General features: G+C 72.5%; 58 protein-coding genes (1 of these 58 cut by a window edge). 41 read left to right on the top strand and 17 right to left on the bottom strand.

What is annotated here, in order from left to right; translation table 11 throughout:
• The 5 genes in view from D7318_RS17370 to D7318_RS17350 are tightly spaced (at most 43 nt apart) and all read left to right on the top strand, a layout consistent with a single transcriptional unit that may run on beyond the window.
• Positions 1-523, top strand: partial view of an ABC transporter permease gene (locus D7318_RS17370; RefSeq protein ID WP_120698030.1) — the 3' portion only. The gene continues 491 nt to the left of window position 1, outside the view; only the last 523 of its 1,014 coding nucleotides appear in the window; the start codon falls outside the window, past its left edge; it ends in the stop codon at positions 521-523.
• Positions 520-1,395: an ATP-binding cassette domain-containing protein gene (locus D7318_RS17365; RefSeq protein ID WP_120698029.1), complete on the top strand. Its 876-nt coding sequence runs from the start codon at positions 520-522 to the stop codon at positions 1,393-1,395. Before D7318_RS17370 ends, D7318_RS17365 begins: the two co-directional genes overlap by 4 nt.
• Positions 1,392-2,279, top strand: a complete 888-nt coding sequence (locus D7318_RS17360) for a sugar phosphate isomerase/epimerase family protein (protein ID WP_120698028.1) — start codon at positions 1,392-1,394, stop codon at positions 2,277-2,279. Before D7318_RS17365 ends, D7318_RS17360 begins: the two co-directional genes overlap by 4 nt.
• A gap of 43 nt (positions 2,280-2,322) precedes the next feature.
• The gene (locus D7318_RS17355) at positions 2,323-3,351 is read left to right on the top strand and encodes a Gfo/Idh/MocA family protein (RefSeq protein WP_120698027.1); all 1,029 of its coding nucleotides are present in this window, start codon (positions 2,323-2,325) and stop codon (positions 3,349-3,351) included.
• 4 nt (positions 3,352-3,355) lie between these two features.
• Positions 3,356-4,099 (top strand): GntR family transcriptional regulator, encoded by a 744-nt coding sequence (locus D7318_RS17350; RefSeq protein ID WP_120698026.1) that lies wholly within the window; start codon positions 3,356-3,358, stop codon positions 4,097-4,099.
• Between the two features lie 26 nt (positions 4,100-4,125).
• Here the strand turns inward: D7318_RS17350 and D7318_RS17345 are convergent, their stop codons facing one another.
• Both D7318_RS17345 and D7318_RS17340 read right to left on the bottom strand, forming a co-directional pair.
• On the bottom strand, positions 4,126-4,539 hold the full coding sequence (locus tag D7318_RS17345; protein WP_120698025.1) for a PIN domain nuclease: 414 nt from the start codon (positions 4,537-4,539) through the stop codon (positions 4,126-4,128).
• Complete coding sequence (locus D7318_RS17340) at positions 4,536-4,748, bottom strand: type II toxin-antitoxin system VapB family antitoxin (RefSeq protein WP_120698126.1); 213 nt, start codon at positions 4,746-4,748, stop codon at positions 4,536-4,538. Before D7318_RS17340 ends, D7318_RS17345 begins: the two co-directional genes overlap by 4 nt.
• 107 nt (positions 4,749-4,855) lie before the next feature.
• On the opposite strand from D7318_RS17340, the gene D7318_RS17335 reads away from it, so the two are divergent.
• From D7318_RS17335 to D7318_RS17320, 4 genes are read left to right on the top strand one after another with little or no spacing between them, the layout of a single operon-like run.
• Positions 4,856-5,674, top strand: a complete 819-nt coding sequence (locus D7318_RS17335; RefSeq protein WP_230423826.1) for an extracellular solute-binding protein — start codon at positions 4,856-4,858, stop codon at positions 5,672-5,674.
• Positions 5,664-6,575 carry a carbohydrate ABC transporter permease gene (locus D7318_RS17330; RefSeq protein WP_120698024.1) on the top strand — a complete coding sequence of 304 codons (912 nt, stop codon included), beginning with the start codon at positions 5,664-5,666 and terminating at the stop codon, positions 6,573-6,575. The genes D7318_RS17335 and D7318_RS17330 overlap by 11 nt, the downstream gene beginning before the upstream one ends.
• Positions 6,572-7,393: a carbohydrate ABC transporter permease gene (locus tag D7318_RS17325; RefSeq protein WP_120698023.1), complete on the top strand. Its 822-nt coding sequence runs from the start codon at positions 6,572-6,574 to the stop codon at positions 7,391-7,393. The genes D7318_RS17330 and D7318_RS17325 overlap by 4 nt, the downstream gene beginning before the upstream one ends.
• The gene (locus D7318_RS17320) at positions 7,393-8,460 is read left to right on the top strand and encodes an ABC transporter ATP-binding protein (protein ID WP_120698022.1); all 1,068 of its coding nucleotides are present in this window, start codon (positions 7,393-7,395) and stop codon (positions 8,458-8,460) included. The genes D7318_RS17325 and D7318_RS17320 overlap by 1 nt, the downstream gene beginning before the upstream one ends.
• On the opposite strand, the gene nhaA is transcribed toward D7318_RS17320, so the two are convergent.
• The 3 genes from nhaA to D7318_RS17305 form a co-directional block, all read right to left on the bottom strand.
• A complete protein-coding gene (gene nhaA / locus D7318_RS17315) occupies positions 8,433-9,752 on the bottom strand; it encodes a Na+/H+ antiporter NhaA (protein ID WP_120698021.1) in 1,320 nt (439 codons plus the stop codon). The two genes, D7318_RS17320 and nhaA, sit on opposite strands and share 28 nt — an antisense overlap.
• A gap of 138 nt (positions 9,753-9,890) precedes the next feature.
• A complete protein-coding gene (locus D7318_RS17310) occupies positions 9,891-10,400 on the bottom strand; it encodes an NAD-binding protein (protein WP_120698020.1) in 510 nt (169 codons plus the stop codon).
• A gap of 284 nt (positions 10,401-10,684) precedes the next feature.
• On the bottom strand, positions 10,685-10,984 hold the full coding sequence (locus D7318_RS17305; RefSeq protein ID WP_120698019.1) for a WXG100 family type VII secretion target: 300 nt from the start codon (positions 10,982-10,984) through the stop codon (positions 10,685-10,687).
• A gap of 302 nt (positions 10,985-11,286) precedes the next feature.
• Between D7318_RS17305 and D7318_RS17300 the strand changes: the two genes are divergently transcribed.
• Positions 11,287-15,816 (top strand): FtsK/SpoIIIE domain-containing protein, encoded by a 4,530-nt coding sequence (locus tag D7318_RS17300; protein WP_120698018.1) that lies wholly within the window; start codon positions 11,287-11,289, stop codon positions 15,814-15,816.
• Here D7318_RS17300 and D7318_RS17295 read toward each other — a convergent pair.
• Both D7318_RS17295 and D7318_RS17290 read right to left on the bottom strand, forming a co-directional pair.
• Positions 15,797-16,048, bottom strand: a complete 252-nt coding sequence (locus D7318_RS17295) for a hypothetical protein (RefSeq protein ID WP_120698017.1) — start codon at positions 16,046-16,048, stop codon at positions 15,797-15,799. The two genes, D7318_RS17300 and D7318_RS17295, sit on opposite strands and share 20 nt — an antisense overlap.
• On the bottom strand, positions 16,048-16,689 hold the full coding sequence (locus tag D7318_RS17290) for a DUF433 domain-containing protein (protein WP_183091468.1): 642 nt from the start codon (positions 16,687-16,689) through the stop codon (positions 16,048-16,050). Before D7318_RS17290 ends, D7318_RS17295 begins: the two co-directional genes overlap by 1 nt.
• Positions 16,690-16,847: 158 nt before the next feature.
• On the opposite strand from D7318_RS17290, the gene D7318_RS17285 reads away from it, so the two are divergent.
• The 13 genes from D7318_RS17285 (at position 16,848) to D7318_RS17230 (ending at position 28,244) form a co-directional block, all read left to right on the top strand.
• Complete coding sequence (locus tag D7318_RS17285) at positions 16,848-17,240, top strand: helix-turn-helix transcriptional regulator (protein WP_120698016.1); 393 nt, start codon at positions 16,848-16,850, stop codon at positions 17,238-17,240.
• A 10-nt stretch (positions 17,241-17,250) separates the two neighbouring features.
• The gene (locus D7318_RS17280) at positions 17,251-17,661 is read left to right on the top strand and encodes a VOC family protein (RefSeq protein WP_120698015.1); all 411 of its coding nucleotides are present in this window, start codon (positions 17,251-17,253) and stop codon (positions 17,659-17,661) included.
• A 144-nt stretch (positions 17,662-17,805) separates the two neighbouring features.
• Positions 17,806-18,726, top strand: coding sequence for a hypothetical protein (locus D7318_RS17275; protein ID WP_147437747.1), 921 nt, complete (start codon positions 17,806-17,808; stop codon positions 18,724-18,726).
• A 111-nt stretch (positions 18,727-18,837) separates the two neighbouring features.
• Positions 18,838-19,560, top strand: coding sequence for a hypothetical protein (locus tag D7318_RS17270; RefSeq protein ID WP_120698013.1), 723 nt, complete (start codon positions 18,838-18,840; stop codon positions 19,558-19,560).
• A gap of 19 nt (positions 19,561-19,579) precedes the next feature.
• A complete protein-coding gene (locus tag D7318_RS17265) occupies positions 19,580-20,521 on the top strand; it encodes a hypothetical protein (protein ID WP_230423824.1) in 942 nt (313 codons plus the stop codon).
• Positions 20,518-21,819 carry a CpaF family protein gene (locus tag D7318_RS17260; RefSeq protein WP_120698012.1) on the top strand — a complete coding sequence of 434 codons (1,302 nt, stop codon included), beginning with the start codon at positions 20,518-20,520 and terminating at the stop codon, positions 21,817-21,819. Before D7318_RS17265 ends, D7318_RS17260 begins: the two co-directional genes overlap by 4 nt.
• 7 nt (positions 21,820-21,826) lie before the next feature.
• On the top strand, positions 21,827-22,807 hold the full coding sequence (locus D7318_RS17255; protein WP_120698011.1) for a type II secretion system F family protein: 981 nt from the start codon (positions 21,827-21,829) through the stop codon (positions 22,805-22,807).
• Positions 22,804-23,760 (top strand): type II secretion system F family protein, encoded by a 957-nt coding sequence (locus D7318_RS17250; protein ID WP_120698010.1) that lies wholly within the window; start codon positions 22,804-22,806, stop codon positions 23,758-23,760. The genes D7318_RS17255 and D7318_RS17250 overlap by 4 nt, the downstream gene beginning before the upstream one ends.
• Positions 23,761-23,807: 47 nt before the next feature.
• Entirely contained in the window at positions 23,808-24,041 is a 234-nt protein-coding gene (locus tag D7318_RS33995; RefSeq protein ID WP_230423822.1) for a hypothetical protein, read from the top strand.
• Positions 24,042-24,043: 2 nt separating this feature from the next.
• On the top strand, positions 24,044-24,481 hold the full coding sequence (locus D7318_RS17245) for a TadE family protein (RefSeq protein ID WP_329604587.1): 438 nt from the start codon (positions 24,044-24,046) through the stop codon (positions 24,479-24,481).
• A gap of 3 nt (positions 24,482-24,484) precedes the next feature.
• Complete coding sequence (locus D7318_RS17240; RefSeq protein WP_120698008.1) at positions 24,485-24,910, top strand: TadE/TadG family type IV pilus assembly protein; 426 nt, start codon at positions 24,485-24,487, stop codon at positions 24,908-24,910.
• Positions 24,907-25,344, top strand: a complete 438-nt coding sequence (locus tag D7318_RS17235) for a TadE/TadG family type IV pilus assembly protein (RefSeq protein ID WP_120698007.1) — start codon at positions 24,907-24,909, stop codon at positions 25,342-25,344. The genes D7318_RS17240 and D7318_RS17235 overlap by 4 nt, the downstream gene beginning before the upstream one ends.
• A gap of 56 nt (positions 25,345-25,400) precedes the next feature.
• Positions 25,401-28,244, top strand: a complete 2,844-nt coding sequence (locus tag D7318_RS17230) for a hypothetical protein (RefSeq protein WP_120698006.1) — start codon at positions 25,401-25,403, stop codon at positions 28,242-28,244.
• Between the two features lie 524 nt (positions 28,245-28,768).
• Here the strand turns inward: D7318_RS17230 and D7318_RS17225 are convergent.
• Complete coding sequence (locus D7318_RS17225; protein WP_120698005.1) at positions 28,769-30,517, bottom strand: ABC transporter ATP-binding protein; 1,749 nt, start codon at positions 30,515-30,517, stop codon at positions 28,769-28,771.
• A 192-nt stretch (positions 30,518-30,709) separates the two neighbouring features.
• On the opposite strand from D7318_RS17225, the gene D7318_RS17220 reads away from it, so the two are divergent.
• A complete protein-coding gene (locus tag D7318_RS17220) occupies positions 30,710-32,200 on the top strand; it encodes an ATP-binding protein (protein WP_147437745.1) in 1,491 nt (496 codons plus the stop codon).
• Positions 32,197-32,616, top strand: coding sequence for a roadblock/LC7 domain-containing protein (locus D7318_RS17215; protein WP_120698003.1), 420 nt, complete (start codon positions 32,197-32,199; stop codon positions 32,614-32,616). The genes D7318_RS17220 and D7318_RS17215 overlap by 4 nt, the downstream gene beginning before the upstream one ends.
• Before the next feature lie 56 nt (positions 32,617-32,672).
• Here the strand turns inward: D7318_RS17215 and D7318_RS17210 are convergent, their stop codons facing one another.
• The gene (locus D7318_RS17210) at positions 32,673-33,881 is read right to left on the bottom strand and encodes an RNA-guided endonuclease InsQ/TnpB family protein (RefSeq protein ID WP_120698002.1); all 1,209 of its coding nucleotides are present in this window, start codon (positions 33,879-33,881) and stop codon (positions 32,673-32,675) included.
• A gap of 161 nt (positions 33,882-34,042) precedes the next feature.
• On the opposite strand from D7318_RS17210, the gene D7318_RS17205 reads away from it, so the two are divergent.
• The 4 genes from D7318_RS17205 to D7318_RS17190 are packed head-to-tail and all read left to right on the top strand — an operon-like array spanning position 34,043 to position 37,392.
• On the top strand, positions 34,043-34,390 hold the full coding sequence (locus tag D7318_RS17205) for a DUF742 domain-containing protein (protein ID WP_113685748.1): 348 nt from the start codon (positions 34,043-34,045) through the stop codon (positions 34,388-34,390).
• On the top strand, positions 34,368-34,967 hold the full coding sequence (locus tag D7318_RS17200) for a GTP-binding protein (RefSeq protein WP_230423820.1): 600 nt from the start codon (positions 34,368-34,370) through the stop codon (positions 34,965-34,967). The genes D7318_RS17205 and D7318_RS17200 overlap by 23 nt, the downstream gene beginning before the upstream one ends.
• The gene (locus tag D7318_RS17195; protein ID WP_120698001.1) at positions 34,964-36,235 is read left to right on the top strand and encodes a cytochrome P450; all 1,272 of its coding nucleotides are present in this window, start codon (positions 34,964-34,966) and stop codon (positions 36,233-36,235) included. The genes D7318_RS17200 and D7318_RS17195 overlap by 4 nt, the downstream gene beginning before the upstream one ends.
• Positions 36,178-37,392, top strand: coding sequence for a cytochrome P450 family protein (locus tag D7318_RS17190; RefSeq protein WP_120698000.1), 1,215 nt, complete (start codon positions 36,178-36,180; stop codon positions 37,390-37,392). Before D7318_RS17195 ends, D7318_RS17190 begins: the two co-directional genes overlap by 58 nt.
• On the opposite strand, the gene D7318_RS17185 is transcribed toward D7318_RS17190, so the two are convergent.
• A complete protein-coding gene (locus D7318_RS17185) occupies positions 37,365-39,611 on the bottom strand; it encodes an MMPL family transporter (RefSeq protein WP_120697999.1) in 2,247 nt (748 codons plus the stop codon). The two genes, D7318_RS17190 and D7318_RS17185, sit on opposite strands and share 28 nt — an antisense overlap.
• 309 nt (positions 39,612-39,920) lie before the next feature.
• On the opposite strand from D7318_RS17185, the gene D7318_RS17180 reads away from it, so the two are divergent.
• The gene (locus D7318_RS17180) at positions 39,921-40,667 is read left to right on the top strand and encodes an SGNH/GDSL hydrolase family protein (protein WP_120697998.1); all 747 of its coding nucleotides are present in this window, start codon (positions 39,921-39,923) and stop codon (positions 40,665-40,667) included.
• Between the two features lie 111 nt (positions 40,668-40,778).
• Here the strand turns inward: D7318_RS17180 and D7318_RS17175 are convergent, their stop codons facing one another.
• From D7318_RS17175 to D7318_RS17165, 3 genes are all read right to left on the bottom strand, one after another.
• On the bottom strand, positions 40,779-41,018 hold the full coding sequence (locus D7318_RS17175) for a hypothetical protein (protein WP_120697997.1): 240 nt from the start codon (positions 41,016-41,018) through the stop codon (positions 40,779-40,781).
• A gap of 75 nt (positions 41,019-41,093) precedes the next feature.
• A complete protein-coding gene (locus D7318_RS17170) occupies positions 41,094-41,390 on the bottom strand; it encodes a hypothetical protein (RefSeq protein WP_120697996.1) in 297 nt (98 codons plus the stop codon).
• Positions 41,391-41,422: 32 nt separating this feature from the next.
• Positions 41,423-42,232 carry a phytanoyl-CoA dioxygenase family protein gene (locus D7318_RS17165; RefSeq protein ID WP_183091469.1) on the bottom strand — a complete coding sequence of 270 codons (810 nt, stop codon included), beginning with the start codon at positions 42,230-42,232 and terminating at the stop codon, positions 41,423-41,425.
• Between the two features lie 104 nt (positions 42,233-42,336).
• On the opposite strand from D7318_RS17165, the gene D7318_RS17160 reads away from it, so the two are divergent.
• The 9 genes from D7318_RS17160 to D7318_RS17120 all read left to right on the top strand — a co-directional run bounded on the left by D7318_RS17160 (position 42,337) and on the right by D7318_RS17120 (position 50,072).
• A complete protein-coding gene (locus D7318_RS17160) occupies positions 42,337-43,122 on the top strand; it encodes an AraC family transcriptional regulator (protein WP_120697995.1) in 786 nt (261 codons plus the stop codon).
• 49 nt (positions 43,123-43,171) lie between these two features.
• Positions 43,172-43,603: a PPOX class F420-dependent oxidoreductase gene (locus tag D7318_RS17155; RefSeq protein ID WP_120697994.1), complete on the top strand. Its 432-nt coding sequence runs from the start codon at positions 43,172-43,174 to the stop codon at positions 43,601-43,603.
• A gap of 241 nt (positions 43,604-43,844) precedes the next feature.
• Complete coding sequence (locus tag D7318_RS17150) at positions 43,845-45,071, top strand: helix-turn-helix domain-containing protein (RefSeq protein WP_120697993.1); 1,227 nt, start codon at positions 43,845-43,847, stop codon at positions 45,069-45,071.
• A gap of 119 nt (positions 45,072-45,190) precedes the next feature.
• On the top strand, positions 45,191-45,376 hold the full coding sequence (locus D7318_RS17145; protein ID WP_120697992.1) for a hypothetical protein: 186 nt from the start codon (positions 45,191-45,193) through the stop codon (positions 45,374-45,376).
• Complete coding sequence (locus D7318_RS17140; protein WP_147437743.1) at positions 45,373-45,645, top strand: hypothetical protein; 273 nt, start codon at positions 45,373-45,375, stop codon at positions 45,643-45,645. Before D7318_RS17145 ends, D7318_RS17140 begins: the two co-directional genes overlap by 4 nt.
• 212 nt (positions 45,646-45,857) lie before the next feature.
• Entirely contained in the window at positions 45,858-46,739 is an 882-nt protein-coding gene (locus D7318_RS17135; protein ID WP_120697990.1) for a helix-turn-helix domain-containing protein, read from the top strand.
• Positions 46,740-47,156: 417 nt separating this feature from the next.
• Positions 47,157-48,047 carry a hypothetical protein gene (locus D7318_RS17130; RefSeq protein ID WP_147437741.1) on the top strand — a complete coding sequence of 297 codons (891 nt, stop codon included), beginning with the start codon at positions 47,157-47,159 and terminating at the stop codon, positions 48,045-48,047.
• A gap of 10 nt (positions 48,048-48,057) precedes the next feature.
• On the top strand, positions 48,058-48,540 hold the full coding sequence (locus D7318_RS17125; protein ID WP_120697988.1) for an SAM-dependent methyltransferase: 483 nt from the start codon (positions 48,058-48,060) through the stop codon (positions 48,538-48,540).
• A 146-nt stretch (positions 48,541-48,686) separates the two neighbouring features.
• Positions 48,687-50,072, top strand: a complete 1,386-nt coding sequence (locus D7318_RS17120) for a geranylgeranyl reductase family protein (protein WP_120697987.1) — start codon at positions 48,687-48,689, stop codon at positions 50,070-50,072.
• Here the strand turns inward: D7318_RS17120 and D7318_RS17115 are convergent.
• Entirely contained in the window at positions 50,020-50,859 is an 840-nt protein-coding gene (locus D7318_RS17115; RefSeq protein WP_120697986.1) for an NAD(P)H-binding protein, read from the bottom strand. The two genes, D7318_RS17120 and D7318_RS17115, sit on opposite strands and share 53 nt — an antisense overlap.
• 193 nt (positions 50,860-51,052) lie before the next feature.
• On the opposite strand from D7318_RS17115, the gene D7318_RS17110 reads away from it, so the two are divergent.
• Positions 51,053-52,030 carry an aldo/keto reductase gene (locus D7318_RS17110; RefSeq protein WP_120697985.1) on the top strand — a complete coding sequence of 326 codons (978 nt, stop codon included), beginning with the start codon at positions 51,053-51,055 and terminating at the stop codon, positions 52,028-52,030.
• Here the strand turns inward: D7318_RS17110 and D7318_RS17105 are convergent.
• Together D7318_RS17105 and D7318_RS17100 are read right to left on the bottom strand one after the other, a co-directional pair.
• Positions 52,027-52,713 carry a class I SAM-dependent methyltransferase gene (locus tag D7318_RS17105; protein WP_230423818.1) on the bottom strand — a complete coding sequence of 229 codons (687 nt, stop codon included), beginning with the start codon at positions 52,711-52,713 and terminating at the stop codon, positions 52,027-52,029. The two genes, D7318_RS17110 and D7318_RS17105, sit on opposite strands and share 4 nt — an antisense overlap.
• Positions 52,714-52,787: 74 nt before the next feature.
• Positions 52,788-54,116 carry a lipase family protein gene (locus D7318_RS17100; protein WP_120697984.1) on the bottom strand — a complete coding sequence of 443 codons (1,329 nt, stop codon included), beginning with the start codon at positions 54,114-54,116 and terminating at the stop codon, positions 52,788-52,790.
• Between the two features lie 223 nt (positions 54,117-54,339).
• Between D7318_RS17100 and D7318_RS17095 the strand changes: the two genes are divergently transcribed.
• A complete protein-coding gene (locus tag D7318_RS17095) occupies positions 54,340-54,909 on the top strand; it encodes a TetR/AcrR family transcriptional regulator (RefSeq protein ID WP_120697983.1) in 570 nt (189 codons plus the stop codon).
• Between the two features lie 364 nt (positions 54,910-55,273).
• Here D7318_RS17095 and D7318_RS17090 read toward each other — a convergent pair.
• Positions 55,274-55,567 (bottom strand): transposase (locus D7318_RS17090; protein ID WP_147437739.1); only part of this gene is annotated, 294 nt, incomplete at its 5' end.

Below are 55,567 nucleotides of genomic sequence, written 5' to 3'. Positions count from 1 at the left end.
GCGGGACCTCTTCGCATCCAGCGTCTCGATCGGCGGCACCGGCATCCGGATCACCGTGCTGTGGTGGCTCGGCTTCGCGCTGCTGGCCACCTGGGTGCTGCTGCGGACCACCTACGGCAACTGGATCTTCGCCGTCGGCGGCCACCGGGACAGCGCGCGGGCGGTGGGCGTGCCGGTGACGTTCGTCAAGGTCAGCCTGTTCATGCTGGTCGGCTTCACCGCGTGGTTCGTCGGGATGCACCAGCTGTTCGCGTTCAACACCATCCAGTCGGGCGGCGGCGTCGGCAACGAGCTGCTGTACATCGCCGCGGCCGTCATCGGCGGCTGCCTGCTGACCGGCGGCTTCGGCTCCATCCCCGGCCCGGTGATCGGCGCGTTCCTCTTCGGCATGGTCTCCCAGGGCATCGTCTACGCCAACTGGGACGCCGACTGGTTCATGTTCTTCCTCGGCTCGGTGCTGCTGCTGGCCACCCTGCTCAACCTGTACGTCCGCAAGCAGGCCACCACCAGGAGGCTGACATGACCGGCCCCGGCCCATCCGCGGTCGCCGCCCCGCTGGTCGAGCTGCGCGGCGTCGGCAAGTCCTACGGGACCATCCGCGCCCTGCACGACGTGGACCTCACCGTCCGCGCGGGCGAGGTCGCGTGCGTCCTCGGCGACAACGGCGCGGGCAAGTCCACCCTCATCAAGATCATCTCGGGGCTGCACCGGCACTCCGAGGGTGAGCTGCGCATCGACGGCGAGCCGGTCAGGCTCGGCGGCCCGCGCGAGGCGCTGCGCCGCGGCATCGCCGCCGTCTACCAGGACCTCGCCACGGTGACCCTGATGCCCGTCTGGCGCAACTTCTTCCTCGGCTCCGAACTCACCCGTGGACGCTGGCCGTTCCAGTGGCTCGACATCCCCGGGATGCGGCGGGTGGCCGACGGGGAGCTGCGGGCCATGGGCATCGCGCTCGACGACCTCGACCAGCCCGTCGGCTCGCTCTCCGGCGGCCAGCGGCAGTCCGTCGCCATCGCCCGCGCCATCCACTTCGGCGCCCGCGTGCTGATCCTCGACGAGCCGACCGCCGCGCTCGGCGTCAGGCAGTCGGGCGTCGTCCTCAAGTACATCGCCGCCGCCCGCGAGCGCGGCCTCGGCGTCGTCCTCATCACGCACAACCCCCACCACGCCCACCTGGTCGGCGACCACTTCACGGTGCTGCGGCTCGGCGAGGTCGAGCTGAGCGCCCCACGCGCCGACGTCACGCTGGACGACCTGACCCTGCACATGGCGGGCGGCGCCGAACTGGCCGTCCTGGAACGCGAGTTGGCCAACGGAACGACCGACAGCACGGCAGACGGCACGACGGATGGCACGACGGATGGCACGGATGGAGAGGACGTGACGGAACGATGACGATCCGTGTCGGCTCAGCACCCGACTCCTGGGGTGTGTGGTTCCCCGACGACCCTCAGCAGGTCCCCTGGGGGCGTTTCCTCGACGAGGTCTCCGAGGCGGGCTACTCGTGGATCGAGCTCGGCCCCTACGGCTATCTGCCCACCGACCCGGGCCGGTTGGGCGCCGAGCTGGCCGCCCGCGGCCTGAGCGTCTCCGCGGGGACCGTCTTCACCGCCCTGCACCACGGGCCCGCGGTGTGGGAGTCCACCTGGGAGCACGTCGGCCGCGTCGCCGCCCTGACCCGCGCGATGAACGCCGAACACCTCGTGGTCATCCCCGAGTTCTGGCGCGACCCGGCGACGGGCGAGGAGACCGAGCCCGGGCGCCTGGGGCCCACCCAGTTCGCCCACCTCGTCAGCGGCATGGACCGGCTCGGCCACCGGCTGCGCGAGGAGCACGGCCTCACCATGGTCGTCCACCCGCACGCCGACACCCACATCGACACCGAGGAGAACGTCGCCCGCTTCCTGCACGCCACCGACCCCGACGCCGTCAGCCTGTGCCTCGACACCGGCCACTACGCCTACTGCGGCGGCGACAACCTCCGGCTCATCCAGGCCTTCGGCGAGCGCATCGGCTATCTCCACCTCAAGCAGGTCGACCCCGCGGTCCTCGCCGAAGTCCACGAGCAGCGGCTGCCGTTCGGGCCCGCCGTGCGGCGCGGCGTGATGTGCGAGCCGCCCGACGGGGTCCCCGCGCTGCCGCCGATCCTGGACGCGGCCACGTCCCTGGGCGTGGACCTCTTCGCCATCGTCGAGCAGGACATGTACCCCTGCCCGCCCGACCGCCCCCTGCCCATCGCCCGCCGCACCCGCCGCTTCCTGGCGTCCTGCGGCGCCTGACCCACGCACGACCGAGCACCGCCGCACAGCGAGGAGTTGTTCCATGACCACCACCGCCGCCGCCGAGCTCGGCGTGGCCGTCATCGGCGCGGGCAGCATGGGCGCCGACCACGTCCGCCGCATCGACGGGCTGATCAGCGGCGCCAGGGTCGCCGCCGTCGCCGATGTCGATGGCGACCGGGCGGCGGCCCTGGCCGAGGGCATCGAGGGCTGCTCCGCGCACACGGACCCGGGCGCGGCGATGGCCGCGCCCGGGGTCTCGGCCGTGCTGATCGCCTCCCCTGGCGCGGCGCATGAGGAGTCCCTGCTCATGGCGCTCGAACGCGACCTGCCGATCCTGTGCGAGAAGCCGATGACCCCCGACGCGGCGGGCGCCCTGCGGGTCGCCGAGGCCGAGGAGAAGCTGGGCCACCGGCGCGTGCAGGTCGGCTTCATGCGGCGCTACGACGCGGAGTATCTGCGCCTCGCGCGGCTGCTCGCCGACCGCGAGCTGGGCCGCCCGCTGCTGCTGCACTGCCGCCACCGCAACGTGTCGGTTCCGCCGTACTTCACCGACGCCCACCTCATCAACGACTCGGTCTCCCACGAGTTCGACGCGGCCCGCTGGCTGCTGGGCCAGGAGATCACCGCGGTCCGCGTGCACCGGGCCGCGGCCGGGTCCGCTCCCGAAGGGGGCCTGAACGACCCGCAGTTGGTGGTCTTCGAGACCGACGGCGGGGTGCTCGTGGACGTCGAGATCTTCGGCAACTGCGGCTTCGGCTACCAGGTCCAGGCCGAGGCCGTGTGCGAGCGCGGCACCGCGCGCATCGGCGAGGCGCACGGCCTGATGACCAACGCGGCCGGGCGCTGGGGAGGTTCGATCGACCAGGGCTATCTGAGCCGCTTCGCCGACGCCTACGACCGCGAGGTCCAGGCGTGGGTGGACGCGACGCGGCGCGGGGAGGCCACGGGACCCGGCGTGTGGGACGGCTACGCGGTGGCCGCGGCCTGCGAGGCGGGGGTGGAGGCGCAGCGCACCGGGCGGCGGGTGGCGGTGGAGATGGCGGAACGGCCGCCGTTCCACCGGCGATAGGGTCATGGCCGTGGACGTGCAGTTCAGCATCGACCGCACCAGCCCGGTGCCGTTGTACTTCCAGCTCTCGCAACAGCTCGAAGCGGCCATCGAGCAGGGAGAGTTGCTGCCCGGCACGCTGCTGGTCAACGAGATCGACCTCGCGGGCCGCCTCGGGCTCTCCCGCCCGACGGTCCGTCAGGCGATCCAGGCGCTGGTGGACAAGGGGCTGCTGGTGCGGCGCCGCGGCGTGGGCACCCAGGTCGTGCACAGCCAGGTGCGGCGCCCGCTGGAGCTGAGCAGCCTCTACGACGACCTCGCGGCGGCCGGGCAGCGGCCCGGCACCCGCGTCATCGACCTCGGCACGGTCCCCGCGCCGCCCGAGGTGGCGGCGGCCCTCGGCGTCGGCGAGGGCAGCGAGGTCCAGCGCATCGAACGCCTCCGCCTCACCCATGGCGACCCGCTGGCGTTCCTGCGGAACTACCTCCCGCCGGGGCTGCCCGCCTTCACCCGCGCGGACCTGGAGTCCACGGGCCTCTACCGCCTCATCCGCGCGGGCGGCGTCACGCTGCACAGCGCGAGCCAGTCGATAGGCGCCCGCGCGGCCACCCCCGACGAGGCGACGCTGCTGTCCGAGCCCCAGGGTGCCCCCCTCCTGAGCATGCGCCGCACGGCGTTCGACGACACGGGCCGCGCGGTGGAATACGCCACCCACCTCTACCGCGCCTCGCGCTACACGTTCGAGCTGCGCCTGCTGATGCGCTCGTGAGGCCCTGGCCGCCTTGCGGCGGTCGATCAATCGGGATGGACCACCCGCTTGACCGGCAGGCCGGTCACTCGGGAGACAGCCTCGTAGTCGCGGTCGTCGTGCAATACGATCAGCCCTTCTCGCTCAGCTGTCGCCGCGACCAGCAGATCGATGGCGCCCGCCGAGCGGTGGAGGCCGGACTCGGTCAGAGTCTGCTGAAGCTCCTGTGCACGCTCGAACGCGGCTTCGGGCATGGGCACCCAGGCGAACAGCGCGCGCAGCAGCTCACGCTTCTTGGAACGATCGGCCAGAGACCGGGCCGAGTAGAGGACCTCCAGCTCGACCGCCGGGCAGACGGCGATGATGCCTGCGGTCAGAGCGCTGCTCCAGTCATCCCTGACCTGCTTCTGGAGGATTCGGAACACTGCGGAGGTGTCGATGAGGTAAAGGCACGAGCTCACGGGCGATACGACCTCTTGTTGCCCAGATAGGCGTCGAAGTCTCCTTGGTCTGCCATCTCGCCCAAGAGCTCCAAAGCTCTCGCGCGCCTTATGCGCAGCGTCGCCTCCCGGAGGGCCGTGTTGACCGTGTCCTTCTTGGTCTTTGTCCCGAACACCCGCGCCGCGTCCGCCAATGCCTCATCGTCGATGTCCACCAGCATCTTGGTCATGACTTGCGCTCCCGCCATCCATGGATATACGAAATCGTTGATCAGTATATACCTGCTGCGCTCCGGCCGCACCTGGGCTCATCTCGGCCGCTACTGGCGGTCAGCCGGTGCTGGCCGCCGACATCCTGGAGGCGGGCGAGGCCCTCTCCGCGCTCGACGGCGTCACCCCGATCCAGCTCAACGCCGGGACGGCCATGGGCGAGGCCACCACGATGCAGGGGCTGCTGCCACTGCTCGCCGGGACCGGCGAGGAGATCCACGACGGCGACAGCTGGGCCGGTGACACCCCGGGGCTGCGCGACGTGCTCGGGCTCTACGAGGACGTCTACGGCGGCGGGTTGGGCGACCCGGTGCTCCAACAGGAGGCACAGGGGCGGGACAAGTCGTTCGAGCGGTTCGCCGAGGGAACGGTCGGCATGCTCGTCGAGGGCGACTACTTCTGGCGCAGCGTGGTCAACCCCGAGGGCGGCACCGCCCCGAGGGAGAACCGCGACGAGGCCGTCGGCTACGCGCTCATCCCCGCCGTCCAGCCAGGCGCGGGCGTGCGAGGACAGGACTTCGTCTCCACATCGGGCGGCAGCGTCCGCGCCGTCAACCCCGCGAGCGACAACGCCGAGTTGGCCCATGAGCTGCTCCAATTCATGAACTCGGCCGAGGCCATCACCGCGGCCGTCGACGGCGACGCCCGCATCACCGCGCGCACCGACGTCAACGACCAGGTGCTCACCGGCGACCCGATGCTCAGCTTCATCGCCGACGAGGTGCCGCCCCTCACCAGCTACCGCCCGCCGCTCGCGGAGTACCCCCAGGTCTCGGTGCTGCTCCAGGAGGCCACGGGAGCGGTCGCCACGGGCGACCGCGGCCCGGCCGAGGCGGCCCAGGAGTACGCCTCGGGCCTCGAGGAGGTCTCCGGCGGTGGCGACTGACGCCGCGGGGCTCGGGCGGGGAAGGGCCGCGGCGTTCGTCGCACCGGCGCTGCTGCTGATCGCCGCCTTCCTGGTCTTCCCCGCCCTGTGGACGGTCTATCTGGGCGCCACCGACTACCAGTTGACGGGCCTGGCCGCCGCCGACCCCCAGGTCACCGGCCTGGACAACGTCGAACGCGCCCTGGACGAGGAGGAGTTCACCCACTCCCTCGGCCTGACCCTCCAGTTCGTCATCGGCTCCGCCGTCCTCGGCCAGGCCGTGCTCGGCTTCGCCATCGCCTGGCTGCTGCGCGAGCGCGGCGGTGCGCTGCGCCGCCTGGTCGAGGGGCTCGTGCTGCTGGCCTGGATCCTGCCCAGCTCGGTGGTGGCGTTCCTGTGGATCGCGCTTCTCGACCGCGACGACGGCACGCTCAACTCCCTGCTGGGCACGCCGGGTACGGCCTGGCTCGTCGAGCACCCGATGGCGTCGATCATCGTCTTCAACATCTGGCGCGGCACGGCGTTCTCGATGATGCTCTACGCCGCCGCGCTCGGCACCGTCTCGCCCACCCAGCTCGAGACCGCGCGGCTCGCCGGGGCATCGGGCTGGCAGCAGCTGCGCGACGTGGTGTTCCCGGCGATCCGTGGCCACATCCTCACCAACCTGCTGCTGATCAGCCTGTGGACGTTCAACGACTTCACGCCGTTCCTGCTCACCAACGGCGGCCCCGGCGACGAGACCGAGATGATCCCCGTCTTCATCTACAAGACGGCCATCTTCGACGGCGAGTTGGGCTACGGCGCCGCCCTCTCGGTGCTGATGCTGCTCATCAACCTCGTGATCGCCCTGGTCTACGTCCGCCTGCTCCGCCGCCGCGACCGCGCCCCGAAGCGGACCGCCGAGGTGGTGAAGTCCCCATGAGCCCACGCCGGTTCCTCGCCGTCATCGGCCGCTACACCCTGATCTGCCTGCTGCTGGCGTTCTTCTCGCTGCCCCTGCTGTGGCTGGCGTTCGCGCCGTTCGACCGCGCCCCCGGCGTCGCCGCCTCGCTGCCGAGCTTCACCCTCGACAACTTCCGCGAGCTGCTCGACAACGAGAACGCCCTGCGCTCGCTGCGCAATTCGCTCGTGCTCGCCGCGGGGACCGGCGCCATCGTGGTCACCCTGGCCGCGCTCGCCGCCTACGCCCTCAGCCGCGTCCGGCTGCCCGGCCGCGACGCGCTGCTCTACGCCCTGCTGCTGCTCTCCTCGATCGTCACCGGCACCGCCGCGATGGTCCCGCTGTTCAACCTCGCCTACGAACTCGACCTGATCGACTCCCAGTTGGGGGTGATCCTGGTGCTCAGCGGCGGCCTGCTGCCCAGCGCGGTCTTCATCCTCAAGGACTTCACCGACGCCACGCCCCGCTCCTACGAGGAGTCCGCGCGCGTCTTCGGCGCCTCACCGCTCCAGATCGTGCGGCACATCGTCGTCCCGCTGATCCGCCCGGGCCTCGCCACCATCGCCGTGTGGTCCGTCGCCCAGGTGTGGGGGAACTTCCTGATCCCCTTCCTCCTGCTGCGCTCGCCCGAGAAGTCCCCCGCCGCCGTGGTGATGTACACCTTCTACACCGAGGGCGGCCAGCCCGACCTCGCGCTGATCTCCACGTTCTCCCTGCTCTACTCCCTGCCGGTGGTCGCGATGTTCCTGTTCGTCTCGTCCCGGTACGGCTTCCGCTTCCACGGAGGGATCAAGCACTGATGTCAGCCATCGACCTGGTCCGGCTCTCCAAGGTCTACCCCGGTGGGGTGACCGCCCTGGACGGCGTCGAACTGGCCATCGCCGACGGCGAGTTCTTCGCGCTGCTCGGGCCCTCGGGGTGCGGCAAGACCACCCTGCTGCGCACCATCGCGGGGCTCGAGGAGGCCACCGGGGGAGCGGTCCTCATCGGCGGCGACGACGTCACCGCGCTGCCGCCGGGGCGGCGGGACGTCGCGATGGTGTTCCAGGACTACGCCCTCTTCCCGCACATGACGGTCACCGACAACATCGCCTATCCGCTGCGCATCAGACAGGTCGGCGGCGCCGAGCGCCGGGCCAAGGCGGCGGGGACCGCAGGGGAGTTGGGCCTCGACGCGCTGTTGGAGCGCCGCCCGGCGCAGCTCTCGGGCGGGCAGCAGCAACGGGTCGCGCTCGCCCGGGCGATGGCGTGCCACCCGCGCGCGTTCCTGCTCGACGAGCCGCTGTCCAACCTCGACGCCCGCATGCGCCTCGAGGCCCGCACGTTCCTCAAGCGGCTCCAGCGCGAGCTGCGGATCACCTGCGTGTTCGTCACCCACGACCAGGCCGAGGCGCTGGCGCTCGCCGACCGCGTCGCGGGCATGGAGGACGGGCGGGTGCGCCAGGTGGGCACACCGGCCGAGGTGTTCCGGCGCCCCGCGAACACGTTTGTCGCGTCGTTCATCGGCTCGACCCCCATGAACCTGCTCGAAGGCGAGGTCCGCGAAGGCGGCCGGGTCGCCGTCGGCCCCGCCGAGGTGCCGGGCGGCCCCGGCGCCGGGGCGCTCGCCCCCGGCGACCCGGTGGTCTACGGGGTGCGGCCCGAGTATCTGACCTACGCCGGAGAACCCACCGGGGGAGCGTTCTCCGGCGAGGTCACCGTCGTCGAGAACCTGGGCAGCGCCCAACTCGTCACCCTCGACGGGGAGTCGGGGTCCATACAGGTCGTGGTCGACGAGGACACCGAGGTCGCGCCCGGCACCGCCGCATGGGCGGTGCCGAGGCCGGACCGGGTCCTGCTCTACCGCGACGGCGCGCTCGTCCCCTGACCAGCAGGGGCGCCGCCCTCGCCACCGCCGCCCCCGTCGTCCGCCGCCCGCGGCTGGCGGCGCCCGCGCGCGAGCAGCACGGCCGAAGCGATCAGCGCCGCGCACAGCGACCCGGCGAGCACCGCCGCCTTGACCTGCTCCTCGAGCGCCGGGGTGTCGGCGAACGACAGCTCGGTGATCAGCAGCGACACCGTGAACCCGATGCCCGCGAGCAGCGCGCCGCCGAACACGTCGGGCCACCTCAGCGTCGGGCTCAGCCGGGCCCGGGTGAAGCGCGCCACCAGGTAGGTGGTGCCGAAGACGCCGATCGTCTTGCCGAGCAGCAGGCCGAGCGCGGCGCCCAGCGGCTCGGGCTCGCTCACGAGCGAGGACAGCGTGTCGCCCGAGACGGGCACCCCCGCCGCGAAGAGCGCGAACAGCGGCACCGCGATCCCCGCCGAGTAGGGGTGGACCAGGTGCCCGACGCGTTCGGCCGGTGACTGCTTCTCCAGCGGGCCAGGGACGCTGCGCAGCAGCATGCCCATGGCGACCCCGGCGATCGTGGCGTGGATGCCGCTGTTGGCCATCAGCACCCAGATGGCGAGCGCGAGTGGCACATACACGTACCAGGCGCCGTGCCAGCCGCGCACGCCCCTGTGGTGCAGCAGATGGAAGAGGACGAGACCGGCGACGGCACCGGCGAGCGCCCAGAGGTCGAGGCCCGAGGTGAAGAAGATGGCGATGACGATGATCGCGATCAGGTCGTCCACCACGGCGAGGGTCAGCAGGAACACCCGTAGCGCGGACGGCAGACGGCGCCCCACCACCGCGAGCACGCCGAGCGCGAACGCGATGTCGGTGGCCATCGGCACGGCCCAGCCGCCCTGGTCGCCCCCGCCCACGCCGTTGACCGCGACGGAGATGAGCGCGGGCACGGCCATGCCGCCGATCGCGGCGACCACGGGCAGCACGGCCGTGGCGGGGCGGCGCAGCTCACCGGCGACCAGCTCGCGCTTGAGCTCGATCCCGGCGACGAAGAAGAAGACGGCGAGCAGCCCGTCCGACGCCCAGTGACCCACGGAGAGGTCGAGCCCGAGCGCCGGGATCGCGAGGTGGTGGTCGCGGACGTCGGCGTAGGTGTCGTCGAGCGGCGAGTTCGCCAGGACCAGGGCGACGGCCGCGGCGATCAGCAGGAGCAGCCCGCCCGAGGCCTCCAGGCGCAGGAACTCCGCGACCGTTCTGCGGTTGCGCTCCTCGTCGGCCCTCGGATCGCTCGGCGGGCGCGGGAACGACAGGGAGTCCTGGGAAGCCATGGTGGCGGGCCTTTCAGCGGGTACGGGCAGGTCGCGTCACATCGCCGACCAGACTTCCCGGCACACCACGGCGGCGGACCCAGGCACAGGAGGACCTGGCGAACCGCGCCGGTCCTGACACCGTACCCCGGGGATTCTTTACGCGTCCTTGACACGGAGCGTAGCGGCGATCACATCGCCAAGCGCGGTCGCGTCGGAGGCGTCCACCGGGCGCGCGCCCAGGCGGCGCGCCAGCACCGCGCGGTGCGCGCCGGGGGCGTACACCCACACATCCGGAACGCCTCCCTCCACCAGCTCGGAGGCGACCACGAGCCCCGCGAGCCCGTCCCCGCCGAGCGCGACCACGGCGCAGGCGGGCGCGCCCGGCCCGGCGAGCCCGAGCCGTTCGCGCTCCTCGGGGTCGGTGGCGTCGGCCACGGCCACCCGGGCGAGCGTGGCCCGCCGCGCGGAAACGGCCTGCTCGTCGGCGTCGACGCCGAGCACCGCGAGGCCCCGCCGCGTCAGCTCGTCGGCGAGCGCCCCGCCGAATCCGCCGAGCCCGACCACCGCGACGCGCCGGTCGTGCGCGCCCGGCGCGCCACGTCGCCGCGCGCCCTCGGTGAGTCCTCGTGAGCGGGCGCGGCGCAGCGCGTGCAGGGGAGTGGCCATGGCTCCATCCTCTCTCTGCCACGGAGGGCTCACACATACGCACACGACGTCCCGCACGGGCACGGCATTCGCCCCGGATTCTCACGCGCGAACGGCCCCGCGGCGCACGGGAGTCCGAAAACGCCCTTGCGGAACGCCAGGGGAGCGCCGCCGGAACGCCGTTCGCCGGAACGCCGTGGGAACGCCGCCGGAGCGCCGTCGCGGAAACGCCCCCCGAACAGCCGAAAGGGCGGCGCCCGGCGCGCGGCTCGCGCCCTGGCACCGCCCCGCGGCGGAAGCGGGGGTCAGCCACCCCGGATGGAGCTCTCCAGACCCGTGTCGGTGTCCTCCATGGCCTGGGCGGCGGTCTTCAGGAAGTTGCCCATGCCCTGGAGGCCCTCAAGGACCTTCTTGGCGCCCTGGGTGAACTCCCGGTAGGAGTCGTCGAAGGCGCCGGAGGAACGCGAGGTCGTGTAACCGGCGGCCAGCAGGCCATCGATGTACGACTGAAGCTCGTCGAGCTTCTGGTCCATCAGCTCGTACTCGGAGATGAGCCGATCGCCCGCCTCCCGCATGTCGTCATATGTGACGTCGATATCCGCCATGACGATTCCCCTCCTCAGGTAGGGCGGAGGGCCATCCCCCCGCTGGTGTCCGGCCGGTGTGGGCGCCGGGGTCCCGCCTGTGGCGCCGCCACAGGCAGTCAGCCTACGTCCACGAAGCATGGGACGGTACCCCCGGTCAAGAGGGCGTGAAACACCCGTCCCCGGTGCCTCGGCGACACCTATGACGCCCAACTCGGATGTGCGGTTGCACCTTCTCCCGCACCCGTTGTCACGCCCACACAAGATGCGATTATGGTCATGTCCAGCGAAGCACGTTGCTGTGTCACTACGGGAGGAAGAGCGTGCGCCTGACCCTCACAGTCGTCGACCCGGTCGGGGGGCACCGGGCCGACACCGTGGTCGATGCCGCCCCCGAAACGCAAGTCGGCGACCTCGCCCCCGAGTTCGTCCGCTCCGTCGGCGGGTACGGGGACCAGGGCCCCGCCGCCCACCTGTTCGTGAGCGGCGAGTACGTCGATCCCACGCTCACCCTCGCCCAGTCGCCGCTGCGCGAGGGCGGCGTCGTGAGCCTGCACAACCCCAGCGGCTGCTGGCCGGGCGAGCCCAGCGGTGTCATCGAGTTCCGCGTGGTCGGCGGCCCTGGCGCGGGCGCCGTGCACCGGCTCGGCGTCGGCAAGGTCGAGATAGGCAACGGGCAGCAGGTCCATATCCGCGTGGACGACCCCACGTTGCCCGAGCGCGCGATGACGCTGCGCGTCGCCGCCGACGGCACGTGCAAGGTGACCGTCTACAGCGAGTCGCAGCCGATGATCGACGGCGAGCCGTTCAGCCACACCGAGGGCGACCGCGCCGACTGGAAGCTCGGCAAGCAACTGGCCGTCGGCGACTCGCTGTTCGAGCTGACCCCCTACTTCCCCCCGGACGCCGCGCTCAAGGTGTCCGAGGACGGCGCGGGCCTCGACTACAACAGGCCGCCGCGCCTCCTGCCGCCCGAGCGGCAGACGAAGTTCATCCTCCCCAAGCCGCCCGGCGACCGCGAACGCCGCCCGATGCCCTGGCTGATGGCCATCCTCCCGGTGGTCGGCGCGGTCCTGATGGCCAGCATCACGGGTCGCTGGATCTTCCTGATGATGGCGTTCATGAGCCCGGTCATGCTGCTGTCCAACTACTTCATGGACAAGAAGCGCGGCCGCATATCGCACGCCAAGCGGGTCGAGGAGTACAACGAGCGCAAGGCCCGCATCGAGAAGGACGCGCGCGACGCGCTGATCGCCGAGCGGTTCGCCCGCCGCCACGCCGCCCCCGACCCGGCCACCGTGCTCAACCAGGCCACCGGCCCCCGCACCCGCCTGTGGGAGCGCCGCCGCACCGACGAGGACCACCTGCTGATCCGCGTGGGCACCGTGGAGCTGGACTCCGAGGTCGTGCTCACCGACCCCCAGCAGGACGAGCACAAGCGGCAGGTCTTCTGGAAGATCGCCGACGCCCCGGTGACCCTGCCCCTGCGCACCCTCGGCGTCGTGGGCTTCGCGGGCCCCGGCGACACCGCGCGGGCGCTCGCGCGCTGGAGCGTCAGCCAGATCTCGGTGCTGCACAGCCCGGTCGACGTGCAGTTCTTCCTGCTGACCGACGGCTCGGGCCAGTACAGCTGGGACTGGATGCGCTGGCTGCCGCACACCACGCCTGGACCCGAGCACGAGGTCAACGCGCTGGTCGGCACCGACGCCGAGACCATCGGCGCCCGCGTCGCCGAGCTGACCGCGACGCTCGACGCGCGCCAGAAGGCGGCCAAGGAGGCCCGCGCGCAGAACGCCACGTTCAAGGACCCGGACATCGTCGTCATCTTCGACGGCTCGCGCCGGATGCGTTCGCTGCCCGGCGTCATCCGCCTGCTGCGCGAGGGCCCCGCGTCCTCGATCTACGCCCTGTGCCTGGACGACGAGGAGCGCTTCCTGCCCGGCGAGTGCCAGGCCGTCGTCATCGCCGAGCCCAACCCCGACCGCCCCGCGCACGGCGGCCCCGCGCGCAACCCCGGATACGCCACCGGCTTCCACACCTTCCTCGCCGTGCCGGGCGGCGCGGCCCCAGGCGCCATGGCGGGCACCGCGCCCGTGATGGCCGCCGACCGGCTGCGCGTGGAGCAGACCGGCGCGTGGCGCATCAGGGGCGTGCGCCCCGACTGGGTCAGGCCCGAGTGGTGCGAGCTGCTGTCCCGCGCGCTCTCCCCGATCCGCGACATCAGCGGCGAGTCCGAGGACGCGGCGCTGCCGTCGGCCAGCCGCCTGCTCGACGTGATCGAGATGGAGCCGCCGACCGCCGGGGCGATCGCCGCCCGCTGGCGCCTGGGCGGCCAGTCGACCGAGGCCGTCATCGGCGAGTCCTACGACGGCGCGTTCGCCATCGACATGCGCCGCGACGGCCCGCACGGCCTGATCGCGGGCACGACAGGGTCGGGCAAGTCCGAGCTGCTCCAGACGATCGTCGCGTCGCTCGCGGTGGCCAACACCCCGGAGAACATGACGTTCGTCCTGGTCGACTACAAGGGCGGCTCGGCGTTCAAGGACTGCGTCCAACTGCCGCACACCGTCGGCATGGTGACGGACCTCGACAACCACTTGGTGGAGCGGGCCCTCCAGTCGCTCGGCGCCGAGCTGACGCGCCGTGAGCACATCCTCGCCGAGGTCGGCGCCAAGGACATCGAGGACTACCAGGACCTCATCAGGCGCAATCCGGGGCGCCTGACCTCGATGCCCCGACTCCTCATCGTCATCGACGAGTTCGCTTCGATGGTCCGCGAGCTGCCCGACTTCGTGAAGGGCCTGGTCAACATCGCGCAGCGAGGCCGTTCCCTCGGCATCCACCTGCTGCTCGCCACCCAGCGCCCCAGCGGCGTCGTCTCGCCCGAGATCCGCGCCAACACCAACCTCCGCATCGCGCTGCGCGTCACCGACGCCAGCGAGTCGTCCGACGTCATCAACGCGCCCGACGCGGGCTTCATCGCCAAGTCGACGCCGGGCCGCGCGTTCGTCAGGCTCGGGCACTCCTCGCTCGTGCCGTTCCAGTCGGGCCGCGTCGGTGGCCGCAGGCCGGGCGCCGTGGACCCGGCGGTCGCCAGGCCGTGGACGGGCGTCCTGGAGTGGAGCGACCTGGGCCGGGCCAAGATGAAGCGGCCGCCAGGGGCGAAGTCCGAGGAGGAGGAGATCACCGACCTCAAGGTGCTGGTGGACTCCGTCATCGAGGCCGACCGGCAGCTCGGCTTCACCAAGCAGCACAGCCCGTGGCTGCCCGCGCTGCCCGAGCAGGTGCTGCTGCGGGACCTCGAACACCCGGTCCCGCTCGGCGCGTTGCCCGCCGCCCCCTACGGCGTCGAGGACCTGCCGGTGCAGCAGGCCAGGCGCTCGGTCGCGGTGGACTTCAAGTCGTTCAGCCACATGATCGTCGCGGGCACCGCGCGCAGCGGCCGCTCCCAGCTGCTCCGCACGATCGCGGGCTCGCTCGCGTGGATCCACTCCGCGGCCGACGTCCACATCTACGGCGTGGACTGCGGCAACGGCGCGCTCAACGCGTTGACCAAGCTCCCCAACTGCGGCGCGGTCGTCAACCGGAACCAGACCGAGCGCGTCCGCCGCCTGATCCGCCGCCTGCGCGCGGAGCTCGACCGGCGCCAGGAGGTGCTGGGCAACGACGCGCTGGCCGACATCGGCGAGCAGCGCGCCGCCGCGGCGAGCCCCGAGGACCGGCTGCCGCACATCGTGGTGATGATCGACCGCTGGGAGGGCTGGGTCTCCACCCTCGGCGAGATCGACCACGGCGCGCTGACCGACGAGATCTACGTCATCCTCCGCGAGGGCGCGAGCGTCGGCATCCACCTGGTCATCACGGGCGACCGCTCGGTGCTCTCGGGCCGCATCGCCGCGCTCACCGAGGAGCGCTACACGCTGCGGCTCTCCGACCGCGCCGACTACTCGCACATCGGCATGCCCGCGCGGAAGGTCCCCGAGGAGATCCCCGACGGGCGCATGTACCGGAACCAAGTGCTCACCGAGATCCAGATCGCGGTGCTCGCCGAGGAGCTCTCGGGCCAGGCGCAGGCCGCGGCCCTGGGCGCGATCGGCGACTGGGCGACGCAGCGGGACGCGGCGGTGCCGCGCTCGAAGCGGCCGTTCCGCGTGGACGTGCTGCCCAGCCGCCTGACGTTCGCGGACGCGTGGGAGATGCGCGACCCGGAGGCGTCCGAGTCCCGCCTGTGGGGCCTGATCGGCGTCGGCGGCGACGAGCTGATGGGCTATGGCCCCGACCTGTCCAAGGGCGCGCCCGTGTTCATCGTGGGCGGCCCCGCCAAGTCGGGCCGGTCCACGGTGCTGACGATGCTGGCCAAGTCGTATCTGGCCCAGGGCGTCCGCATCGTGATCGCGGCCCCGCGCCCCTCGCCGCTGCGCGACCTGGCGGGCCAGCCGGGCGTGATCAACGTCTTCACCGGCGACGACCTGTCCGAGGACCAGGTGCGCGAGTCGGTGCGCGACGCCTCGCTCGAGAACCCGATCGTGTTCGTGATCGACGACGGCGAGGACCTGCGGCGCTGCGACGGCGGGGACGAGCTGAAGAACATCGTGACCAAGGGCGCGGAGTTGGGCCAGTACATGGTGCTCGGCGGCGACGAGGCGGACCTGTGCACGGGCTTCTCCGGCTGGCAGGTCGACGCGAAGAAGGCCCGCCGCGGCGTGCTCCTCTCCCCGTCGAGCCACCGCGTGGGCGAGCTGGTGGGCGTGAAGCTGCCGCGCAGCGCGGCGGTCGAGCAGCCCACCCCAGGGCGCGCGATCCTGCACCTGGGCGACGGAGTCCCCTTCACGGTCACGACCCCTGCCCCGTAACGGCGGCCCTGCCACGACGCCCCTCGCCGGGAAGGCGGGGGGCGTCCGGCGTTCCTGGGGCGGGGTTGGTGCGGCCGCCTAGCGCGGCCAGTAGCGCGGTGGTGAGGCGGAGGGATCCACCATTGCCCGCCCACTTGATCTCGCTGACGTGGCGCACCTCGTGCTCGGGCAGCAGCCGTCTGAGCATTTCCAGCATCTGCACCGGGACGTTCTCGTCGATCAGGATTCGCATCAGGCGGCGCGCGGTCCCGGGCTGTAGCTGTCCACGTACAGGGCGAAGGAGACCGCGTCGCGGGCGGCGTCCGCCGTCACGCCTGGGTAGTAGTCGGCGATCTTCTCGGGCGGGATGCCGTCCTCGACCAGCTCGGCGACGGCGTCGAAGGGGACGCGGGTGCCGACGATCACCGGCTGTCCGCCTTGCGTCCCGGGGTCGACGCTGACGTGCCGCTTGGGCCGCAGAAGGTGCGGAACGACGACCCCCGCCCGGGGAGCGAACTCCTCGAGGATGTCGGCCATGGTCGCGATCACCCGCTGCCCCGGGTGCTTGACGAGGTCGGTGGCGTGGTCCTCGCCCTCGTCGCCCACGAGGACGATGGAATCGCCCTCGGCCACGAGGGAATAGCTGGACAGGTGCTCCACCTCCCCGAACCGCTTGAGCGTGGCCAGAGCCTTGCGGATCTTCTGGAGCGACACGTCCTGACGGAGGACCGCGAAGGCACGGAGCGCCACCACGTCCCTGAACGAGTACAGCGCGGGCTTGGCCGCCAGCTCGGGGCGGAGCACGGGCCCGTTCCCCCGATCCTGCCGCCACGTGCGCAGCTGCCCGACCGTGGCTCCGGACAGAGCGGCGGCCATGCGGGTCGAGTACGCCATGGTCCACTCCTTCCAGCCCCGGTCATCCCGTCCGCACGCCAGCATCCCAGCTCCGCCCCCGGGGACGCCACAGGAACCGCTCTCCCGGGGGCCTGGGTAGAACGGGTGTCGGGGTCGGTCCCGGGGTCGGGGTCCGTGGCGGGGGCGATACTGGGGGCGTGGAGATCGACGACCTGGTGCGGTTGCGGCGGGCGCGGGATCGGATGGACCGGGACTACGCCCAGCCGCTCGACGTCCCGACGCTGGCCCGTGACGCGCTCATGTCGCCGGGCCACTTCTCGCGCGCCTTCCGCGCGGCGTTCGGCGAGAGCCCGTACCAGCACCTGATGACGCGGCGCGTCGAGCGGGCCAAGGCCCTGCTGCGGCGGGGCGACCTGTCGGTCACCGAGGTCTGCATGGCCGTGGGCGCCACGTCGCTCGGCTCGTTCAGCAGCCGGTTCACGGAGCTGGTGGGCGAGTCGCCCAGCGCCTACCGGGCCCGCGACCACTCGGCGGCGGCCGCCATCCCGCCCTGCGTGGTCAAGAACGCCACCCGACCGGTCCGGACATAGTGTGACCGATATGGACATCACGCTGTCGCAGTGCTTCATCTCTGTGAACGACCATGACGCGGCGCTCGCCTTCTACCGCGACGGCCTCGGCCTCGAGGTCCGCAACGACGTGGTCTTCGAGGACATGCGCTGGGTCACCGTGGGCGCCCCGGCGCAGCCCGACGTGGACATCGTTCTCGAGCCCCCCGGCGTGAACGTCGGCGCGTCGCCCGCCGACCGCCGCGTGATGGCCGAGCTGCTGGCCAAGGGCGCGCTGCGCGGCGTGATCTTCGCGACGGACGACTGCGACGCGACGTTCGACCGCATCGCGCGCATCGGCGGCGAGGTGGTCCAGGAGCCGATGGACCAGCCCTACGGCGTCCGCGACTGCGCGTTCCGCGACCCGGCGGGGAACCTCCTGCGCTTCGCGCAGCGGCGTTAGCGGAGCTGCGCCATGAACGCCGCCGACCCGTTGGGGCGGGGACCCGCCGGTGTGGCGCTGAACGGACTCGGCACTGTTCCAAGTCGGTAGCAGTGCCAAGGACCGCGTGGTGCCATGGCGTGGGGCGGCCCTACCGTCGTGCGCATGACGTCGGACGACAACCCCTACCTGCGACCCGGATATCACTCCGCGCCGACCGAGCCGAGCGGGTTCGGGCCCGTGGGGCAGCGGCCCGCGCCCGGTGGGAGGGGGCCGGGGAAGCGGGCGATCGCCCTCGTCGTCGCCCTGACGGCGCTGTGTCTCGCCGCTCTCGCGGTCGGCGGCCGGCTGTTCTTCGGCGGCGCCGACGACGAGGACGAGCCGGTGGCCGAGCCCAGCGCGAGCGCCGAGCCGAGCCCCTCGGACGAGCCGTCCGCCGCGCCCGACGACCCGCGCGGCTCGGCGATCGAGACCCCTGACCCCGTCGTCGCCCCGGACTGGCAGGTGCAGACCAACACCACGCGCCTCAACGCGTTCGACGTCCCGCCCGACGGGTGGAACGTCGGCTCGGACGACTTCGTCGTCGGTTACGAGATCCTGGCCGAGGGCGAGGAGAGCGACTACATCCCGGACATCGCCGTCGCGGGGACCGCGCTCTACCAGGAGGGCTGGTGCCCCGAGGACGAGGACGGGCTGAGCTTCCGCGCGATGGCCGGGACCAGGAGCGCGCAGGGCCCCGGGCACACCTCGACCGAGGAGTCGGCCGTGACCGAGGCGGGCGCGTGGGCCGTCGCCGCCTACGACCAGGGCGAGCAGGGTGACATCCAGGTGACGGAGGCCGAGCCGTTCGAGAGCGAGCACGGCCTGGTCGGGCACACCGCCACGGCCACCGTCACCGGCGCCCCCGACAACCCGAGGGACGAGTGCGGGACGAGCGACGGGCGCGTCGTCACCGTCTCCTATGTGACCGGCGAGGGCGACCAGGCCACCTGGGTCCTGGTGGCCGACACGGGGCATCCCGACGCGCTGGACGACGCGACCATCGAGAGCGTGATGAACAGCCTGCGCCACCTCGGAGCCGGGTGATGCGGTGGAATCCGGCCGTTGAAGGCGGTCAGAAGTGGCTGATAAGTTCGGGCGCGGCCGTTGTCACCTGGCCGCACGGGGGTCGACTCGGGGGTCGAGAAGAGTGAACGCATGAGGACTCAGGACCGCGCTTCCGCCGCGCGGACGTCCATGGCTGCGGGGGCCGTTCCGGGAGAGCGGTTGCCCACGCCGCCGCGCGAACGCAGGCCCGCGCTCGCGGCGCTCGCCGCGCTGCTCGTGCTGGCCGGGGCGCTGGGCGCCACCGTGCTCGTGCTGCGCGCGGGCGACCGCGTCGAGGCCGTGCGGATCACCGAACGCGTGCCCGCGGGAGAGCGGATTCCCGAGTCGGCCATGGAGTCGGTGCTGGTCGCCGAGGACTCCGCGGTGAACTATGTGCCATGGGGCCAGCGTTCACAGGTGGCCGATGACCTGCGGTCCGTCACCGACCTGGTGCCCGGCACCGTGCTCGTCGGCGAGATGCTCACCGGCGAGGCGTCGCTGCCGCAGGACGAGGTGCTGGTCGGCGTCTCGCTCCAACCCGGCCAGTACCCCTCGGGGTTGGCGGCGGGCGACACCGTCGCCGCCTACTGGGTGGGCGACGACGACGCGCCAGGCTCGGGCGACGAGACCTCGGAGAGCGCTCCCCCGCCGATCAGCGACGACGTGATCGCGGACCCGGCCACCGTCGCCGCGGTGCACGACGGCGACGGCGGGGGCGGCAACAGCGCGCTCCCCGTGACCCTGAGGGTCGGCGCCGACGACGCGGCGGCCCTGACGCGCGCGGCGTCGAACGGCGAGGTGTCCCTCGTCATCGTCGCGCCCCCGGGCGAGTGAGCCGGGAAGGGGCAGGCCCATGGCGTTGATCGCGTTGGCCGCGGACAAGGGGGCACCGGGCGTCACCACCACGGCCGTGGCCCTGGCCGCGCTGTGGCCGCGCCGCGTGCTGCTGGCCGAGACCGACCCGGCGGGCGGCGACCTGGTGTACCGGTCGGTGGGCGAGGGCGGGCGGCCGCTCGACCCCGGCACGGGCATGCTGTCGCTGGCCGCGACGGCCCGACGGGGCATCGCCGCCGAGCAGTTGTGGGATCACGCGCAGCGCGTCTCGGGCGGGCTCGACGTGCTCGTGGGGCTTGCGGCGTCCGACCAGGCGGGCGGCCTCGCGGGTCAATGGGGCGCGCTGGGGCGGGCGTTCGCCGAGCTGGCGCAGTCCCCGCACCAGGACGCGGCGGCCGACGTGCTCGCCGACTGCGGTCGCCTCGACGCCGGTTCGCCGCTGCTCGCGCTGCTGCCGCACGCGGCCGTGCTGCTGCTGGTCAGCCGTGTGCGGCCGGAGAGCATCGCGCATGTCCGCGACCGCGCCGCCGCGTTGCGCACCAAGCTGCACGGACAGGGGCGCGGCACCGCGCAGTTGGCGCTGCCGAGGATCGGCGTGCTGCTGATCGCCGACGCGCAGTCGGGCGGCCGGATCGCCGGGCAGGTCAACGAGATGCTGATCGCCTCGGGCAGCGGCTCGTCCGTCGTGGGGCTCATAGCCGAGGACGCCGTCGGGGCCGAGCAGTTGGCGGGGCGGCGGCGCGGGCGCCTCGACCGGTCGCTGCTGGTGCGCTCGGCCCGCAAGGTGGTCGCCGACCTGCACGGGACGTACCGCGCCGAGCTGGTGCCACCCTCGACACCGCCAGCCCCGACATACGGTCCGCCCGCGCCGACGTATGGCCCGCCCGCCTCGACGTATGGCCCGCCCGCGCCGACGTACGGTCCGCCCGCGCCGAACCACGGTCCGGGGGCCGGGGGATGAGCGAGGTCAACCACCAGCTCGTGAAGCGGTTCAGGCAGGAGGCAGGGGACCGCATCGCCGAGCAGCGGCGCATCGACCAGGCCAGCGGCGTGCGGCCGATGACGTCCGAGGACGAGCGCCACTACGCGCGGGCCGTCATCGCCCAGGTGCTCGAGGAGTACGCGCGCGCCGAGATCGCCGAGGGCAGGGCGCCGTTGGACGCGCGGGCCGAGGAGGGCTACGCCTCCGCCGTGCACGCCGCGCTCTTCGGCGTGGGGCGGCTCCAGCCGCTGCTCGACGACCCCGACGTGGAGAACATTGACGTCAACGGCTACGACCACGTGTTCATCGGCTACGCCGACGGCCGCGAGGAGCGCGGCGCGCCCGTCGCCGAGAGCGACGAGGAGCTGGTCGAGCTGATCCAGATACTCGGCGCCTACTCGGGGCTCTCCTCCCGGCCCTTCGACTCCGCCAACCCCCAGCTCGACCTTCGGCTGCCCGACGGCTCGCGCCTCTCCGCGGTCATGGACGTCACGCGCCGCCCCGCGCTCTCCATCCGCCGCGCCCGCCTCGGCAAGGTGTTCCTCGCCGACCTGGTCGGCAACGGCACGCTCACCCCCGAGCTGGGATCGTTCATGACCGCCGCCGTCAGGGCCCGCAAGAACATCATGATCGCCGGGGCCACCAACGCGGGGAAGACCACCCTGCTGCGGGCGTCGGCCAACGAGATCCCGCCCGAAGAGCGGCTGATCACCGTCGAGCGCGCCCTGGAGCTCGGCCTCGACCAGTTCCCCGAACTCCACCCGAATGTCGTGGCGTTGGAGGAGCGGCTGCCCAACTCCGAGGGCCAGGGCGCCATCGGCATGGCCGACCTGGTGCGCCGCTCGCTGCGCATGAACCCCTCACGCGTCATCGTCGGTGAGGTGCTGGGCGACGAGATCGTCACCATGCTCAACGCCATGTCGCAGGGCAACGACGGCTCGCTCTCCACGATCCACGCCAACAGCTCGCACGAGGTGTTCAACCGCATCTCCACCTATGCCCTCCAGGCCGGCGAGCGGCTGCCGATCGAGGCCAGCCAGATGCTCATCGCGGGCGCGGTCAATTTCGTCGTCTTCATCGAGCGGCGCAACACCTATACCCAGGGCGGCAGGCTGCGGCGCTTCGTCTCCTCGGTCCGCGAGGTCAACGGCGTGGACGGGCGCGTGCTGTCGAGCGAGGTGTTCGCCGAGGGCGCGGACGGCGTGACCAGGGCGCACGCCGCCCTGTCGTGCGCCGACGAGCTGGCGCAGTACGGCTACCGCGGCGGATGGGGGTGAGCGGCCGATGAACGGGAGCGGCGTCTTCTCGCCCGCGTTCGCGCTCGCCCTGCTGTGCGGGGTCGCGGTCGGCGGCGGCCTCGCCCTGCTGATCGCGGCGATCCGCGGCCTGCCCCCGCGCTCCCCCGAGGAGCGCGCCGGGCGGCAGCGAAGACGCGCGGAGGTCGTGGCGTTCTTCGGCCGCCGCGGCACCGTCGCCGCGGGCGTCGCCCTGCTGGTCCTGCTGCTGACCCGCTGGCCCGTCGCCGCCCTGGCCGCCGCGCTGCTGGCGTTCACCTGGGACCGGCTGTTCGGCGGCGCCGCCGAGGAGCGGGCCGGGATGCGCCGCGTCGAGGCCCTGGCCGGGTGGACCGAGTCGCTGCGCGACACCATCGCGGGCGCGGTCGGCCTCGAACAGGCCATCCCCGCCTCCGCCCGCGCCGCGGCGCCCGCGCTGCGCGGCCCGTTGAACAACCTGGTCGACCGGCTGCGCGCCCGCACCCCGCTGCCCGACGCGCTCCAGGAGTTCGCCGACGAGCTCGACGACTCGTCGGCCGACGTCATCGTCGCCTCCCTCATCCTCAACGCCCGCCTGCGCGGCCCCGGTCTGCGCGAGGTGCTCGGCGCGCTGGCCAAGTCGGCGCGCGAGGAGGTCGACATGCGCCAGCGCGTGCTGGCCCAACGCGCCTCCACGCGCCGCAGCGTGCAGATCGTCGTGGGCGTGAGCGTGGCGTTCCCCCTCGGACTCGCCGTCTTCAACCGGGACTTCGTCGAGCCCTTCGGCGACCCGCTCGGGCAGGCCGTGCTCGCCGTGGTGTGCGGACTCTTCGGGCTCGGGTTCTGGTGGATGCGGCGCCTGGCCAGGATCGAGCTGCCCGAGCGCTTTCTCACCCGGGGCCGCCCCGAGACGGCGCTGCGCCCGCGCGATGACGCGCTGCCCGACGGGCCGCAGCGGCCCGACGTCGCGAGGCGGCCCACGGAGCGACCCTCGAAGGGAGCCCGCGCGTGAACTCCGACATCACCACCGCGGTCCTGGTCGGCGCCCTCTTCGGGCTCGGCGTCTACGCCCTGGTCAGGGCGCTGCTGCCGACCCGCAGGGGCCCGGTCTCCACGGTCGCGCGGGTGGATGCGCTCCGCGCGCGCGGCAGCGTGGGTGCCCCCCTGACACCCTCCGCGCCCTCGGGCGCGCCGGGCACGCCGGGTGGCGCGACCGGTCGGCTGGCCGAGCTGCGCGAGCGCACCGGGAGCCGCCTGGCCGAGCTGTATGTCCAACGCGGCTGGGAGCAGCGGTCGTTGCGCGCCGACCTCGCCCTGCTCGACAGGACGTGGGAGTCGTTCCTGGCCACCAAGGTCGTGCTGGCCGCGACCGGCCTCTTCTTCGGCCCGTTCCTCTTCTCCCTCGGCTGGATGCTCGGCATGGGCGCGAGCCCCGTGGTCCCCGTCTGGCTCGCGCTCGCGTTCGCCGCCGGGTTCTTCTTCCTGCCCGACGTCGAGGTGCGGCGCGACGCCAAGGCCATGCGGCGCGACTTCCGCCGCGTCGTGGCCGCCTATCTCGACCTGGTCGCCATGAGCCTGGCGGGGGGCCGCGGCCTGCCCGAGGCGCTCAAGGCCGCGGCCGAGGTCAGCGACGGCTGGGCGCTGCGCCGCATCCGCAGCGCGCTGGCCGACGCGCGGATCACCGGGCTCACCCAGTGGCAGGCGCTCGGGCGGCTCGGCGACGAGGTCGGCGTCGACGAGCTCAAGGACCTCTCCGCCTCGCTCGCCCTGGTCGCGGACGACGGCGCCAAGGTCCGCGCCTCGCTCTCCGCGCGCGCCGAGACGATGCGCCACCGCGAGCTCGGCGAGATCGAGGGCAGCGCGGGCGAGAAGTCGCAGTCGATGCTCATCGCCCAACTCCTGCTGTGCATGGGCTTTTTGATCTTTCTCATCTTCCCGGCCGGGATGCGGGTGTTCCAGGCATGAGGTCCCCCGCAGCGCACCCCCGTCCGGCGTCACGTGGAGGTAGCACCATGGTTCGTCATCCGGTAACGGACTTCCTGATCGCGCACCTGCGCGCCCGCGTGGAGCGCGCCAGGTCCGCCGAGACCGACCGTGGCGCGTCCGCGATCGAGTGGGTCATCATCGCCGCCATCGTCGTCGGCGTGGTCGCGGGCGTGGCCGCGGTGATCATGAACGCCCTGAACGACCGCGCCGACGATGTGAGCGACTGCATCGAGGGCGTCCAAGACTTCCAAGACTGCTGACCGTGCGGCGGCTCGCGGCGTTCGTGCGCCGCCGCGTCGGCGAGGGGGCCGACGGCGGCAGTTCGGCGATCGAGTTCGTCGTGCTCACGCCGGTGATGTTCTTCATGATCTTCGGCGCGGTGCAGTTCGCGCTCTACTCGTTCGCCGAGCAGGTCGCCAAGGCCGCCGCCCAGGCCGGGGCCCGCACCGCGCGCGCCGAGGCCGACGCGGACCCGGACGGCTGGCGCGCCAAGGCCGAGGACAAGGCGCACGAGTACATCGAGCAGCTGGGGCCCGGCATGTTCACCGCGCGCCCCGACGTCACGACCGCGCGGCCCGCCGCGTTCACCGTCCGCGTCGAGGTGGTGGGGAACGTGCCGTCGATCCTGCCCGGCATGGACCTGACGGTCGAGGCGGCGAGCGAGGGCCCGGTGGAACGTTTCGTGCCGGACGGGGAGTGAACGATGCGACGCGTGGGACTGCGGGCGGGCCGCGGCGACCGCGGGATGACGACCGTCGAGGTGGTGATCCTGGCGCCGCTGATCATCGCGTTCATCCTCGTGCTCGTCGCGTTCGGCCAGCTGGTCTCGGGGCGCGGCGCGGTCAACGGCGCGGCCAGGGACGCGGCGCGCGCGGGCTCGCTGGAGCGCAGCACACAGGCGGCGATGCGCGAGGCGCGCGCGGTGGCCGAGGCGCAGCTCGGCGACGTGTGCGTGGGCGGAACGGTGCGCGTCGATGCCACCACCCCGCCGGGTCACCAGCCGGGCACGCTCTTCGGCATCGAGGTGACATGCCGGGTGCGCGGCCTCGACCTGCTGGGCGTCCCGGTCACCAACACGATGAGCGGGACGTCGAGTTCGCCCATCGACCCCTATCGGAGGTCGGGATGAGACGGTGGTTGACAGGGCGGGGTGACGACCGGGGCTCGGGCGCGCTCGCGCTGATCTTCTTCGCGCTCGTGGTGCTCGGCCTCGCCGCGTTCGTGGTGGACGGCGGCCTGTCCATCTCGCAGCGCGAGCGGGCCGCCGACATCGCCGAGCAGGCCGCCCGTTATGCCGCGCAGGACCTCGACGTCGAGGCGCTGCGCGACGGCGTGCGCCCGGTCCCCATCAACTTCGGCAACTGCGAGGCGCGCGTCACCGAGTACGCCACCTCCGTCGGGATGGAGGCCGCCGACATCGCCGCCGCCGAGTGCTCGGAGGAAGCCGTCAACCGCGTCACCGTCCGCATCAGGCTGACCTACCGCCCCATCTTCACCGGCCTCGTCCACGACCGCCCCCTCACCGTGTGGGGAACGGCGACGGCCGAGGCCCAGACCGGCTGAGAGGCCGACTGAGAGATCGGCTGAGAGGCCGCCGAAAGATCGCTGAGAGGAACGACATGGCTCAGGTGAGAACCGGGCGCGGCGCGGGCGACGTGCTCAGGGCGCTGGTCGCCTTCATCGCCCTGCTCGCGCTGGTCGTCGGCGTTCCGCTCGCGCTGGCGAGCCTCATCGGCTGGCCGCTGCCGTCGTCGGCGCCCAGCCTCGACATGCTGACCGACGAGATCAGCTCGGACGCGTTCCTCAAGGTGCTCGCCGTGCTGGTCTGGGTGGCCTGGGCGCAGTTCACGGCGTGCGTCCTGGTCGAGGCCGCCGCCGCGATCTCCGGCGTCGGCATCCCGCGCCGGGTGCCAGGGGCCGGGCCAAGCCAGCTGCTCGCGCGCCAACTCGTCGGCGCCGTCCTGCTGTTGACCTCGGCCGCCGCGTCGTTGACGCCGGGGCTCAGCCAGTTGGGACCCGGCGGGCACGGGCCGGGGCAGGCGAACGTGGTGGCCTCCGCCGAGCGGATCCCCGGCGTGGTCGCGCGCTCGGCGCCCGACGGACCCGGCAAGATGATGGACGACCGGCCCGCCGCCGGGGAGTTGGGCACGCTCCAGTCATCCGAGTCGGGCGACCCGGCCGCGGTCACGCCCACGGCGCCCGCCGACGCCACCAAGTTCTACCGCATCCAGCCGCCCGAGGGCCGCCACCACGACACGCTGTGGGGCGTCGCCGAGCGCCACCTGGACGACGGGCTGCGCTACCGGGAGATCTTCCAGCTCAACAAGGACCGTGTGCAGCCCGACGGTTCACGCCTCACCGAGGCCAGCCTCATCAGGCCCGGCTGGATCCTGGAGATGCCCGCCGACGCCCACGGCGGCGAACTGGTCGAGCTGCCGGGGCAGTCGGACCAGCTCACCGCCGAAGAGGCCGCGGAGATCGAGGAGTACCACGAGACGGGCGGCGGCGCGCCGCTCGCCCCCCAGCCGCCGCCCGAGGAGCCCGACGAGTCGGACGAGCCAGAGGAGGACGGTCCAGGGCGCCCGCTGCCGCCGAGCGGCGGCGGCGGAGGTACCGTCCCTTCCGAGGAACGGCCCGAGGCCGAAGTGGCCGACTCCGACGGCGGGTTGGGCCTGTCCGAGGCGCTGCTCTGCGCGCCCCTGCTCGCCGCGGGCCTGCTGGTCGCGCTCGGCCGCACCCGCCGCGCCGCGCTGTGGCAGTCCGCCGCCGGAGCCCTCCGCCGCGGCGTCGGCGACGGCCTCGCCCCCGGCACCCGCGAGGCCGCCGCGGCCCGCGACGCGCTCCTGGTCGGCGCCGCGCCCCGCTCCGTCGCGTTCCTCGACCGCGCCCTGCGCCACCTGGCCGCCGCCCTCGACGCCGACGGCAAGCCGCTGCCGCCCGTCTACGCCGCCTGGCTCGGCGAGAGCACCCTCCACCTCCAACTCGCCGCACCCGCGGGCCGCCCGCCCGCGCCCTGGGGCACCAGCGCCGACGAGACCTACTGGACGATCTACGAGAACGACGTCCCCCAGGGCGAGACGAGCGCCGAGGCCCCCTACCCGGGGCTGGTCAGCCTCGGCACGCGCGACCAACTCCGGCTGCTGCTCAACCTGGAGGCCGTCCCCGGCGCGGTCGCCGTCACCGGCGAGCCCCACCGGCGCGACGCCGTCCTTGCCTCCCTCGCCGCCGAACTCGCCACCAGCGGCTGGTCGGACCGCATGACCGTCACCCTCGTCGGCTTCGGCGACGACCTGATCCCCCTCGCCCCCACCCGCGTCCGCCATCTCGCCGATATGACGGGTCTTCTGGAGGTCATGGAGAACGAGACCCGCCTGCGCATGAACCGCCGCACCGGCGCCGCCGCGCACCTGGTCCTGATCGGAACGCCGCCGACGGCCGAAGAGGCCGAACGGCTCGGCGCGTTGGCCACCGTCTCCGCCCAGGTCGGCATCGGCTATGTCGTCGCCGCCGACAAGCCCGGACTCCCCGGCACCGCCTGGCAGTTCGAGATCACCGACGAAGGGCGGCTGCGCGAGCCGGTGATGGGACTCGAGCTCGCCGCCCAGCAGCTGCCCGCCGCCGGACGCGCGGCGGTGGTCGAGCTGTTCGCGGGCCTCACCAGGGGCGGCGACGCCCCCGACGAGGAACGCGCGCCGACGCCCGCCACGCCCGAGGTGGCCATCCGGCTGATGGGCGCCTACGAGATCGCCGGGCTCCCCGAGCCCGAGCCCGAGCGCGCCGAACAGCTCCGCGAGGCACTGGCGTTGCTGCTGCTCCACCGCGAGGGCGTGCACCCGCGCGTCCTCGGCGCGGCGCTGTGGCCGCGCGGGGTGACGGACGACGTGCGCGAGGCGTTCACGGGCCGCCTGCGGGCCTGGCTCGGCCCGCACCTGGTGGCCGAGCCGGACGGGCGCCTGACCCTGGCGCCCACGATCGGCTCCGACTGGGACCGGCTCACGGCGCTTCACCACGACACGGTGGTGCGGGGCGGCCGCCTGGCCGCGGACGAGCGCCTGCGCCGCCTCACCGAGGCCCTCACCCTCGCCCGCGGCCCCCTGCTCGCCGAGCGGCGCGAACGCTACGGCTGGCTGGTCCACGAGATCGTGGACGCGCAATACCCCTTGGTGGTCGCGGAGTTGGCGCTGACGCTGGCGGCGGAGCAGCGCAAGGCGGGCGACGCGCAGGGGGCCTACACGGCGATCCGCACGGCGCTGGCGTCCGCCCCCGCGGACGAGCGGCTGTGGAACGAGCTTCTGCGCGCGGCGCACGCGACGGGGCGCGAGGAGTGGCTCGCGGGCGCGACCAGCTGGCTGCTCGGCCACCACGCGCACCTCTTCGGCCCGGCCCAACCCCTGCCCGCGGCAACGGAGTCCCTCCTCGACGAGATCCACCCGGGGTGGCGGGATCTGCCTCCCGCAGGGTAGAGCGCGCGCCTTCGGCGCGGTGGTGGTGCGGGCCGCCTCCGGCGCGGTCCGACGCGCCTGCGGCGCGGTGGGTGGTGCGGGCCGTGGTTCGCCTGCGGGCCCGGGCGCTTCGCGCCGGGTTGTCCCCACCCACCCACCCTTTTCACGGCGCTTCGCGCCGTGGTTGCGCCGGGCGCTTCGCGCCGGGGGTTGCGCCTGCGGCGCGGGGGCGGTGCGGGCCGTTGTCCGGCCGCGGGCCCCGGGGGGGTCCCCACCCACCCTTTTTCGCCTACGGCGAGGGGGTGGCGCGCGCCGTCCTGCGGAGTGCCCGGGGCCACGGCCGGACCACGACCGCCGAAGGCGGCCCCCCGGCGCGAAGCGCCGAAAAGGGGCGGGTGGGTGGGGACACCCCGGCGCGGAGCGCCCGGGCCCGCGCTCGGGCAACGGCCCGCACCACCCCCGCGCCGAAGGCGCGCCGTACCGCGCCGGAGGCGACCCCGCACCACCCCCGCCGAAGGCGAAACCCGCAAACCGCGCCGGAGGCGCTACGCGCTGGCCGTCAAGAACTGCGTCGCAGCCAGCTCCGCGTAGAGCTCGCTGCCCGCCACCAACTCCCCGTGGGTCCCCACCGCGAGCACGCGCCCCGCGTCCATCACCACGATCCGGTCCGCCGACGTCACCGTCGAAAGACGGTGCGCCACCACCAGGACCGTCGTGTCGCGGGCCGCGGCCGTCACCGCGTCGCGCAGGGCCGCCTCGTTGACCGCGTCGAGCTGCGACGTCGCCTCGTCGAGCAGCAGCAGCCGCGGGCGCCGCAGCAACGCGCGGGCGATCGCGACGCGTTGGCGTTCGCCGCCCGACAGCTTCGTGCCGCGGTGGCCCACCAGCGTCTCAAGGCCGTCGGGGAGCCGCCGCACCAGGTCCTCGAGGCGCGTCGTCGCCAGCGCCCCCGCCACCGCCTCGTCCGTCGCGTCGGGCGCGCCGAACAGGAGGTTGTCGCGCAGCGAGCCCGAGAGCACCGGCGCGTCCTGCTCCACATAGCCGATCTGCGCCCGTAGCTCGGCCACGTCCCACTCACCCACGTCGCGCCCGTCGACCAGCACGCGCCCATCGGTCGCGTCGTAGAAGCGCTCGATCAGCGAGAACACCGTCGTCTTGCCCGCGCCCGAGGGGCCCACGAACGCCGTCATCCCGCGCGGCGGTATCTCGAACGTCACCCCGTGGTGCACCGGCGGCAGCTCGGGCGTGTAGCGGAAGTGGACGTCCCGGAACGCCACCGAAGCGGGCTTCTCCTCCCCGGTGGGCAGCGGCGGCGCGGCCGTCCGCTCCGGCTCGCTCGGCAGCTCCCGCACCTCCTGGATGCGGCTGATCGCCGCGGAGCCCACCTGGTACTGCGTGATGGCGCTCACCACCTCCTGGATCGGCGCCATGAGATAGAAGACATACAGGAGGAACGCCACCAGCGCGCCCACGTCGATCGCCCCGGTCGCCACCCGCGCCCCGCCGACCGCGAGCACCGTGATGAACGCCACCTGCGTCGACAGGCCCGCGGTGTTCCCGGCCAGCGCGCGCCACTTGGCCGCCCGCACGCTCGCGCGCCACGACTCCTCGGCCGCCGCGTGCACCGCGCGCCGCTCGCGTTCCTCGGCGCTCGACGCCTTGACCGTGCGGAGCGCGCCGAGCACCCGCTCCAACGCCGCGCCCATCTCGCCGACGGAGTCCTGCGCGCGCTTGCTGGCGCGGTTGATGACCGGCACGATCAAGCCGATCACGACGCCCGTCACCACGATGACGCCCAGGGTCACCAGCAGCAGCACGGCATCGACCAGGGCCATCATCACGAGCGTCGCGACCAGCGTGAGACCGCCCGTTCCGAAGCCGATCAACGACTCGGTCGTCATGGCCCGCAGCAGCGTCGTGTCGGACGTGGCCCGCGCCAGCAGGTCGCCGGGCTCGCTCGCGTCCACCGCGGAGATACGCAGCCGCATCAGGTACGACGTCAACGAGCGGCGCGCGGTGAGGACGACCGACTCGGCCGTGCGCTGGAGGACGTAGCCGCCGAGGGCGCCGATCACGGCGTTCGCCAGCACCAGGGCGCTGAGCAGCATCAACGCGCCGGAGATGGACTCGTCCTGGGAGAGGCTCCCGATCAGGTCCTGGGCGACGAGCGGCAGCGCGAGGCCGGTGGCGCCCATGGTCAGGGAGAGCAGCGCGCCCACGGCCAGCGCCCCGCGATGGGGGCGCACATACCCGAGCAATACACGCCAGGCGGACTTTCGTGTGTCGGTTGGCACGGCTTCACCCTACCTACCGATTGTCACGCCTTCCGCTTGCGGAGTGACATCGGCGCCTGCTTGACTGCCGCCTGCCCGCTTCTGCGGATCGAGCAACAAGCCGAAGACCTCGGAGGTTTGGCGCCCGCACGGTGCCACGCTGTGCGCCCGCTCCTCCCCGGGTTCGCCCCAACGGTATTGAGGTGCACGCGAATGGAGATACCGGCGGCATGGGCCGTCTGTCTGATGGTCGGCAGCGCGCTCGCGGTGGTGCTCGCGGGGCTTTGGCTGCGCCAGCGAAGGAGCCAACGCCGCGCCGACGCCCGTCAGCGGCAGCACTTCTCGGCCGTGGAGGCCGAGCTCGACGCGCTGCGCGGCCAGGTCGCCGAGCTGCTGGGCCGTGAGCGGATGCTGGCCGAGGAGGCCGAGCACCTCGCCGTGAAGCGGCTGCCCGCGGTGGCCAAGGCGCTGCGGCACTCCCATGTGAAGGTGCCCGAGCCGCTGCACGCCAACCTCAAGGAGAGCGCGGGCGGCAAGGCGCTCGCCTCGGTGGTGTCGGGTGTGTCGGACGCGCTGGTCAGCGAGCGGCGGCGGGTGGACGGCGCGGCCCAGGCGGCGATGCGCGGCGCCACGACCAAGCTCCAGACCATGTGCTATCAGATGCAGACCACGGTGGACGAGCTCCTCCACAAGTACGACGACCCCGACCTGGCGGAGCAGCTGTCCGCCCTCGACTATCTGAACGAGCAGATCCTGCGCCGCCTCCAGGTGACGCGTGTGGTGTGCGGCGCCGGCGCGGGCCTCGTCCGCACCAAGTCGCCGCTGCGCGCGCTGGTGATGGGCGCGAGCTCCCGCATCCCCAGCTACGAGCGCGTGCAGATCGTCGACCACCTGCCGCGCGCGGTGGCCGTCGTGGACCGCGCCGCCGAGCCGGTGGCGATCATCGTGGCGGAGCTGATGGCCAACGCCGTGTATCACTCGCACGGTTCACTGCCGGTCGAGGTCTCGCTGCACCAGGCGCACAATGGCGCGGTGATCGTGGTGAACGACGCGGGCATCGGGATGAACGCCGACGAGTTCGGCTGGGCGCGGCGGTTGCTGTCGGGCAGCGACCAGATCCACCTCGCCGAGCTCGGCGACCCCCCGAGGTCGGGGTTCGCGGCCATGGGGGAGCTGTGTCGCCAGTTCGGGATCGGCGTCTCCGTCGAGCCGTCGCAGTACGCGGGGGTGAAGGCGGTCGTGTTCGTGCCGAGTGAGCTGCTGGCCGAGGCGGACGAGGACGAGCTGCCCGTGCCCGCCCCGGCGGCCCGCCCCGCGCGGCCCGCCGCCGCGGTCGGCCCGGGGGCGAGCACGCCCCCGCTGCCGCAGCGTCGGCACCGGCGTGCGGACGAGGAGTGGGAGCGGCCCGCGCGCCCCGCGCGCTCCCGCCGCACGGCTGCCCCAGGCGCCTCCGGCGGCGCGGCCGACCGGCGCTTCCGCGATCCCGACGAGGCGGCGGCCCGCATGGGCGCGCTCCAGCGCGGGATGGCCAAGGGCCGGGCGGTCAGCCCCGACGAGGGCGACTCGGCGGGCGGCTCGGTCGACGACGGTGTCGACGACGGTGTCGACGACGGACACGACCTGCCCGACGGCCACGAGCTTTCCACCGGCCACGACCCGTCAGGCCAGGGCTCCGAGGACGACACCGAAAGGGATAGCCGATGAACGCCCGAGTCCCCGTCACCAAACCGAGGATCGACCTCTCGTTCGTCCTGACGCCCATCCTCGAGGTGCCGGACGTCCAGCACGCCATGGTGGTCACGGCGGACGGGTTCTTCGAGGCGCACTCGGGCCTGGACAACGAGACGGCGGAGAAGCTGTCCGCCGTGCTCGCCTCCCTCCTGGCCTCCGCCCGTGGCACCGCGCTCACGTACTACGGCGACGACTCGCCGCTGCGCCAGGTGATGGTCGAGGCGTTCGACGGCTATGTCTTCGTCATCCCGGCCGCCGAGGGCACCTATCTCGCGGTGTTCACCGGGCCAGGGGTGGCGATGGACAACGTCTCCTACGAGATGCAGAAGCAGGTACAGACGCTGGGCAAGGCCATGGTCAGCCCGCCGAGGACCGACACTGCGCGCTGATCCCCGGCCGGTCCCGTCGCCACACGCAAGGGAGACTCCTTGACTTCCTCCCCCGCCTAGAGGCGGGGGGTTCCAGCGGTCGCCCGCTGGGGTTCCTGCTTCACCGACGACTGCCCTGTCCGGGAGGACTCCCGTTGAGGTCTTACACCGTCTCCACAGGCTGCTGCCGCCAGCCCGGCGGCCAGGACGTTGCGTGCCGCGTTCGCATCGCGGTCATGCACCACGCCGCACTCACACGTCCACACGCGGACGTTCAGCGGCAGTTTCTCGCGGACCGTGCCGCAGGCCCCGCACAGCCTGGAGCTGGGGAACCATCGGTCGATCACCACGAGGTCACGCCCGTACCAGGCGCACTTGTACTCCAGCATGGAGCGAAGCTCCGTCCACGAGGCGTCCGAGATGGCGCGCGCGAGACGCCCGTTCTTCAGCAGGTTGCGGACGGTGAGGTCCTCGATCACGACCGTTTGGTTCTCACGGACGAGCCGAGTCGACAGCTTGTGGAGGAAGTCCCGGCGCCGGTCAGCGATCCGGGCGTGAACACGGGCCACCTTACGGCGGGCCTTCTCACGGTTGTTCGAGCCCTTCGCCTTGCGGGACAGCTGGCGCTGCGCGCGCGCCAGGCGCGTACGGTCACGCCGCTCGTGCCGGGGATTGGTGATCTTCTCCCCGGTGGACAGGGTCACCAGCGAGGTGATGCCCGCGTCGATACCGACCGCCGCACCCGTGGCGGGGACCGGGGCGGGGGTGTCCTCGCACAGCAGGGACACGAACCAGCGGCCCGCCGCGTCACGGGACACGGTCACGGTGGACGGCTCCGCCCCCTGAGGCAGGGGACGCGACCAGCGGATATCCAGCGGCCCGCTCATCTTCGCGAGCGTCAGTTGTCCATCGCGCCAGGTGAAGGCGCTCCGGGTGTACTCGGCCGACGCCCTCGACCTCTTCCGGGACTTGTACCGAGGGTATTTGGCGCGCTTGGCGAAGAAGCTGGTGAAGGCCGTCTGAAGATGTCTCAGGGCCTGCTGGAGCGGGACGCAGGACACCTCGCCCAGGAACGCGAGCTCCCCGGTCTTCTTCCACTCCGTGAGCGCGGCGGACGACTGCGCGTAGGAGATCCGGCGCTGCTCGCCGTGCCAGGCCCGGGTGCGTTCTTCCAGCGCCTTGTTGTACACCAGGCGGACACAGCCGAACGTCCGCGACAGCTCAGCCGCCTGCCCGTCCGTGGGGTAAAAGCGGTATTTGAACGCCCGCTTGACCTGCCGCGCCACGCTTCACAACCTATCAGCTCCCATGTGAGTGACGGGTGTCGACCGGTGGGCGGCGGACGCCGGTCCGCCCCGGCGGCGAACCGGCTTCTCCTGCCCTGCTCCGCAGGAGCTTCGTTTCCTCCCCGGCCCGAAGGCCGGGGTATCCACGAAGGAAAGCCCTGATGAACCGGCGGCTCATTCCGCCCTATGTGTGGACCGGTGGCCGGACCCGTCCGACCCGGAACGTCCTCGACCGGCTGACCGTGCTGAGGGCGGCCGTCGAGACGATCCCGGCCGATGTGTCACCCGCCGAGCAGCGGGTGCTGGAGATCCTCGGGGACGGCGCGCTGCCGCTGGCCGAGGTGGCGGCCCACCTCTCGCTGCCCGTCAGCTTCGTGAAGGTCCTCGCCAGCGACCTGGTCGACCAGGGGCTGCTGATCGTGCGCGCGCCGGCGGCGTTGATCCTCGACGAGCAGCCCGACACGCAACTCCTTGAAAGGGTGATCCGTGGTCTCCGCGCCCTCCAGTAGAGGCATTCATCTGCGCAATCCCGACCAGGAGTTGGTCAAGGTCATCGTCAGTGGCCCCTTCGGCGTCGGCAAGACCACGATCATCCGCACCCTGTCGGAGATCCCGCCGCTCAAGACGGAGGAGGTCATGACGGCCACCGGCGCCGTCGTGGACCACCTGCACGGGGTGCGCGACAAGACCACGACGACCGTGGGCCTGGACTACGGCCGCATCTCGCTGGGGGACGACCTGGCGCTGTGCCTGTTCGGCACGCCCGGCCAGAAGCGTTTCCACGCGCTGTGGCAGGACCTCACGCGGGGCGCGCTCGGCGCCCTGATCCTCGCCGACACGCGCCGCATCGCCGACTCGTACGAGGTGATGGGCATGATCGAGGAGCAGGGCATCAAGTACGCGGTCGCGCTCAACGAGTTCCCCGACTCGCCCGCCTATCCCGAGGACGACCTGCGCCAGGCGCTCGACCTGTCGCCCGACACCCCGCTGGTCGCGTGCGACGCGCGCGACCGGACCACATCGTTGAACGCCCTGCTCGCGCTGGCCGAGCACCTGCTGAACCTTCCCGCCATGGAGCAGTCGTGACCACCGAGGCAACGCGCCCTGTGCCGCTGTACGGCCCTGATTACGCGGCCGACCCGTACGCCGTGTTCGACAAGCTGCGGGAGTTCGGCGCCTGCGCGCCCGTCGAGCTGGCGCCAGGCGTCGTCGCGACGTTGGTGATCGGCTATCGCGCCGCCCTCGAGGTGCTCCAGGACCCGGGGACCTACTCGAAGGACCCGCGCGTCTGGCAGCACAACCTCCCCCCTGACAGCCCGGTGGCGCCGATGATGACCTGGCGCCAGAACCTCCTGTTCAACGACGGCGAGGTGCACGCCCGTTACCGCAGGGCGATCAACGACAGCTTCGCGCTGATCGAGCCGTTCGAGCTGCGCGACCTGGTGCACCGCTTGTCGGACTCGCTCATCAGGGGCTTCGCCGACCGGGGCGAGGCCGACCTGCTGGCCGAGTACGCCAGGACGCTGCCGCTGCTGATCTTCAACGCGCTGTTCGGGATGTCCGACGAGTACAGCGAGCGCGTGGCCACGGCGATGGCCGCCTTCTTCGACGCGGAGTCCCCCGAGGCCGCCAACCGCGCGATCACGGACTTCGACGGCTATCTGCGGGAGTTGGTCGAGCTCAAGAAGAAGGAGCCGGGCCAGGACCTGACCTCGTGGCTGCTCGAGCACCCGGTCGAGCTGACCGACCAGGAGGTCATCGACGAGATCATGATGACGATGTCGGCGGGGCACGAGCCGACGACCAACCTGATCGCCAACGCCCTGGCCCGCATGCTCTCCGACGACCGCTACTACCGCACGGTCTCGAGCGGCGCGCTGACCGCGACGGACGCGATCACGGACGTGCTGTGGAACAACCCGCCCATGCTCAACTTCTCGACCCACTTCCCGCGCCGGGACGTGGACCTGCACGGCACGTGGATACAGGCGGGCACCCCCGTGCTGATCTCGTACGCCGCCGCCAACACCGCCCCTTCGGAGCTGCCCGCCGGGCCGCGCTCCGACACGGGCGCGCACCTGTCGTTCGCCGCCGGGCCCCACGCCTGCCCGGCCAAGCAGCCCGCCGTGCTGATCGCCGCCACCGCGATCGACCGGCTCACCAGTTGGCTGTGCGACATCCGCCTGACCGTTCCCTATGACCAGCTGACGTGGCGACCAGGGCCCTTCCACCGGGCCCTGACCGCTCTGCCCGCCCGCTTCACCCCGATCGCACCCGATCAGAAGGGAACCAACCCGTGGCACGAGAGCCGTTCGTCCTCGACCCCACCGCCAAGGACATCCCCGGAGACATAGAGCGTCTGCGCGCCACAGGCCCCGCGAGCCGCGTGGTCCTGCCCGGTGGCTACGAGGCGTGGGCCATCGTCACGCACGACCTCGTCAAGAAGCTGCTCGCCGACCCGCGCGTGTCGAAGGACGCGAAGCAGCACTGGCCGGCGTTCATGGCAGGCGAGGTGCCCCAGGAGTGGCCGTTCTTCTCGTGGGTCGCCGTCCAGAACATGTTCACGGCCTATGGTGCCGACCACAACCGGCTGCGCCGCCTGGTCTCGCCCGCCTTCACCGCGCGCCGCACCAAGGCGTTGACAGGGCGAATACAGGCCATCACCGCCGACCTGCTCGACGGGCTCGCGGCCGGGCCGCGCGACGACGTGGTCGACCTGCGGGCGGCGTTCAACCACCCGCTGCCGATCCAGGTGATCTGCGAGCTGATCGGCGTGCCCGACGAGGAGCGCGACGAGCTGCGGGACAGCGTCGAGGTGACGTTCAAGACCTCGGTGGCGCCCGAGGAGGCGTTCGCCAACTTCCAGGCGCAGATAGCCCAGATGGCCCGCCTTGTGGCCCTCAAGCGGGAGCACCCGGGCGACGACCTGACGAGCCTGCTGATCGCCACGCGCGACGACGAGGGCGACCGGCTCAGCGAGGAGGAGCTGGTCCACACCCTGCTGCTCGTCCTCTCCGCGGGCCACGAGACCACCGTCAACCTGCTGGGCAACGCCGTTCACGCGCTGCTCAGCCACCCCGACCAGCTCGCCCTGGTCCGCGCGGGGAGGGCGAGCTGGAACGACGTGGTCGAGGAGTCCCTGCGCGCCGTCTCCTCGGTGACCGCGGTCCCGCTGCGCTACGCCGTCGAGCCCATCACCCTGGACGACGGCACGGTGATCGCCAAGGGTGACGCGATCCTCATCTTCTACGCGGCGGCGGGCACCGACCCGGCGCTGCACGGGCCCGACGCGCGGGAGTTCGACGTGACGCGGACGTCCCACGAGCATGTCGCGTTCGGCCATGGGGCGCACCACTGCCTGGGCGCGCCCCTCGGCCGTCTCGAGGCGGGCATCGCGCTGCCCGCCCTCTTCGAGCGGTTCCCCGATCTGCGGCTCGCGGAGACGGAGTTGACGCCGATCGAGTCATTCATCGCCCACGGTTATCAGCGGATTCCCGTGGTGCTCGGCTGAGCCTGTTCGCGTTCCCCGGTGTTCCGGGTCCGCGGCTCGTCGGCCGCGGACTCGTTCAGCCCGAACCTCCGGTGCACGCCGCGCAGTACGGGCGGCAGCCACCACATCGCACGGCCGCCGAGCCGCATCGCGGCGGGCAGCAGCGCGCCCCTGATGAGCGTCGCGTCCATGAGCACGGCGAGCGGCGCGCCGACGCCGAGGGCCTGCATGAACGAGATGTCCGAGATCGCGAATCCCAGGAACACCACGGACAGCACGACCGCGGCGGCGGTCACGATGCGGCCCATGCGCTCGAGGCCGAGGGCGACGGCCTCGGTGGGGGAGCCGGTGCGTTCGTACTCCTCGCGGATGCGGGAGAGCATGAACACCTGGTAGTCCATGCCGAGTCCGAAGGCGATCGCGAACAGCAGCACGGGGACCGTGCCGACGACCGCGCCCGTCTCGGTGAAGCCGAGCAGCCCGGCGAGGTTGCCGTCCTGGAAACCCCACACCAGCGCGCCGAACGTGGCGGTCAGGCCGAGCGCGCTGAGCAGCATGGCGACAAAGGGCAGCAGAACGCTGCCGGTCAGCAGGAACAGCAGCACCAGCATCGCGGCGGCCAGGGTGATCCCGGCGACGGGGATGCGGTCGGTGATGGCCTCGATGCCGTCCACGCCGATCGCGATCCGCCCGCCGACCAGCGCGTCGTCGGGCGCGGGCGCGGCGCGGACCTCGGCGAGCAGGTCCTCGACGGCGGCGTTGCCGACGGGTTCGGGCACGACGGCGAGGTGGACGCCGCCGTCGTCGGCCGCGTGGCGGGCGTGCGCGGGGCCCGGGTCGGCGACCTGGGCGCCATCGACGTAGGTGCCGCTCGCGGTGTCCACCCGGGCGACATCGTCGAGGGCGGACAAGTCGGCGGCGTAGAAGGTGAGTTCGGCCTCGGTGATGCCCTCGGGCACGACGACGTCGATGGTCTGGCTCTCGCCCGCGTCGAACTCCGCGCGCAGCGTCTCGGCGACCTGGCGGCTCTGGGACGACTCGGGCAGGGCGCGCTCGTCGGCGGTGCCCATCCTCAGGCCGAGGAACGGGGAGCCGAGCAGCAGCAGGAACAGCACGCCGAGGGTGGCGACGGGCAGGGGGCGGCGCATGACGAAGGAGGCGAGGCGGTGCCAGAAGCCGTTCTCCAGCGGGGCGTTGACCCCCGGGGCGGACCTGCGGCGCGTCCGGCCGCCCTCGACGCGCGGGCCGAGGAGCGCGAGCAGCGCGGGCAGCACGGTGAGGGTGACGACGGCGGTGAGCGCGGCGACGGCGATGCCCCCGTAGGCGATGGAACGCAGCGCGAGCAGCGGGAACCACGCGAGGCCCGCCAGGGTGACGGCGACGGTGACGGCGGAGAAGATCACGGTGCGGCCCGACGACGTCATCATGATGCGCAGCGCCTTTGACCGTTCATGTCCGGCCGCGATCTCCTCGCGATAGCGGTTGACCATGAGGAGGCTGTAGTCGACCGCGAGGCCGAGGCCCAGCAGGGTGACAACGTTGACGGCAAGGACGGAGACGTCGGTCAGCCCGGCGAGCACCCAGAGCATGCCCATGCTGAGCAGGATGGTGATCACGCCGGTGATGAGCGGGATCGCCGCGGCCACCAGGCTGCCGAAGACCAGCACCAGCACGGCGAGCATGATCGGCAACGCGATCAACTCGCCGCGCACCGCGTCGCGTTCGCTGATCTCCCCCAGCTCCTTGTTGATCGCGACCGAGCCGCCGACCTCGACGTGGAGGCCGCCGTCCGCCTCGCCCTCGTAACGCGGTTCAAGGGCGGTGAGCCGGTCCTCGGCCTCGGTGTCGTCGCCCTCGATGGCGGCCAGGACGAGCGCCGCGTCGCCGTCCTCGCCGCGGAGCCCGGGGGCGCCGGTCGCCCAGTAGGAGGTGACGGCGGCGATGCCGTCGTCGTTCGCCAGCCGCTCGGCGAGCGCGGTCCCCGCGGCCCTGGCCTCCGGGGAGTCCACGCCGGACTCGGCCCGAATGAGGAGGGCCAGATTCATGTCCTCCTGGCCGAAGTCCTCGGCCAGCGCATCGGCGGCGCGGCCCGACTCGGCGGTCGGGTCGTCGAACCCGCCCGCCTTCATCCGGTCGAAGAGGGTGGCGCTCAGCGCGGCGCTCGCCAGCGCGAGCAGCACGGCGACGAGGAGCACGGCCCGGCGGCGCCGGGGCAGGAAGCCGGACAGTTTCGCGAGCATGGATGGTCTCTCCCTTGCGTTCCTTCTGGCAGCCCGACGGGGTGGCCCTTCGCGGGTTCGGCCCGTCACACGGTCGGCCCGTCACAGGGGTGACGGGCGCGCGGGGGGCGTGTGTGACATGGCGGCGCCGGGGGAGACGCGGATCACATGGCGTTCAGCGGATCAGATGGCGTTCATGGCCGTTTCGCGCCGTTGAAACGCTCTTGGCGTGCGCAGGACAATGCCGGGGCCACCGGAGGGGGCTGTGCGCGGGCCTACGGGACGGTTCGCGCGTCCGGCGGCGCTTCCTCCTGCTCAGGAGCGCCTTCGATGACAGCCCTTGCCAGAAGTACGTCTCGTTCCGCCCGAGTCGGCCTTGTTCTCGCCCTCTTCCTCTCCGTCTTCGCGACGGTCCTCGCGCCCTCGGCGCGCTCCGCCGAGACGCCCGCCGAGATCCCCGCCCAGGCGCCGGTGCGGATCATGCCGCTCGGCGACTCGATCACCGGCTCGCCCGGCTGCTGGCGGGCCCTGCTGTGGCAGGACCTCCAGGCGGCCGGGTTCACGGATGTGGACTTCGTGGGCAGCCAGGCGCCCCAGGGCTGCGGCTTCCCCCACGACGGTGAGCACGAGGGCCACGGCGGGATCCTCGCGACCGCCATGGCCGCGCAGAACCAGCTGCCCCCGTGGCTCGCGGCCGCGCGGCCCGATGTGGTGCTGACGCACCTCGGCACGAACGACGTGTGGAGCGCCAGGACGACACAGGCCGTGCTCGACGCGTTCACGGTGCTCGTCGGCCAGATGCGCGCGCAGAACCCCGGGGTCACGGTGCTGGTCGCGCAGATCATCCCGATGGCGGCGAGCGCGTGCGGCCCCTGCCCCCAGCGGGTGGTCGAGCTGAACGCCGCGATCCCCGGCTGGGCCGCCGACCTGTCCACGGCCGCGTCCCCCGTGACGGTGGTCGACCAGTGGACCGGCTTCGACACGGCGACCGACACCTATGACGGGGTCCACCCGAACGACGCGGGGATCCGGAAGATCGCCGACGCGTGGTACCCGGCGGTGTCGGCCGTGCTGTGAGCGTTCGCGCGCCGCTCGCGTCGGTCCTGCCGCTCCGGGCCGCCTCGGCCGACCCGCCCCCCTCGTCAGCGGGCCCCGCGACTCGACCAGGTCACGGCCCCGGGTCGGCCCTCACGTCGGGGGCGGCACCGGCGGGGGAGGCGGCTGCGGCTTGGGCTCCGGGTGGTCGGGCCCAGGAGGCGTCGGCGGCACCGGGTCGGGCTCGGGCGGCGGCATCGGCTCGGGCGGGGGCCCAGGCGGCGGCGCCGGAGGGGGCCCTGGCACGGGTCCTGGCAGCGGCCCCGGCTCGGGCCCTGGGCCCGGCGGGGGCGTCGGCTCAGGGGGCACGGGTTCGGGGGGTGGATGGGTCATCGCCCCCGGGTTCCCATGCCCCCGCGCGTCAAACGCCGCTGCTCACGGCGTCGCCGCCGCTCAGGCCGCCGATTCTCACGCCGCCCGGCCCGGCGCCTCGACCAGCTTCTCGAACAGGAATTCATGCTTGAGGAACGAGACGTCGTACTCGTGCCCCGGATACGGCGGGATCAGCTGCGCGGCCTGGATCAGCCGCCACCCGTCCCGCAGCGCCGCGACCCCGTCGGGGTAGGGCGGCTCGTCCCCGTCCCCCGTGGTCGGCGACGTGGCGCCCGTGCCGTCGTAGTTCGCCCAGCCCACGGTCGGGCTGTCGAGCGCCGACGTCGACAGATAGAGCACGAGCACCCGTTGGCGCAGCTCCGTGCCACTCATGAACGATCCCCTTTCAACGATGGTGTGCGGCCTCAGGCGGCGGCGCGGGTCGGCCGGTTGGTCACCCGCGTCACCCAGTGGTCCAGATCGAACGTGTCGTCCCCGGTCAGCGCCCGCCACAGCCTGACCCTGTTGTGCAGCTCGAGCCGCCCCGTCGCCTGCTCGTACCACGGGAACTGCGTGCGCAGCTCCTCGGCCACCGCGGGATCGGCCAGGTCACGGGTGTCCCACAGCAGCCGCTGCCGCACGGTCGGGTTGAACCGGATCTTGAACATGTAGCGGCGCTCGCCGCCGTCGTTCCGCCGCCCGCCGTGCCACAGCCCGTGGTGCAGGATCACCACGGTCCCCGCGGGGCACGTCAGCCGGTGCTGGCCCCTGATGTTCTGGTACCGGCCGGTGTCGCTCTCGTTGGTCCGCCGCAGATGGCTGCCCGGCACGATGAGCGTTCCGCCCGCCGCCAGGGTCACCTCCCGTGGGTAGTACATGAGTTGGACGTCGAACGCGTCGGGGCGCACGTCGATGATCGCGTCGCCGTGCAGCGGCTGCGCGCTGCCCTGGCCCGGCTCGCGGACATGAACGGCGTGGTGGTCGATGCGCGGCTCTGGGCCCACGAGGCTGTGCAGCGCCCCGGCCACCTCGGGGACCGCGACCAGGCGGCGCGGCAGCGACCCCTCGGGGAACGCCTCCGCCACCGGCGTGCCGTAGGGGACGGCGGGGATCCCGGCGGTGAGCACGTCCACCGCCCGTTCGTTGAGGTCGTCGGGCACCACGGCGTCGAGGCGCAGAAAGCCGTGCGCCACGAAGCGCGCCATCTGCGCCGAGGTCAGCAGGTGTGCGGTCATGGGGGTCCACTCTCCGGTCGTCGGTGGTTGACTATCCCCAACGCTAGGGGCATCCCACCCGCCGGACCATGGGTAGCGTTCACCACCGCTGGTAGATTCTCACCATGCAGTGGTTCGAGGTCCGGCTCGACGAGCCGCCCCGCGTGGTCGGCATCGGCGTCGGCGTGCACGGCACCGCGAGCGCGCACGACACGTTCCGCCTGCCCGACCTGTGGCAGCTGCACCTCTACCGCTACACCGCGCGCCTGATCGTCGGCGACACCCCGTACACGATCCGCCCCGGCCATGTGAGTCTCGTGCCGCCCGGCACGCTGGTGCGCTACCAGTACCGGGGGCGTTCGGAGCACCTGTACGCGCACCTGCGGCTGCCGCTCACCGGCGAGCCGCGGCAGGTCCCCGCGGTCCAGGACGCGGGCGCGCACGCCGCGACGCTCTCGGCGCAGCTGCTCCAGGCGATCGCCGCCGCCCCGCAGGCCCCGGCGCGCACCACGGCGGAGATCTGGTCGGCGCTGTGGCGCGTCGCCCACCTCCCCGCGCCCGACGCGGAGGGCGGCGGGCACCGGGCCGTGGCCGCCGCGATGGCGCACATCGAGTCGCGCCTGGCCGAGCCGTTGACCGTGCCGGTCGTGGCCCGCGCGGCGGGCGTCTCGCACAACCACCTCACGCGCCTCTTCCGCGCCGAGACGGGCGACACGGTGGTGGCCCACATCAGGCGCCGCAGGATGGAGCGCGCGGGCCACCTGCTGCGCGCCACCACCCTCCCGATCCGCTCGGTCGCGGCGTCGGTCGGGATCGGCGACCTACAGTCGTTCAACAAGATCTGCCGCCGCGAGCTCGGCGCCTCCCCCCGCACGATCCGCGCCGCCGGCGCCCTCCCCCCGACCCCGTAGCCGCGCGCCCCTTGACCTTCTCACCGATGTGAGGGGCGATGATGCCCCCATGACCGCCACCGCATTCGACCCGCGTGCGCTGCTCGCCGAGAGCAGGCTCGGCGTGCTCGCGACGATCAAGTCCGACGGGCGCCCCCAACTCTCGCCCGTCCAGCCCTTCTACGACCGCGCCGCTGAGGTCATCCTCGTCTCGATGACCGAGGGCCGCGCCAAGACCGCGAACCTGCGCAGGGACCCCCGCGCCACCCTGGAGGTGACCAGCGCCGACGGCTGGTCCTGGGCCACGGCCGAGGGCGTCGCGACCTTGACGGGACCGGGCACCGACCCCGCGGGCCCCGAGGTCGAGGCCCTGGTGGACTACTACCGCCGCGCCGCGGGCGAGCACCCGGACTGGGATGAATATCGCTCGGTCATGGTGTCCGACCGCCGGGTCCTGATGACGATGACGGTGGACCACGTGTACGGCGCCCGCATCCGCTGACCCCACCGCCCGCCCGCCTGCCTTCTCGCGTCCCTGCGGTGAGCGGTCCTGGCGGATCTCATAGGCCATCGCGTCTCCCGGATCTCGGGTGTTGCGACGATCACTAGAACTCGGGCTTCGGGCCGCGGGCGGGGGCGCTTCGACATGCCTGGGGGTGAGTGCCCTCGGTCTCTGCGCACACAGCAAATCCCCGCCCTATGCTGGCAAGTGACGAGCAAGCAGCACGGGACGGGGTTCTGTCATGGACGACGATAACGTAACCGGGCGGCGGGTGCGACGGGCACGCGACGATCTGGGACTCACCCAGGAGCAGCTTGCCGAGCGCGCCGAGGTCAGCGTCGGTGTGATCAAGAAGATCGAGCGCGGCGGCACATGCCGGGTGGACACCTACCACGCCGTCGCCCGCGCCCTCGGAGTTCAGACATCGTTCCTGTTCGAGCCGCTGCACGTCGGCGCCGACGTGCACGCGGGCGATCGAACGATCGCGCTGATGCCGCTTCGGCAGGTCATCTCACCGCCCGTCGGCATCACCGGCCTCCCGGAGCTCGGCGACATCGGCGAAGAGGTGCAGCTGGAGCCGCTGCGCGAAACGCTCCGGACGATCGCCCAGCTGTACCAGCGGGACGACTACCGTGCGTTGGGGGCCGCGCTCCCGGGGGCCGTCGCTGCCGCGCAGCAGGCCGTGCGCTGGTTCGACTCCGGTCCCGCGCACCGCGCCGCGCTCGCCGTCCGTGCCACTGCGCTGCTGGAGGCCGGGAAATACCTGACGCAGGTGCGGGCCTACGACCTCGGGCACACCGCGCTCGCCGCCGCCGTGCGCGACGCGCTCGCCGCCGAGGACCAGTTGATGGCGGCGGCCGGGGTCTATCTCCAGGGCTGGACGCTGCTACGGCAGTCCCGGTTCGACGAGGCCGAGCGCCTGTCGATCGCGACGGCGGACGCCATCGAGCCCCGCCTGTCGCGCGCGACGCGCGCCGAATTGGGGCTGTGGGGGCGCCTGCTGCTGCGCGCTTCCACGTCTGCCGCCCGGAACAACAAGGACAGCGAGGCGCGTGACCTGCTGAGGCTGTCGCGCGCCGCCGCGACCGCCCTCGGTAGCGCCACGGCCATCGACTGGCACAGCTACGGCCGGTTCGACTGGAGCAGCGTGGCGTTGATGGGGATTGAGAACCACATGATCGCGCGCCGTTACGACCGTGTGCTCGCGCTGTCCGAGCGGCTCCCGAAGGACATCCCGCTCACCTCGGACAACCGACACAGGCACATGCTTGATGTCTCCTTGGCGGAGGCCAGGGGGCGCAGTACGGACCGGGCGTTCCACGTGCTGGGTCGCCTGCGCGCGTCCACGCCGGAGTGGCTGCGGCACCAGTCGCTGGCGCGGGATGTGTATCGCGCTGCGCGGAAGCGGCGGCGCGCGCCGCTGAACGGTGAGCAGCGTGAGCTGGGGGAGTTCCTGAGCGTGCAGTGAGGTACACGGAACGTGTACCTACTGGGCGTGCGGTGTAGCCGGGCGGCCACGCAGCGTGCCTGTTGATGGGCCGTCACCCCCCGTAGTTTCTGGGTACTTCCTCCCCCAAGGAGTACCCCATGAAGACGCGCAGCAAGGCGCCCGAGCATCTGCCTCCCGCGCCGCCGCCGTTGTCCGATAACGAGCCGGTCACGGTGATCGTGGGGCGGGAGTGCCCGCCCGCGACGGCGCTTGAGCAGTGCCTCTGCTGCCGGGACTTGGTCCCGTCGCTCGCCGGGCATGTGTGCGCTGGCGGTGGGCGGTGATCGAGACGGTTAGCCTCACCGCGCCCGATCCGGGCCGTGGTACCGACCAGTTGGTGATGGGCCGGTGCTGGCTGGGGTGCGATCCCGAGCGCGTTCAGATGGTGGTCTGGGTGGGGCCGGTGTCCGCGTGCGGTCCGGATGGGCTGGCGACGGCAGACGCCTTCGCCTGCCTGGATCATGTGCGCCGCCTGTACGCGATGGCGAGGGCGGATGAGATCGAGCGCGACCGTCCGCCGCATCTGGCCGACCGCGTGCGCGGCCATCCCTGATCCCCCCTGTCGTCGTCTGTGCGGCTGTCCCGCTGGGGACGGGTGCGGCCCGGACGGCGGCAGGGGTTCCCATCCGCCCGGGTGGCTGGCCCGGGCGGCCCGCCCTCGGCGGCGCCCGGTCCCCTGCGTGCGCCCCCGGGGGCACCCGGCCCGGCACCCACTGCCCGGGGTGCCGGGCCACCCCTACGACATGGAATGAGGGAAGGAGTTTGATGGGGGAAGCGATGCCGGGGTCGACCGTTCCGAGGCGCCAACTCGGGCGGCACCTCAGGGAGCTGCGCACCGACGCGCGGCTCACCCTCAAACTGGCCGCGAGGAAACTGGAATGGTCGGAAGCGAAGATGTGGCGGATCGAGTCGGGGCTCACCTCGACGCGCGGCCATGACGTCCAGACCATGTGCGGGATCTACGGCGCGTCGGAGGAGACCACCAAGGCGCTGGTGGGCCTGGCGAAGGAGTCGAGGGCCCGGGGCTGGTGGCACAGCTTCGGCGACATCATCCCGGAGGGGTTCGACGTCTTCAGCAGCCTGGAGGGCGCCGCCTCCCAGATGTCCATTTACCAAGGGCGCTTGGTGCCCGCACTGTTCCAGACGGAGGAGTACGCACGGATCATCATCCGGGCGGCTCATCCTGACGCGGACGAGGAGGAGACCGAGCGCCGGGTGCGCCTGAGGATGGCGCGGCAGAGCCTGGTCACCCGGGTGACCGCCCCGCCTCGGCTCCGGGTGGTGCTGGACGAGGCACTGCTGCGCCGTCCGGTCGGCGCAGGCACCGTGATGGCGGGTCAGCTGCGCCACCTGGCCGAGGTCTCCACGCTGGACAACGTGGCGATCCGGGTGATCTCCACGGACGCAGGGCCCCACCCGGGCCTGATCTCCGGGTCGTTCTTCGTCCTGCGGTTCCCGCTCAACGGGGACGGCAAGGAGACCGAGCCACCCACCGTCTACGCCGACAGGTACACGGGCGACCTCTATCTCGACCGGCCGAACGAGATCGCCCGGTACGACGCGGCGTTCACCGACATGTGGAACATGTCACTGAGCGTGGAGGCCTCCAGGAGCCTCCTCACGGAACTGGCAAGGACCCACGAATGAGGTTGATGTAACGGGAGCGGTGTGGATCAAGTCCTCGCGCTCCGAGTCCCACGCGAGGCGCGTGACGCGCTGGAAGAAGCTGAGCACGGCGAGTGAGCTTGCCGGTTGATCGTGATCCATCGCTGAGGCCTTGTCTCGGCTTCTCGGCCGCGTGCTGACACCGGCTGCCCTCGGGCTCGGCGGGGCAGCGGACAGAACACCGGCGAACTGGGCTACGGATACTCTGGTGAGGCCGATCTCGGAGGCATTGACTTGGAAATGCGGCGTAGGCAGGCACTACGTGCAGCTTCGTACTCGGTTGCTGCCCTTGCTCTGCCCGATGAGACCTGGTGGTCGAGCATGGCCGAACGAGGTGAGGAACGCACGACAGTTGGTAGGCGGCGCGTGGGCCCCGGTGACCTTGCCCCCGTTCGCGACATGGTGTCGCTGTTCTCGCGTGCCGATCAGCGTCACGGCGGCGGCCACGCCCGTACCGCCGTCGTGCAGTACCTCGTTTCGGACGTCAGTCCTATGTTGAGGGGGCACTTCACCGACGCGCGCGTGCGCCGGGAGATGGTGTCGGCTGCCGCCGAGTTGAGTTATCTCTCGGGTTGGATGGCGTTCGACAACGGTGAGCACGCCGTGGCTCAGCACTACTTCACGCTCGCGGTCAGCCTCGCCGCCGAAGCGGACGATCCGCCCCTGGCTGGCCACGTGCTGCGGGCGATGGCCCACCAAGCGGTAGACCTCGGGCATCCGAGAGAGGCGGTGCGTCTGGCATCGGCCGCTGTCGAAGGGCAGCGATACGCCTCGGCCGCCCCTCGGGAACGCGCCCTTCTCGGAATTGTGCACGCCCGCGCGCTGGCTGCCGCGGGCCAGAGGCGAGCTGCTGCCACCTGGCTCGTTCGCGCCGAGGATGACTTGGCCGCTGCCGACGCGGGGGACGACGAACCGGGGCGCGTGTTCTTTTTCAGTGAAGCCAGCTTGGCTCACGAAACCGCCCGTGCGTTGGCCGCTACCGGCGACTTGGCGGGTGCGCAACGCGAGTTCCGCCGCAGCGTCCGCACCCGCAAGGCCAGTACCTTTACCCGCACCCACGCCGTGACCCTCGGCTACCTCGGCGCCGTCCAGGCCAGGCGAGGAGCAATCGAGGAGGCGTGTGTCACGTGGTCCCGCGCCCTCGGTGCCATGGAGGGGATCCACTCGGCGCGCACTCGCCGCATCGCCACAGACATGCGAAGTGCGCTTTCGCCCATGCGTGGGCGCGGCGTCTCAGCCGTGGCCGAACTGGACCGGCGCGCCGCGACCTACCTGGCAGAATCAGCCTGAGGAGCATGTGATGGCAGACGAGTTGTTCACCGTCGTACCCGTCGCCCATGTCTTTGGTGGCCGATCTGAACCCGGCGATGACTACTGGGGCGGCAGCCGCGCCATCATCCGAATTGACGGTGAGAGGTTCACTCCCGGGGCGGTGGTCGGTCTCGATGCCTTTTCGCATATCGAGGTTGTCTTCCGTTTTCACCTCACCGACCCAACTGATGTGCACGCCGAGCCCCGACGGCCAAGGGATAACCCCGCCTGGCCCGCCGGGGGCATTTTCGCCCACCGCAACATGCGGCGGCTCAACTGGTTGGGCGTGTCACGCTGTCGGCTCCTGGGAGTTGACGGTCTCGACCTCCACGTTGAGGAGCTGGACGCCGTGGACGGCACGCCCGTGTTGGACATCAAGCCGTGGTTCGTCGAGATGGGACCACGCGGCAACGTCCGTCAGCCGTCTTGGCCTACGGAGATGCTGGCCGACTATTTCTCTCCTCCGCGATGAGTTGAGGAAGCACGCGTGTGAGGGCGCGCGCTCCGGGGTGTGGTGAGGGGTGTGCGCCCGTGGGGTGCGCCCGGGGTGCTTCGCCGGGTCGCGTCGGCCCCCGCGGGGCTGGGTAGCTTCGGGAGACGTGCGAAAGGGGTGCCTTCATGTCCGAGTCCGCCGCCTCGCCGTCCGCCGCCTCGCCGTCCGCCGCCTCGCCGTCCGCGGCTTCCCTGTCCGCCGCCTCGCCGTCCGACGCCGTCGCCGATGTGATCGTGGTCGGCGCGGGGCCCGCCGGTTCCTCGGCGGCCTATCACCTCGCCCGGCACGGCGTCGACGTGCTGCTGCTCGAGAAGTCGGAGTTCCCGCGCGAGAAGGTGTGCGGCGACGGCCTCACGCCGCGCGCCGTGCGGCAGTTGATCGGCATGGGCGTCGACATCGACGCCGAGGGCTGGCAGCGGAACAGCGGCGTACGCTTCTACGCGTCAGGGCTCGCCGTGGAGATCGACTGGCCGGAGAGCGCCCGCTTCCCGGGATTCGGACTCACCCGCAGCAGACACGACTTCGACGAGCTGCTCGCCCGCCAGGCCGTCAAGGCCGGGGCGCGGCTGTGGACTTCGGCGAAGGTCATGGAGCCGGTGCTCGACAGGAACGGCAGGGTGCGCGGCGTCCGCGCCCATGTGGGCCCGGAGAAACGGCCGGTGACGTGCGAGGCCCCGCTGGTCATCGCGGCCGACGGCGTCTCGACCCGTCTTGCCGTCGCGCTCGGCGTCACCCGCGTCACCCGCCGCCCGATGGCCACCGCGATCCGCCGCTACTACCGCTCCCCGAGCCGCCACGACGACCCCTATCTGGACATCTGGGCCGACCTGCGCGAGCGCCACGGCGCCCCCCTGATCCCCGGATACGGCTGGATCTTCCCCATGGGCGACGGCCGGGTGAACGTCGGCCTCGGCGTCATCGGCCAACGCTCCCAGGGGAGTTGGGACACCCGCGCGCTGCTCGACACCTGGCTCGCCCGCACCCCGGCGGGCTGGGGGCTCAGGGGCGAGGAGAACGCCGAAGGGCCCCTGCGCGGCGCCGCCCTGCCCATGGGGCACAACCGCCTGCCGCACTACACGCGCGGCATGCTGCTCGTCGGCGACGCGGGCGGCATGGTCTCCCCGTGGAACGGCGAGGGCATCCCCTACGCCATGGAGTCGGGCGAAGTCGCCGCGGAGACCGCCGTGTACGCCCTCGCCCGCCCGGCAGGGCCGTGGCGCGAGCGGATCCTCCAGCGGTACCCGAGGGAGATCCAGCGACGCAACGGCGGCTACTACCGCCTGGGCAACGGCTGGGCCGCGCTGCTCCGTCGGCCCGCGCTGGCGTCGTTCGTCTCCCGCCGCGTGGTGACCTCGCCCGCCACCATGCGCGTGGTGATCCGGCTGCTGACCAACCTCATGGACGACCGCGGCGACGCCGTCGACCGCGCGCTGAGCGCGGCGGTGCGCGTCGTCCCGGTCACCACGCGCGCGCCGCGAACGCGCGGAAGTCGCCCGGCGGGCGGCCGGTGACGCGTTCGACCGCGTCGGTCGTGCGGTCCTCGGCGCCCTCGGCGATGGCGCGGTCCATGGCGGCGAGCAGGGCGGCGAAGCGCGGCGGCATCACCGCCGTGAGCCGTTCGCCCAACTCGTCGGCGGAGACCGCCACATGGCGTATGTCGCGCCCGGTGACCTCGGCGATCACCGCGGCCACCTCGGCATAGCTCAGCGCCTCGGGCCCGGTGAGCACCAACTCCGCGTCGGGGGACCGCTCGTCACTCAGGGCGCGAACGGCGACCGCCGCGATGTCGTCCGCGTCGACGAAGCCCACCCGCCCCTCACCCGTGGCAGTGCGGATCAGCCCCTCGTCGCGGAGGGTGCGGGCGTGGTGGTGGTCGCCGATCAGGTTCTGCATGAACCAGGAGGGCCGCAACGCCGCCCATTCGGCGAACAGTTGGGGCAACGCCGCCTGCACCTCGCCAAGCCCCGGGTCGCCCGACTCGACGAGCGAGGCGCTGAGCAGGACCACCCGCCGCACCCCCGCGGCGCGGGCCTGTTCGAGGAACGGCAGCATCACGGCGGCCGGCTCGGGGTCGCCGATGGGCGCGATGAGATGGACCCGGTCGGCGCCTTCCAACGCGGCGGCGTGGGTGGCGGGTTCGTACCAGTCGAAGCGGACGGGCCGCGCCGCTCCCTCGGCGGCGGTGCCGCCGCGGCTGGCCGCCCTCACCCGGTGGCGGCCCTCGGCCAGCAGTCCCGCCGTGATCCGGCCGCCGATCGTTCCGGTGGCCCCGGTCACCAGCACGGTGGCCTCGCTCACGCGTCCCCTCCCCTTGCCGCGCGCGCCGCGTGCCCCATGAACGCCGACCCGGCGTCCACCTTCACCCGCCTCATCACCCGCCTCATCCCGCGCATCATACGGACCGCGGCCCACCTACCGGGGCGATTCGGTGGGCCGGGGCTAACGTTCTCCACGGACGCGGCACTCGGGCCGCAGGACGAGAGGAGCGGTGATGAAGTACACCCGGCTCGGGGCCTCGGGGCTCGAGGTCTCACGCATCGTGCTCGGCTGCATGGGCTTCGGCGATCCGGCCCGCGGCACGCACTCCTGGGCGCTGGGGCTCGATGAATCACGCCCGTTCATCCGGGCGGCGATCGAGGCGGGCGTCACGACGTTCGACACGGCCAACGTCTACTCGCTCGGCGCCAGCGAGGAGATCACCGGCGCGCTGCTCGCCGAGTTCGCCCCGCGCGACGAGGTGGTCATCGCCACCAAGGTGTATGGCCGCATGGGCCCGGGCCCCAAGGGCGGCGGCCTCTCGCGCGCCGCGATCCTCACCCAGGTCGACGCGAGCCTGCGCCGCCTCGGCACCGACTACATCGACCTCTACCAGATCCACCGGCTCGACCACGACGTGCCGGTCGAGGAGACGATGGAGGCGCTCCACGACGTGGTGCGCGCGGGGAAGGTGCGCTACATCGGCGCCTCGTCCATGTGGACATGGGAGTTCGCGCAGGCGCAGCACACCGCCGACCTGCACGGCTGGACGCGCTTCGTCTCCATGCAGAATCACTACAGCCTGCTCATGCGCGAGGAGGAGCGCGAGATGCTGCCCTACTGCGCGGACCAGGGCATCGGCGTGCTGCCGTGGAGCCCGCTGGCCAGGGGCCGACTGGCCCGCCCGTGGGACACGGCGACGCCGCGCAGCGAGAGCGACCCGTTCGGGTCGCGCATGTACCGCCAGGCCGTCGAGTCCGACCGCGCGATCGTCGACGCGGTCGGCGCGATCGCCGATGAGCGCGGCGTCACGCGCGCCGAGGTCGCCCTGGCGTGGATCCTCCAGCAGTCCCCCGTGACCGCGCCGATCGTCGGCGTCACCAAGCCGGAACACCTCACCCAGGCCGTCGAAGCCGTCGAACTCACTCTCAGCGAAGAGGAGTTGACCCGCCTCTCCGAGCCGTACACCCCGCGCGACCCCGAGGGCTTCTAACGGGGCGCTCCGCCGTAGGGCCGCCGCCACACCAGGGTGTGCCGCCAGAACACCCGGCGGCGCAGCCCGGCCCCCGGCAGCACGCGTCGCGCCTCTGCGGCGATCTCGTGGAACGTCATGGTGGGCGGCTCGGTCGATGCGCTCATGGCGACGGGCACGCGCCCTGGCCGCCGCCCCCGGTTGCGCGCCACGCCGATGAGCGGGTTGAGCGGGACGGCGACGGCGCCGAGCAGGTGATCGACGGGGGTGGCGGGGATGTGACAGCCGACCACGATCAGCGTGCCGCCTGGGGCGAGTTGGGCCTTCAGATGCTCCAACGCCTCGGTGAGCGGCAGATGGTGGAGCACGGCCACCGAAGTGATCACATCCCAGGGCCCCTTGGCCGCGGGATCCCCGAGCGCGTCGCCGACGGCGTACTCGACGTTCGCCCCGCCCTCGGTCGCCTCGCGCGCGCGTTCCACGATGCGCGGGTCGGCGTCGATGCCCCGGGCCATCGCGCTCCGCGAGGCCAGCAGCCGCACCAACTCCCCGCTGCCGCACCCCACATCGAGCGCGCGCCCGAACCGCCGTGGGACCTGGCGCATGATCCAGCGGTGGTAGTGGTGGTTGTGGCTCCACGGGTACGCGGCGTTGAGCCTCCCCAACGCACGGACGGGCCAGGGGGCGTCGGGCGGCGCGTGCACGCGGCCGATTCTGGCACGGCTGTGGGGCGCCGTGGGCCCGCCGCGGGCCCCCCGTGGGCCCCGCCGCGCGGGCCTCAGGGGCAACTTCCCTCGGTGGGCTCGCCGTTGAAGCGGTCGGTCAGCCAGGAGATCGCCGCGCCCTGGTCGGTGATGAGCGGCGCGAGGTGGTTGAGCAGCGTCCCGTCGCCCAGGCCCGGCAGGTGGATCGGCGCGTAGCTGACGTCCGCCCCCAACGCGCACCAGTCCGTGGCGAGTTGGCGGGCTTGGGCATGCGGCACGATGTCGTCCTCGACGCCCGTCGCCACCCGCACAGGGCCCGTCGGCGCGCGCTCGCCGATGCGCTGCTCGTCGAGGAACGCCCGCACCTCGGGCTCGGCGGCGACGATCTCGCCGACGGAACGCCCCGTCGTCGTCCAGTCGCGCGTGTCCGCGAACGCGTGGCGCAGGATCGCGTCGCCCACGCACATCGTGGCCGTGCCGTTCAACGCCTCGCGCCCGTCGTCGTCGAGGTGGCCTTCGATGACGGCGCCCAGCCCTGGCTCGGTGTGGGCCGCGCCGTTGATCGTCCAGCCGATCGCCCCGGCGAGCGCGCTGCCGTCGATGCCCTCCATGACCTCGGTCAGATCGGCGGGCGGCGCGCCCACATAGCTGCCCACCAGGGGGAGTTCGGGCGCGTGGACGGGCTGGAGCTCGGCCGCCGCCGCGGTGGCGCCGCCGCCCTGGCTGTAGCCGTACAGGCCGACCGGCGAGTCCGCCGTCAGCGACGTCCCGTCGAGCGCGCGGGCCGCGCGGGCGGCGTCGAGCAGGGCGTGGCCCTCGTCCACGCGGTTGACATAGGTGTGCACGCGGTCCGTGGTGCCGAGGCCCGCGTAGTCGGTGACCACGACCGCGACGCCACGGGCCAGGAAGCGGTAGACGGCCAGGTTCTCGTAGCCGAAGGAGATCGAGCCGCCGCCCAGGTCGATGCCGAGCGGGGTCTCGAGGGCGAGCGAGGCCGCGCACTGGTCGCCCTGCCCCATGGTGCCGGGGGCCAGCGCCACCAGCGGGCGCGGGCCGCCGTGCGCCCAGTCCGCGGCGGGCTCGATGTAGGCGCCGGTCACCGCGATCGGCTGCCCGCCCGCGTCGGTCGACCGGTACATGAGCCGGGTGGCCGTGCCGGGCAGCGGGCCCTCGGGGCCGGGCAGGCGCACGCCCAGCGTCAGCGGCTCGGTACGGATCAACGCGCCGTCGGCGTCCGGTAGTTGGGCGGGGGGATCGTAGAACTCGGGGACGGTGGACGGGGCCGCGGTCGCGGTCGCGGTCGCCGTCCCGGACGCCGGGAGGAGTGCCAGGGCCGTTCCGAGCCCCACGGCCGTGGCCATGAGGCGGGTGAGCGTCGAACGCGGGCCGGATGAGGGTGACATGGGGGGACCTTCCTCGCGCCGTTGCCAGGTTGATGGCAGTGAAGCACCGGGGCCGTACGGGGGTAACCCGCCGGTAAGTTACGGAGCGGTAACGTCGGATTCGGCGCGGAAGCCAGGGGGACTCCTGGAGTAGGGTTGAAACGGAGAACTCTCCGTCGCTCATGAACGGAACGGGGCGCTCTCCGTTCAACAGGTGCCCCAGCCCCCGACCCGGAGGAGCCCCGTGTCCGAGCCCGCGAACGAGCCCACGCGCGCCGACGCGCTCAAGAACAGGGAGCACATCCTCCGGGTCGCCCACGACGCGTTCGCCGAGTCGGGGACGACGTCGCTCAACGCCATCGCCAAGCGCGCGGGCGTCGGCGCTGGCACGCTCTACCGGCACTTCCCGACCCGCGAGGACCTGGTCCTGGCCGTCTACCGGCACGAAGTGCGGCGCCTGGTCGACTCCGTCCCGGACCTGCTTGCGGCGCACGCCCCGCTCGACGCGTTCCGCGGGTGGTTCCTGGGCCTCGCCGACTACGTCCGCCTCAAGCACGGCCTCGGCGAGGCGCTCGACACGGCGGCGGCCCGCGACGCGGTGAACGAGACCTACGCGCCGGTCACCGCCGCCGTGGGCACCCTGCTGCGCGCGTGCGAGGAGGACGGCGGCGTCCGCCCCGGCCTCGACCCGGCCGATGTGCTGCTGCTCATGGGCTTCCTGTGGCGCGTGCCCCCCGACCCCGAGGGCGAGGAACAGGCCCGCCGCCTCCTGGAGTTGGCGATCGACGGCCTCCGCCAGGTGACCCGCTCATGAACGGGTCACCTGACGGAGGCCGATGTCACGGGCCCGCACGGCGGCGCCAGGGCGTATGCCGAGGACGTCGGAACCCACCGCTTCACCTCGATCGGCGCGGCGGAGGCGGCGGTTCGGCTCGCCACGGAAGGGACGCGGCCGGGGGCGCGCCCCCGGCGTGCTCGCGCCGAGCGAGGCGTTCGACCCGGCCGACATCCTGGACTCCCTCGCCCCGCAGGGGCTCCGCCGCCATGTGATCCCCGGCAGACCCTAGTAGTGCTTGGTCAGGTTGGTATGGGTGTGGGTATGTCACGGTGACAGGTGGGGCAGGCGCCGGTCCAGACCGCGAGGAGCGTCTGCAACTCGCGGATGACCTGGTAGAGGCTCAGGCTGGCGCCGTTTCTTTTGGGGAGAGAGCTATCCGTTGCAGGGTGCAGAAGGCGTGGGCGGCGGAGACGAGGGTGACGTGGTGGTGCCAGCCCTTCCAGGTGCGGCCTTCGAAGTGGGCCAGGCCGAGTGCTTGCTTCATCTCGCGGTAGTCGTGCTCGATCCGCCAGCGGAGCTTGGCCAGCCGGACGAGCGTGGTCAGCGGAGTGTCGGCGGGCAGGTTGGACAGCCAGAACTGGACCGGTTCGTGCTCGGCGGCGGGCCATTCGGCCAGCAGCCAGCATGCGGGCAG

This window comes from Streptomyces radicis, assembly GCF_003626575.1.
In the GTDB taxonomy this organism is placed as follows: domain Bacteria; phylum Actinomycetota; class Actinomycetes; order Streptomycetales; family Streptomycetaceae; genus Streptomyces; species Streptomyces radicis.
This window is presented reverse-complemented; position numbering and strand designations above follow the sequence as displayed.

Bases quoted from the DNA above. Each gene is read 5' to 3' on its own strand.
- D7318_RS17365 (WP_120698029.1), top strand. From the start codon at position 520: ATGACCGGCCCCGGCCCATCCGCGGTCGCCGCCCCGCTGGTCGAGCTG.
- D7318_RS17360 (WP_120698028.1), top strand. From the start codon at position 1,392: ATGACGATCCGTGTCGGCTCAGCACCCGACTCCTGGGGTGTGTGGTTC.
- D7318_RS17355 (WP_120698027.1), top strand. From the start codon at position 2,323: ATGACCACCACCGCCGCCGCCGAGCTCGGCGTGGCCGTCATCGGCGCG.
- D7318_RS17350 (WP_120698026.1), top strand. From the start codon at position 3,356: ATGGCCGTGGACGTGCAGTTCAGCATCGACCGCACCAGCCCGGTGCCG.
- D7318_RS17340 (WP_120698126.1), bottom strand. From the start codon at position 4,748: ATGACCAAGATGCTGGTGGACATCGACGATGAGGCATTGGCGGACGCG.
- D7318_RS17325 (WP_120698023.1), top strand. From the start codon at position 6,572: ATGAGCCCACGCCGGTTCCTCGCCGTCATCGGCCGCTACACCCTGATC.
- D7318_RS17320 (WP_120698022.1), top strand. From the start codon at position 7,393: ATGTCAGCCATCGACCTGGTCCGGCTCTCCAAGGTCTACCCCGGTGGG.
- nhaA (WP_120698021.1), bottom strand. From the start codon at position 9,752: ATGGCTTCCCAGGACTCCCTGTCGTTCCCGCGCCCGCCGAGCGATCCG.
- D7318_RS17310 (WP_120698020.1), bottom strand. From the start codon at position 10,400: ATGGCCACTCCCCTGCACGCGCTGCGCCGCGCCCGCTCACGAGGACTC.
- D7318_RS17305 (WP_120698019.1), bottom strand. From the start codon at position 10,984: ATGGCGGATATCGACGTCACATATGACGACATGCGGGAGGCGGGCGAT.
- D7318_RS17295 (WP_120698017.1), bottom strand. From the start codon at position 16,048: ATGCGAATCCTGATCGACGAGAACGTCCCGGTGCAGATGCTGGAAATG.
- D7318_RS17290 (WP_183091468.1), bottom strand. From the start codon at position 16,689: ATGGCGTACTCGACCCGCATGGCCGCCGCTCTGTCCGGAGCCACGGTC.
- D7318_RS17280 (WP_120698015.1), top strand. From the start codon at position 17,251: ATGGACATCACGCTGTCGCAGTGCTTCATCTCTGTGAACGACCATGAC.
- D7318_RS17275 (WP_147437747.1), top strand. From the start codon at position 17,806: ATGACGTCGGACGACAACCCCTACCTGCGACCCGGATATCACTCCGCG.
- D7318_RS17270 (WP_120698013.1), top strand. From the start codon at position 18,838: ATGAGGACTCAGGACCGCGCTTCCGCCGCGCGGACGTCCATGGCTGCG.
- D7318_RS17265 (WP_230423824.1), top strand. From the start codon at position 19,580: ATGGCGTTGATCGCGTTGGCCGCGGACAAGGGGGCACCGGGCGTCACC.
- D7318_RS17260 (WP_120698012.1), top strand. From the start codon at position 20,518: ATGAGCGAGGTCAACCACCAGCTCGTGAAGCGGTTCAGGCAGGAGGCA.
- D7318_RS17255 (WP_120698011.1), top strand. From the start codon at position 21,827: ATGAACGGGAGCGGCGTCTTCTCGCCCGCGTTCGCGCTCGCCCTGCTG.
- D7318_RS33995 (WP_230423822.1), top strand. From the start codon at position 23,808: ATGGTTCGTCATCCGGTAACGGACTTCCTGATCGCGCACCTGCGCGCC.
- D7318_RS17240 (WP_120698008.1), top strand. From the start codon at position 24,485: ATGCGACGCGTGGGACTGCGGGCGGGCCGCGGCGACCGCGGGATGACG.
- D7318_RS17235 (WP_120698007.1), top strand. From the start codon at position 24,907: ATGAGACGGTGGTTGACAGGGCGGGGTGACGACCGGGGCTCGGGCGCG.
- D7318_RS17230 (WP_120698006.1), top strand. From the start codon at position 25,401: ATGGCTCAGGTGAGAACCGGGCGCGGCGCGGGCGACGTGCTCAGGGCG.
- D7318_RS17220 (WP_147437745.1), top strand. From the start codon at position 30,710: ATGGAGATACCGGCGGCATGGGCCGTCTGTCTGATGGTCGGCAGCGCG.
- D7318_RS17215 (WP_120698003.1), top strand. From the start codon at position 32,197: ATGAACGCCCGAGTCCCCGTCACCAAACCGAGGATCGACCTCTCGTTC.
- D7318_RS17205 (WP_113685748.1), top strand. From the start codon at position 34,043: ATGAACCGGCGGCTCATTCCGCCCTATGTGTGGACCGGTGGCCGGACC.
- D7318_RS17185 (WP_120697999.1), bottom strand. From the start codon at position 39,611: ATGCTCGCGAAACTGTCCGGCTTCCTGCCCCGGCGCCGCCGGGCCGTG.
- D7318_RS17180 (WP_120697998.1), top strand. From the start codon at position 39,921: ATGACAGCCCTTGCCAGAAGTACGTCTCGTTCCGCCCGAGTCGGCCTT.
- D7318_RS17175 (WP_120697997.1), bottom strand. From the start codon at position 41,018: ATGACCCATCCACCCCCCGAACCCGTGCCCCCTGAGCCGACGCCCCCG.
- D7318_RS17170 (WP_120697996.1), bottom strand. From the start codon at position 41,390: ATGAGTGGCACGGAGCTGCGCCAACGGGTGCTCGTGCTCTATCTGTCG.
- D7318_RS17165 (WP_183091469.1), bottom strand. From the start codon at position 42,232: ATGACCGCACACCTGCTGACCTCGGCGCAGATGGCGCGCTTCGTGGCG.
- D7318_RS17160 (WP_120697995.1), top strand. From the start codon at position 42,337: ATGCAGTGGTTCGAGGTCCGGCTCGACGAGCCGCCCCGCGTGGTCGGC.
- D7318_RS17155 (WP_120697994.1), top strand. From the start codon at position 43,172: ATGACCGCCACCGCATTCGACCCGCGTGCGCTGCTCGCCGAGAGCAGG.
- D7318_RS17150 (WP_120697993.1), top strand. From the start codon at position 43,845: ATGGACGACGATAACGTAACCGGGCGGCGGGTGCGACGGGCACGCGAC.
- D7318_RS17145 (WP_120697992.1), top strand. From the start codon at position 45,191: ATGAAGACGCGCAGCAAGGCGCCCGAGCATCTGCCTCCCGCGCCGCCG.
- D7318_RS17135 (WP_120697990.1), top strand. From the start codon at position 45,858: ATGGGGGAAGCGATGCCGGGGTCGACCGTTCCGAGGCGCCAACTCGGG.
- D7318_RS17130 (WP_147437741.1), top strand. From the start codon at position 47,157: ATGGTGTCGCTGTTCTCGCGTGCCGATCAGCGTCACGGCGGCGGCCAC.
- D7318_RS17125 (WP_120697988.1), top strand. From the start codon at position 48,058: ATGGCAGACGAGTTGTTCACCGTCGTACCCGTCGCCCATGTCTTTGGT.
- D7318_RS17120 (WP_120697987.1), top strand. From the start codon at position 48,687: ATGTCCGAGTCCGCCGCCTCGCCGTCCGCCGCCTCGCCGTCCGCCGCC.
- D7318_RS17110 (WP_120697985.1), top strand. From the start codon at position 51,053: ATGAAGTACACCCGGCTCGGGGCCTCGGGGCTCGAGGTCTCACGCATC.
- D7318_RS17100 (WP_120697984.1), bottom strand. From the start codon at position 54,116: ATGTCACCCTCATCCGGCCCGCGTTCGACGCTCACCCGCCTCATGGCC.